Here is a 57,671-nt window from a genome sequence, read left to right as displayed (position 1 = left end):
TGGTGGTGGCTGTGATGGCCACTGTTACTCTGCTGTTGGCATTGCCGGCCAGGCACTTGATATCGAGCGGTTTGCTCTATGTGTTCTTTATTGGTGCCCTCATCACTGTCAGCAGCAGTGATAACCAAGACTTGGCGATGTATTTGCAAGTGGCTACCAATTTCGCCCTTATTGGCTGTGGTAGCTGGTTAATTTACCGGGGTATTCACGATGGTATTTCCCATTATTTCTTCCTTGGGGTGATGTCGATACTGATCACTGCATTGCTGCGTTATATCGATCTGATCGGTGATTACCTGGGGGCTTCGCTGATCTTTATTTTATTTGCGGGCCTGTTATTGGGAGCAGCCAAGTACTGGAAGTACCACCAGGGCAGGGAGGGAGCACAATGAAAAAGGGACTGACTTTTGCCTTGGGTATGGCGATAGCTGCACAGTTTTTGATTCTGGTAGGCATGTATGTAAAGGCACAGGTGCCGCTTTGGACTGGAGAGCCAATCCGGGTAAAAACGATACCGGTAGACCCCCGCTCCTTGTTTCGCGGCAACTATGCGCGCTTGAATTACGACTTTTCCCGTATTGCCAAGTCAGCCTTAACGGAAGAGCGCCGCATACGAGAGGGGGAGGTGGTGTATGTCTCCTTGAAAAAATCCCCCTCAGGGCTTTATGAATTTTCTGCGGCGAGCCTGGAAAAACCGATCGAGGGGATATTTATTAAGGGGCGGATTGTCGGTGCTAATCCCTGGAGTGCAGAGCAATTTTACCGCATCAAGTACGGTATAGAGGCCTACTTTGCCCCCAAAGAAAAGGCCCTGCAGTTGGAGCGGGAATTACGCGATGGTGGGATTGCCGAGCTTATGGTAGCGCCCAGTGGTCAGGTGAGCCTCAAGAGTGTAATAGGGGGCGGCTGAGTCACTCACTTTAAGCTCTGGAGTTGTAACGCGAGGCTGTATTGGGCCAAGAGTCGAGGGAAAAAAACAGCTCTAATGAATGGAGTCAGAATCTATGTCACAGGGAAAAAAGCGCCAGATAAATATCTTCAGCACCATGATGTGGGTGCAGGGGGCTTGCCTGTTGTTGGCAGTGATCGGACTTTGGCTTTCCGATGTGACGCTATCACCAGCAAGAGGCGACCCGTGGAGTTCTATTGCCTGGGGAGTCTTGGGCGCACTGTTTAGCTTTGCTGTGGTTGTGGCATTGACCCGCGCCCATCATCGCGTGGGGCGTACTCTGCGTTGGTACTGTGCCCAGCTGGCGCCAATTTTCTGCAAAATGCCCTTGGCCCAGGTGGTACTGTTGTCTCTCGCCGCAGGTGTTTGTGAGGAGTTGTTATTTCGTGGCTTTCTGCAAACCTGGCTGTCGCAACTGAGCTCCCCGCTGCTGGGGTTGCTCGGAGCTTCTTTCGTGTTTGCCCTTCTTCACTGGGCTTCGCTGATCTATGTGCTGCTAATTTTCGCATTTGGCTTAATCCTTGGTTTTGTCTACCAAGCCAGCGGCAGCCTATTGGGGGTGGTTGTCTGGCATGCCCTCTACGATTTTTTTGCTCTGGCCACACTTGCCTATTACCCGAAAGTACTGGGTGCGGATCGGTGGCTGGCCAAGTAACAAGCGCATTTCAGTGGTTGAGTGTGTCAGCCTTACAGCAGGGTATGCGCTAGTAGTAGGGTTAGTAGGGCGGTCATGGTAAAGCCGATCAGCGCTAGCAAGCCATCGTGAGCCACCAAGGCCAGCCCAAAAATAGTGAGGGCGAAGCCCGCTGTAGTGGCCGAAAAGGGCACCAGCTCCATCAGCGGCATCGTCAGGGCGATAAGCGAGCAAGTAGTGGCAATAGCATAGGTGCCACTGCGCTTTACCAGAAAATGCAGGCGTGGCTGCATCCAGCGATCGGCAAACTCTGCCGGTCGCCTCAACCAGTGCAATGCTCGGGTCAGCTTCTTCTTGGAAATCGAACGGTTTAATAGCCACTGAGGCAGCCATACATGTTTGCGCCCCAGTAACAGCTGAATGGCCACTAGTAGGAGTAATGCTGCCATGGAGGTAGATATGCCGGGCACGCCGCTTAGGGGGGAAAATAGAATCAATCCCACCACCAGCAGAAAGGGTGCATAAGAACCGAGCCCTACGGCATCTATTACCAACTCTAGGGAGACCCGTTCAGTATGCTGGCAGCTGGCTTCTATGTGTTCCAGCAGCTGGCATAGGCCGGTAAATTCCTGGGGCATAGGCTTAGGCTTCAATGCCCATTACTGATTGATCGGACAAGAACGGTGAGTCGGGATCTTCCATCCGGGATCTTCCATCTGGGATCTTCCATCTGGGATCTTCCATACTGGCGCTTATGCCGGTGATAGGCTACGTAGATAAGCAGCAGGGAGGGGGCTAAAGACAGGAGCAGTCTAGATAAATAGTGCACAAACAACAGCATGGCGTTCACCGCAAAGGGAATCCTATAGAGATAGTCTGTGCCGCCAAAGCCGCAAGCGCCAGCCCAAAAGGGCGCTAGTTGGAAAACAATTCATCCAGAGTGAAGGTTTCTTGGCCTTTGCCCTCTTTAAGACTCTCTCTCACCATCTTTGCCGCTACCTGAGCCCCCTCAATTGGGCGATAACGCTGTAGTCCGGGGAGTCGGCAGATCCAGGGTAATAATATGGCGCCAATTTTCTCTGCTGGACGGGAATCGCCCCGCTCACCTAAAAGTAGGGAAGGGCGAAAGATACTGGTTCGTACAAAGGGCAAAGATAAAACCTTCTGTTCAAGTTCCCCCTTCATTTGCAAGTAGGCATTGCCACTTTTGGCATTGGCACCGCTAGAGGATACCAGCAGGTAATGCGACACTCCATTATCCGCAGCGAGCTTTGCCGCCTGGTATTGATACTCCACATCCACCTTATGTTGTTGCTCCAGGCTGCCGGCTTGTTTTTTGGTAGTGCCAAGGCAGGAAAAAAGCAAGTCACCATGGAATAAGTCTGCATAGTCCGTCAGATGTTCAAAGTCCACAATTTCATTGCGTACCTTGGGGTGGCGAATAGGGACATTTCGGCGGGTAAGAGTGATTATCTCATCGATAGCGGATTCCTTTGACAACAGTTCAACCAGTTCACTGCCAATCAGTCCCGTTGCACCGATAATAATTGCCTTCATTATAAAAATTTCCGATTCATACATTTGCCAATTAGCTGATGATCCACTATTTAGGGGTGGGGTTGTCAAGTGTATTGGTCCCTTTCCCCGCTGTAAATTTTCCGACTATTTTTTTAAATAAATGGGCGATTTATTTAAAAAATTAATTCTAAAAATAAATGTAGAAATGTTTGCTTATTACATATTAATCTCCTTCGTCATTGTTGGTGAAGGTATCAACCCTTTTAGGGAGTCGGATTGAACAATGCTATTTGATTACTCGAAACAGAAGTTGCCTATTCGTGAAGGTCTACGTGAGGCAAATTTAAAAGCCTGGCAGTTTATTGGGGAGACCGGCAATTGGTGGTCTGCCCTGCAGCACCTTGCCATTGCCAGAGAGGTGCGTGCAGCACATGAATGTGCATTTTGCCGAGAGCGGAAGGAAGCGCTTTCACCTTATCAGGTGGAGGGGCGGCATGAATCTAATTCGGAACTTTCTGAAGTTATTGTCGATACAGTTCACCGTATAGTGACAGACTCCTCCCGCTTAAGTGAAGAGTGGTTTAAAAGACTAGTACCCTCAGAAATCTCTAAGGGACAGTATGTGGAGTTGGTCGCTGTAGTTGTATTTGTCATGAATGTGGATACCTTCCATCGGGCACTGGGTTTACCTTTGGAGGCATTGCCAGAAATTCAAACTTTAGTGAATGAATCGCCATCGCAATATATTCCCGAAGGCCTGGAAGAGGGTGCAGCCTGGGTGCCAATGATCGGCAAGGGCCAGTGTGCCGAGGAGGAGCAAGATTTATATAGGGATGTCCCGAAGCCCACTAATGTGCTTAGAGCTTTGAGTTTGGTACCAGAGGCGGTGCGTTGTCAGCGCTATATGGAGAATCGTTATTACTTTTTACCCTCTGAAGTCATGCAGGTAGGTGAGAGTCACGATCGTGCGCTATCTCGTATAGAAATTGAGTTAGTCGCTACCAGGGTGTCGATGAATAACGAGTGTTTCTATTGTTCGGCATCTCACGCAATGTTACTGCAAGTAAGCGGAGAGGTGCAGGGTAAGCAGCAAGATATCACCAACTTGCTCACTTCGGAAAGAGCGGGAGCTAGTGAAAATAATAGACCTGGTAATGGGGGAATATCCGGGGAGCATGCGGAGCTTATTGGTTTTGTGGACGCTGCTATGGGGGATGATAATCAGCAACTTGTCCTCGCCAGGGAGAAGTTATCCAGGGAGCATGGTGATTCTGCACTGGTGGATACGGCCGCGCTAATTGGCAGTTTCCAGCGTATGAATCGTATTGCCAGCGCCACAGGAATAGAGCTGGATAGAGAAGTAGATCTGTTAAGTCAGCAGGCACAAAGTCAACTGGCGCTGGATACATATGCCCAGGCAAGTGAGACGACGGCCGGGGGTAAGGCGTTGGGGTGGCTGTTTGCCAAGGTTCGTCCGATTTTGTTTAAAATGGTGGGGAAAAGAGCCAGGGATAGGGCTTAAGTAGCAAGCTACTCACCCTTTGGAATAGTGAGCCAGATTCAATTGATAAAATGCTTATGGTGGGCTAACAAGCCCATATGCCAATGAGGATGAGTCGCCAACCGTTATAATCGTTATCGGTATAGTGTGGATCTTGATAGACCCGCTTCAATAGTGGGTTCAACGGTCCTCTCAAGGTTTGGTGCAGTAAATATAAAGCAAGGTGCACCACGGAGAAATTGAGTGTAATCATTCCTGGCAAAACCTTCTGGTCAATCTTGGTGCAAAATTTAATGAGCCAACAGATATAGTACATTTACCCAAAAGTACTTCACTGGGCTGATGGCTGCCCTGCATCTCCTGCTTGCGCATAGGCATACGGTCTATGCGCTGAAAAATTTCTACAGGGGAAAAGGTAACTGTACGATATTTTTCTCTGCCATCCTTGCCAATTAGCACAACTTGTTCACTATTTCCCTTAAAATATTCATCGCGAATATTTTTACCAAAATCCCCAGTAATTTTTCCTGCATAATTCGTTTCAATTTTGTCACCTGAAAATAAAAACCAAAGAAGTTGCCTCTCAGCAAATTGTGGCCCCAGCTTGAGCAGTGACTCTAGGGTTTCAGGGGGCTTTGGTGGGTTTGCTAGCAGTAAAATACGATTTTTCCATTGAAAATCTTTGAGGTTACTTATAGCTGTTTCTTCAGCGGCAAGCTGTAAGGATTGAATAAGTAATAGCAAGAAAAATAGTATACGCATTATCACAACTCTGCTATTTAGATTGCTAAATACATTGGAGTTTAGCTGAGTGAACTCAACTAAGCTTAAGTAGTACCCTTTGTGGCACTCCCAAAGAAACGGTTTTGGGTGACCCTTTCAAGCTTACCGGTTTTTGTAATCAGGTTTTAGGATAAAAAAATCGAATCTGAGATAGATTAGCGTATTGCATGGTGTGGTTGAACTCCCCTGGCCTAACAATCAAACTGGAGTTTCTGAAGCTGGTACCATTTATGGCGCATATGCAGGAGCCTACCCAGCAGTCAAACCGTTTAGGCCTATTAGCCATTTATGTTGCCCTATTTATCATTGCGATTGATATCAGTGCATTCTCCCCGGCGATTCCCGCAATAGAAAGGGAGATGAATATGAATATTACTACCTCACAGTGGGTAATTAATGGCTATGGGCTGGTTTTTGGGGTAATGGTTGTTACCGGTGGCCGTATTGCCGACATTATTGGGCGGCGCCGTACCTTCATCATTGGTGCGTGTATATTCCTTATCTTTTCCCTACTCGGAGGGCTAGCTGTAAATGTTCCAATGCTGTTGGCCGCCAGGGCTGCAATGGGTATTGGGGCCGCCTTAATGTGGCCATCAATTCTGGGGATGGCATACAACCTTATGCCAGAAGAACGCGCTGGGGAAACCGGCGGATTAATTATGGCCATCTGCGGTCTTGCCAATACTTTGGGGCCAGTAGTAGGGGGAGTGTTGGCAGATCTACTGAGTTGGCGCTGGCTATTCTTTTTCAACTTGCCCATCGCTACTGCGGCGGTCTATATGTGCTGGAAATATATCCCGATAGATACACCTTATGACCCAAACGAAAAAATTGACTATTTGGGGGTTTTGACCCTTACGGGTTCTTTGTTAAGTTTTCTCTTGGCCTTAAATTTCGCTTCTGAAAATGGCTTTATGAATCCCTTGGTAGTGGGGTTATTAACCTCCTTTTTTCTGTTTACGATTGCTTTTGTACTGATTGAAACAAAAGAGCGAGATTTCGCCCTGATACCTCAGGATATCATTAAGAATAAGCGATTCTTTGCAGCAGGAGCTGTTACCCTTTTTACCTCCGTAACTTTTTTTTCCGTGATCCTGTATTTGCCACAATACTTAACCAATGTGCGGGGTTTCTCTACTATTCAGTCCGGCTTGTCCCTGGTGCCCATGATGGTCGCTTTTGGCATAATGTCCTTTATTGCAGGTAAATTATATTTGCGTACCGGAGGGAAAATATTGGTATGTGTTGGAATTTTGGGCATGAGCCTGGGGATGTTTTACTTGTCCAGGTTGGGAGAAGGGTATAACTACATCTTAGGGCTGATTATATTAGGCGCTGGCCTGGGGCTCTTTAACCCCTCGACAACCACAATGGTTATTGCGGTTGTAAATCCCAACCGCGCTAGTTTAGCCAGTGCCATTATCTATATGCTCAAAATTACCGGTGGAGCGGTAGGGCTTGGTGTAAATGCGGCAATATTGGGTTTCTCTCCAGATATCACATCGGGTATTAGCTTGGCATTTGAGGTTAACGCCTGCTTTGCTTTTGTGGGCTTTGTTGTTGCGTTCATGTTTATGAGCGCTCCTAGAATTCCAGAGCGGGAAGGCGGGTAATCACTGAAGTGCAAGACCATGTGATGAAAGTGAAGGAAGCTGCGAATCTATCCGATTGGCTTGCAGAATTGCTGAGGGATTTACAGTGGTGAGTCAGCTACAGATTTCCAGAGGGCAGGTTTATGGCTTATTTGCTGCCGCTCTGGCCTTATTTATGGTCGCGATTGATATGAGCGCCTTCTCCCCTGCATTGCCAGCTATACAGCGTGAGTTTGGATTTGATATCACCACTTCGCAATGGGTGATTAATGGTTATGTACTTGTCTTTGGTATTTTGGTGGTCACTGGCGGTCGCATAGCGGATATCTATGGCAGAAAACGTGCTTTTATGGTGGGAACGGCTATTTTTGCTCTCTGCTCATTATTTGGTGGCCTCGCTATTGATATGGCCATGTTGCTGGTAGTCCGCTGTCTGATGGGGATAGGTGCAGCGTTAATGTGGCCCTCTGTTATAGGTATGACCTATAGCCTGGTTCCCAAAGAGTATGCTGGGCAGGTTGGTGGGGGCTTGATGGCAGTATTGGGGGTGGCAAATATTGTTGGGCCTGTGGCTGGAGGGGTGTTGGCTGAATATTTAAGTTGGAGGTGGATTTTTTTTATAAATATTCCTCTTGCGATTACCATAATTTGTTTTTGCTGGAAGTCAGTTCCTGATGATGTTCCCAAAATTTCACAGGAGAAGATAGATTACCTGGGAGTTTTGACGTTGAGTATTTCTCTGTTCAGTCTTTTGATTTCTTTGAATTTGGCTGCCGAAATTGGTTTCAGAGATCCATTGGTGATCTATCTGATAATGCTATTCTTAGTGTTCATCTGCTTGTTTATTATTGTGGAAAAGCGCAATCAAGAGGTTGCATTAATTCCTGCTGATATTGTCTCTAATAAAACATTTTCTCTGGTAAGTTTGGTTACTCTTTTATCGGCAGTGATGTTTTTTGCCGTTATTTTGTTTTTGCCTCAGTTTTTAATTGAATATCTGGGGTTTACTGCAGTTCAGTCTGGTATAGGAATGATCCCCATTATGGCAACCTTTGCCCTGACCTCCTATCTATCGGGTGTTCTGCATAAACAGCTGGGGGCTAAATTGTTGATATGTGGGGGGCTTGTCTGCAAAGGCGCTGGAATATTTTCACTATCTTATCTGAACAAAGAAACAGAATATCTTGAACTTATACCCGGATTGATTATTTTGGGGATTGGCATTGGCTTGTTCAATCCGGCGGTGACTACCGCTGCGATATCAGTTGTAGATTCTGCGCGCTCAAGCTTGGCGAGTGCGATTCTTTATATGTTCAAGATTGCAGGAGGTGCCTTGGGCTTGGGAATCAATGCGGCTATTGTAGGTTTTGCGCCAGATGTGGTGAGTGGTATTGGTTGGGCCTATACGGTAAATGCTTATTTTGCTCTTAGTGCGTTTGTGATTGCTGTTTTCTTTCTTCCCGGGCAGTTACCAAAAGCCTTCTCGAGACGGCAGTAATAATGAAATTTAATCGTTTTAAAAGATCCTATGTTGGGTTCGTAAATGTGATCAGGAGAGTGGTTTGATAATGTGTTGAGTTCCATTTGAGATCTAGTGCGCAGGAGGTTTCAATTAATGCCCGCGCTAAATTCTACTCTAGGAAAGGAACAATATTTAGGGCTCGCGGCCTTATCAGTGGCTGTGTTCCTTGTGGCAAATGACTTTACGGCTTTTGCTCCTGCATTACCTGCTATTGAAAATGAATTTAATGTAGACATTACCACTTCCCAGTGGATTATTAATGGCTATGCGCTGGTCTTTGGGGTGCTGATCATTACTGGTGGTCGGCTTGCTGATCTCTACGGTAGAAGAGGTGTATTTTTTTGCGGTACCCTGATTTTTATATTTTTCTCCATTTTAGGCGGATTGGCAGTTAATGCTAATATGCTGTTGATTTCCCGAGCTTTGATGGCAGTTGGGGCAGCGTTGATGTGGCCATCAGTTCTGGGGATGACCTATAACTTGATGCCCGATGACCGCTCTGGCCAGGCTGGCGGGCTGATTATGGCAGTTTGCGCATTTGCTAATGCCGTAGGCCCAGTACTGGGAGGAATACTGGCAGACCTTTTAAGCTGGCGGTGGATTTTTTTAATCAATATCCCTATAGCATCAATCGCACTATTTGTCTGCTGGAAAGTAGTTCCGTTTACACCACCAGAGCAGACAGAAGAGAAAATTGATTATCCAGGTGTAGCAACACTTTCTATTTCACTATTTGGGCTATTGTTTGCGTTGGATATTTCTGGGCAGATTGGCTTCAAGCATCCATTGGTTATTACATTGTTGACGATATTTCTAGTTTTTATATGTTTATTTTCCGTTATTGAATGTCGCATAGGGCGTACTGCATTGGTTCCGGGTGATGTTATCGGCAATAAAAAATTTCTTTCAGCAAGTGTTGTTACCCTGTTAGTCGCTGTTTTATATTTTTCAGCCTTACTTTATATTCCGCAGTTTTTGACAAAAACACAGGGGTATAGCGCGATGCAATCTGGTATGTCATTGACTCCATTGATGGTTGTTTCGGGAATCTTTGCTTATATATCAGGGCGTTTTTATGAGCTGATTGGGCCAAGGTGGTTGGCTGGGGTAGGCACACTCTGTATGTGCGTAGGGATGTTTATGTTGTCTCATCTAAGCGACCATACCGGGTTCATTAGCCTTTTGCCGGGTATGATGATGCTGGGTATAGGCATTGGCCTCTTTAACCCTGCAATTACCACTGCTGCAATCACTGCTGTATCACCAAGTCGAGCCAGTTTGGCCGGAGCCGTATTATATATGTTTAAAATTGCTGGAGGTGCCATTGGTCTTGGGATGAATGCGACTATTGTGGCTTTTTCACCAGATATCTCTTCAGGTATTGACCGGGCGTTTACGGTTAATGCTTATCTTGCACTTGCAGGGTTGATAGGGTGCCTGTTTTTTGTGGCTGCTAGCGAGCAGAAGGAAGTATCTACTTAACTGAATTTTATCTTTTCTTCGACTTATAGGTTTAGAGTCGTAGCGAAAAAATATTTCAAATATTTTAATCTTGCTTTTGAATAATAAAAATACTTAAAAAATAATTTTATAATTCAATGGTCATCCCAAAGAAGAGCTATCTCTAGGGGTTTCGGAAAGGGTTCTGCAGTAGTCAGAATGATACTTTTTATTTTGCCAGTCCTTGGCCTATAAAAAACAATAGGTTTCTAAATTATCGAGACCGTGATTGATAGAAGTTTTATGAGTTGTTTTAAGGTGCAGATTTTCAACAAGTAATCATGTTATAGGTTCTATCCTGGGAAAATAAATATGATCGGTATAAGTCTTTCTATAAATTATAGGAGCTCTTGGGGCTGTCATTTCAAGGTAGAAGCTACACTTCTCAAGTACTCGCTCTGAAGTAAAATGATTTTTGGTTACTACCTTTCTGTAGTGGGCGATACCATGCTCTAAGGTTGCCCATTCCATCAAGGCTGTCAATGATTCGGTACTATACTTTTTTCCGTGAAATTCAGGTAGCAATAAATAGCCAACTTCGGCGATACCATTCTCTACTGGAAGCCTAGTAACGCCTATTTATTCGCCTGAATTTTGATCTGAAATAAACAAGCACAACCACGCATTGGCGGTGGCTTTCCAGGGGATCAGGTCCTTCTTCCTGGTTTCCAAGCTGATTGCACCTTAAATCGCTTAATAAGATCCTGAATCTTGGGGCTCATACAGCTTGCGGATTCTATTTCTTGATATACCCTGTCAGTTGCTCGTTTACCTGCGTCTAGAAGTATCTGCGCTGTTTGTTTTTCTGTTAGTTGGGGCCTTTTCTCTTTAAGGTATTGAGATGACATACGTGTGACCAGTTCATAATTTGCCAGGAATGAAGCTAGCTCTGGTTTTTTAGGTTGGTAACACTTACCAGCAGCGGCACTAGACAAGGTAAAGTGTTCATACATCTTAAGGATCTCAGGCGTACTCTGGGTAGTGGAGTTCGAACTGGATAAGAGTACGATGGATAGAGTTATTATGAATTGCATAACATTTCCATATGCTCAATGGTCTGCACTTATTTTAACTTAGAAATCTTAGTTTTTACACTGCTTGAATAATTGCTTTCACTATGAGGTGGCTTACTTGGCTGGAAAATAGATTTTTTGGTTTTACCAGAAATACCAAGTAGCCATCCATTTTATCTCTATAGTATTTTTGGCCATCTTTGAGTTCACATTTACTACTGAGAGAGTAGGGAGATGAAAAGCTTCTTTTTAGATTCCATCCTTTCTTTCATGGATTCAGGGTTTCTTATAAGTTCCGCAATCTCTTTAAAGGAGTTTGCTTGCAATTCAACATCACAAGCGCCACCTAATGTCTTGCAGCTCATAGTTTTCATATCGAGCTCCTTTTGTGAAAGACAATTGATTTTTGGGAGGGCTAATTTTAGGACAACTGTAGATTTGAAGAGGTGAAGGTGGAGAGGTAAAGATTGGGAGACTTGAGCGATAGATGGTATTGCTAAGCTTGCTGCAGCTCTTTGAGAGGGCTTTTGTGTGTACTTATGGGTATTAACGGGCCTTACAAAGGGCCATGTGGCCACAGTTATTAGACTCAAAAATCTTATGCGTGCCTAACCATTACCTTAATAGTAATATCTTGCGCTTGTTTGAATGCTCGTGATAGAGACTAATTGTAGTGGTCTAATCCTTCCGAGCACTTGGCTTCTTTGCACCCGTGATAAAGGGATTTTTGAAGTTCATTAAGTTCGCTTGGTGGGATGGTGAGAATAAGCATGAATTGCTTCCTTAGGTATTAGTCATGGACTTCTTGATATTATGATGAAGTCTAGTTAATAGAGTCTTCACGAGGCTTGTTGCTTAAGCCATTGTCGAGGGGAGCATCCCACGCAAGCTTTAAAGGCGCGTGACAAGGCGGCTTCGCTTCCATAGCCAACTTCCTCTACCACCAGTTTGAATGGCAAGCCCTGTTTCAAAGCGCGCTGTACTAACGATATCCGCCAACGCTGCAAGTATGCAGCTGGAGTGGTGCCAACTTGATCACGAAAAGATCTGGCAAATACACTCCGCGACATGCCAGCTTGTTGGGCCAGCTCTTCTAAGGACCAGTCATGTGCGGGCTGTTCATGTATGGCAATCAGCGCTAAGCGCAAGCGTGGGTGTGCCATACCAGCCAGCATACCAACCTGTGTCAACCCTTCCTCCATCAAGTGCCGAAGTACCCGAATTACTATGACTTCGAATAGGCGATCCAGTATTGCCTGGCGACCACAGTTTTGGGCAAAAGCTTCTTCAAAAATCAGGTCCAGTACACTTTTTGAATCGGATATAGCTGACAATGGAAGGCAGATAAAGTCGGGCAGGGCTGCCGCTATAGGATTGCCAGGGCCGCCATCAAAGCTGAGGTTGGCACAGGCAAAATCTGCCCCACTCCTGGAGTCTGTAATAAAGCGATGTGCTAACGGTCGCGGGTAGAACAGCAGACTGGGCTCTGAAATCTGCAACTTCGGACCACTGCTGTGGTTGACTTCGACAGTGCCCTGGCGAATCAAGTGGAGCTGTCCCATATCACCGTCGCCATTTAGCCCATTAATACCGCATAAAGTGCCTGTGTGGAATACGCGTGCTGTGATTGAGAACTTATCCAGCAGGGCAGCCAGCCGATCCCCCATTCCGATACTCCTGGTTAAATTATAAAGACTTATTGTTACATATCGTCCCATTTCTGGGGGTAAATTTAAACCCGTTGACAGATATGAGCCCCGGCTCTTCACAGAACCAAGGAGTATTAGCATGCAGTTAGAAAAAGTCCTCTACACAGCCGAGGCTACCGCTACAGGTGGTCGGGAGGGGCGAGCACTATCAACTGATGGTGCCCTCGACGTCCAACTTTCAACACCACGAGAACTTGGTGGTGCAGGTGGTAACGGCACCAATCCTGAACAGCTATTTGCGGCAGGCTATTCCGCCTGTTTTCTGGGTGCATTGAAGCATGTCGCAGCTCAAGAAAAAATCACTCTGCCAGATAGTTCACGGGTTACCAGCAAGGTCGGCATAGGCCCGATACCCACAGGTTTTGGCATTCAGGTGGCGCTGTGTATCAGCTTGCCCGGACTGACGGAGACTGTGGTGCAGCTGCTAATTAACAGGGCCCATATCGTATGTCCCTATTCAAATGCAACCCGTGGAAACATTGATGTATACCTTATGCCTGCTGAATAAGTGGCCGGCATTTTCCAATACCTGATTTAAATGCTTCGAAGGAGAAGCCAGTATGAATCCCTTAACTCGTAAGATAGGTGCTCTTGGAATAGCTCTCCTTACTACATTCAGTGCAATACAATCTTCAGCTGACTCAAAATCTAGTAAAGCTGCCGAGTCTGCTAATAGTTATTCTAAGACAGCCAGCACCATCACCACCCGTGATGGAGTGCAGCTTTACTACAAGGATTGGGGGCCAAAGGACGGGCCGGTTGTAACCTTCAGCCATGGTTGGCCACTAAGCTCGGACAGCTGGGAGTCGCAGATGATATTCCTGGCATCCAAAGGTTATCGCGTTGTGGCGCATGACAGGCGAGGGCACGGCCGCTCCAGCCAGCCCTGGGACGGTAATGATATGGATCATTACGCAGATGATCTGGCAGCTGTCATCAAAGCGCTGGACCTGAAAGATGTGACCCTGGTGGGTTTTTCCACCGGTGGCGGTGAAGTCGCGCGCTATATCGGCCGACATGGTACAGGTCGCGTTAAGAAAGCCGCGCTGATCTCAGCCGTGACACCGCTTATGCTTAAGACCAACACCAACCCGGGTGGTTTGCCGCTGGAAGTATTTGATGGTATCCGTAAAGGGTCCCTGGAAAACCGCTCTCAACTTTACCTGGATATCGCATCTGGACCATTCTTCGGATTCAACCGTCCAGATGCAGAGCCCTCACAAGGTTTGATTCAGTCATTCTGGGCGCAGGGAATGCGAGGTGGACACAAGAATACCTACGATTCTATCGCTGCCTTTTCGGCTACAGATTTCCGTGGGGACCTGAAGAAATTTGATGTGCCTACGTTGATAGTTCATGGGGATGACGACCAGATTGTTCCCATCGACAATTCGGCCCGTGCCGCAGCAAAAATTGTCCGCAATGCCAAGTTGGTTGTTTATCCCGGTGCGCCGCATGGCCTTGCCGACACTCATAAAGAGCAACTCAATCACGACTTGTTGAAGTTTTTACAGGACAGGTAATTAGCACCAGGAGTGCCCTGCGAAAGCAGGGCAGCCTCCAAGAATACTTTTTTAGTTTTGACAATATTGGCCATACCTTCGCAGTTAGAAAATGGGTGTAAATTAAATGCGTGATATAGCAATTGTAGGTGGCGGTTAATCGGGCCTGCATCGAAGCCTCGCCCCTTTGTGATGGCTCGTAAAAACTTCCTGCTGGTGTCTTCGGTCAGTGACTCTAAAGCATTAAGCCTGCACTTCAGTTTGATCCACACTGCTAATCCGTTGAGGATTATGAGGCATTGCTGTCCCAGAAATATTCAACTTGAGAAGGTTGGGCTGGCAATAGTCGCGTTGCGTAATATAAGAACGTTGCTAGTAAGAAAGGTTGGCACAGGCTGCATCCCTATATATTTATCGATTAACAACACTCTCTTGGGATTTTCTGGCTGGCCATTCAACGACCCAACTTGAATGCCTTGAATAGAGTCCTCACTTGGTCCTAGTGAGATCGCTTACATAAAATATAATGAATTAGAGTGCATGTGAGAAATCTATGCAGCATAAGTTGGAATGGGTGATTGCCGTAATCGTATTAGTATGTGCCACATCTTTGCAGGGTGCTTCCGCTCAAAATGTCGAAGAAGCTGCGCCCTCGTACTCATATTGCTTACGTCCATCATTATTCGATTGGCCAGGTGGTTTGAAGCACGCCTTTCGGGAGCGTGGGATAAAAGTCGATGCTTGGCTTACACAATTCTACCAAGGTGTGCTCACAGGAGATGGCGACAAGACTTGGCAGTACGGTGGTAAAGGAGACCTAATCGTAAATCTGGATATGTCGAAGCTGGGTCTGTGGCGAGGCCTGTCAGTCAATGTGCACCAGGAATGGATTTTTGGTGATGATGTGAATGACTTGGGGAATGGGGAGTTATTGCCGTTTAATACAGCGCTCGCTTTTCCACGACTCGGTGGCAGTGATCGCGAAACTTCCATTACTCTATCGCAAGCCATCGGAGATCGCTATTCGCTCACCTTAGGCAAGTTTTATATGTTTGATGTAGCCGCTAAGAAGCCTCTAATCGGCGGTGGCGGCCTGGATACTTTCATGAATATCGGACTTGCGGCCCCAATTAGTGGAGTAACTCCACCATACTTGTTTGGCGCTATTGGGAAGGTCAAGGCCGATTATGCAACCTTTACATTAATGGTTTATGATCCCCGCAACGCGCAGATGAAGGAGGTAATCAGGAGTCCCTTTGCTGAAGGCAAAACTACAAGCCTTTCAGCAACTTTCCCTACCAAGATAAACGATCAAAAAGGTTTTTATACTGTGCGCGGCGTGTACAGTTCGAAAAAGGGGCTGAATCTTTCGACTATTCCCTCGCTTCTCGACCTTCCTGCAGCGTCCGAATCCATCCTCACGCGGAAAGGTTATTGGTATCTAAGTACCAGTGTGCAGCAATATCTTTATCATTACCCAGGCAACCCGGATATTGGATGGGGCCTCTTTGCGGAAGGCGCAATTTCCGATGGAAACCCTAATCCCCTTAAATGGCATTTTTTAGCTGGCGTCGGTGGGCAGGGGTTGTTTCCTGGCCGGCAGCAGGATCGTTGGGGGATCGGTTATTTTAAATATGGATTAAGTAACCAACTGATCAAGGGGCTGGCAAGGATCGGTTCTACCATGCCATTCAATCCCGAGTTCTTTATCAGGGATGAACAGGGCATAGAACTTTTCTACAACATGCACTTGGCGCCTTGGCTACGCATCACGGGCGACCTGCAATGGGTCAGGCCACATGAACTGAGTCGCAAGAGGATTTCTGTTGCGGCCCTGCGATGGCAGATACGTTTTTGAATTGAGACACAGTGTGAAACTGATCGACCTATCGATCTGATGATACTGAATGACCGTCTACTCAATGCCGAGCCTTAGGAACATCCACAAAACCGATATTCTAGTTACCTCTATTATGGGCGAAAGATGTGCATGATACCGTAGACTGGGAATGGATGTTTTGGAAGTTCGGTGCTGAATTCTGATGGAAATGGTACTGCCGCGGACCGCGACGGCTTCTGCAGTCGTGTAGATATTGCCGTTGATAAAGGCAGGGACAGCGGTTTCGGCCACAGGAATGCCTGCTTCCGATTGCTTGGTCACCAAGGAGTTGGAGTACGGTTTCTCGGAATAACCGGAGAGCGCAAGGACGAGGCCAAGCGCTGATTCCAAACAGATACCAGATTCGAAACAGGCCTACCTCCCTGAGGGGTATTGCACAGTTTCGCGCGACACCTGGGCTGCTCAGCTCGTCGAATTTTGTATGTCATTCAGATCAATGTCGAACAAAGTCTATCGAGCGCATTATGTCTTCTATCTGGCCCACAAGATTGCTTACCGGAAATATCAAAGCATTTAGCTATTTTGAAGCTTTACCTTCCCGCCAGATATTTAATGATCCCATAGAAGCCCTGCAGGTTGTACCCGTCCAGGTAGGTGTCCTTGGATGGCGGCATGGAGGATTGTTTGATGATGGCGATGTCATGGTTCCTGTCGATATAGATCCACTGCCCGTGAACTCCAATGGCCATGAAGGCTTCCATGCCCGGCGTATGTTTGACCCACCACTGGGCGCGGTAGCTCCATTCGCCTTTTTTATACACAATATCGTCGGAGTCTGGACCTTTATCGAAGGCCTCGATGCTGCCCCCCTTGGCGATCTTGTCGACTACCTCTTTCGGCACGACCTGCTGGCCGTTGAATTTACCGTTATCCTTCATCATGATCGCAAAGCGAGCGAGATTGTAAGGTGTTGCATTCAGGCCACCACCGGCTACCGGCGTCGCGTTGTTGTCAACCAACACGTAGGTCTCACCCTCGGTGCCAATCTTCGACCAGACCTTTTCGTGCAGAGCTTTTTGGAACGATTCGCTGGTCACACGATTGGTAACCCAGTTAACGACGTCGGTCTTGGGGGTCTGATAGTGAAATACTTGGCCGTCCTTGTAGTTCTTGTCGGTTTTGAGAGTCACTAGGTAATCGTACAGGCTCTCAGGGTATTTGATCCCCGGCAATTTCGGTGTCCAGCCCAGGACGGCACTATACATGCGGATGCCGGATTTGGGATCCGCATAGTCTTCGGTGAAATCCATGGAGTTGGTCATATTCAGAACTTGGCCAAAGGTGGCGTTGGCGAAAGCCCCGTCCTTCACGTTGAGTTCTGGAACATACTTCGTAACCGGGTCGGTTTCCTTCAGTTTTTCTTCTGCTACCGCCATCAAGCCGAGCAAGCCGCAGAATGATTTGGTCACAGACATCATCTGGTGCGGCGTGTCTGGCGTCATGCTATTGAGGTATTCCTCGTAGACGATGTCGTCGCCTTTAATCACGACCAGGGAATCCGTCCAGGTCTCTTTCAGAAAATCAGCGACCGACTTGATATTACCCTTTGGATCCGTGATCTTGACGCCGGACGCAAAACTATTATCGATAGCCTTTTGGAGTGTTGACGGGTTGGCAGCGGCGGGTATGTTCGCCGAAGGATAAAACATCCGCATGTGCTGATAGGACCAGCGGATGAACGGCGAAGTCATTAGGGCATTCTTTTTGGTGACTTGCTTATCAGGTGGTGGCGGAAATCCTTCCATGATACCCAGCTCTTTGGCTGTTGCATATTTGTCTTCCGCATGGGCTATAGAGTTTATCGCAATGGTGGACGCTAATACCGAGCAGGCGAAAAAAATGGTTCTCGGAATAACTTCTAACTTACTCATCGTGTACTTTCTCCATAACTAGCAATTGGTCGGCAGAGCAGGTCCTCTGCTTGCTAATCGCTGCAGGCCTTCGTAAGCGGTATATAAACCACATTGTAGTGGTCTAATCCATCTGGGCACCAAAGAGTTGATCAGATGCTGAGTTTTTATGTGGCGTATCAGCCCCCAGCGGTACAATGCTATTAATCTATTTTCTGAAATCGATGGGCTGACGGAAAAACCAGACTTTGCTGTTAAACGGTAACCATATCGTATTTACAGGTCCATAAGGCCAGGAATTTGCGCCAACAACACCGGGCTATTGATCACCAGCTTTATACCATTAGGGAACTCCAATACACCCAGATTTCCCGTAGTGGCCACAGGATATCGGATATCCACAAGAACAAAGTCAGGGGTATCAGACACCAAAGTTTGTTCAGATAGTTTGCGGTACCAGTAGAGGAGCAGGCTGTAGTTTATGTTGTGCTTACGTATTAAGACACCGGATAAATGTAGTAGGTAAAGGAATATAGCCCGCGTTACATATAGCAACTAACCCACATACTTTGCGCCACAGCACTGCTATCAACCACCTGATAGATGGTAAAATCCTAGAGTAAGTACAGGGCTTGCATTGAAAGCTCTTAGTATCGAGTGTTTGGTTATGTAAGTAATTAAAATCATGATTAAGCCAAGAGCTGATGAGGCCTGGGATACAACCCTATGTACAATCTAAATCCACTATTATCCTTTAGGTTTTGGTGGTTTAAATAGATTGCTGCGAGAGAATATCAATAGAGAATCTTAGATGGATTGTGTGCTAGTTTCTGTCTATTGTTTAATGCTAATTTCTTATTTTAAGGTTTTAATGTATAGGTGTGGGTGTTAAATAGATATTTCTGTGTCGGTTAACTTTGTATAATTTATATGGTTAAATCCAAAAAATGACCTCCTACCATAAAGACGTAGTTTGTCGCCAGGTTTGAGATCCTCCCATGACTTTTTTGTCACGCCGCATATCTGATTGCTCATTAAGGAGTTGTACTCACTCAGAAGGACTCTACCTTTGCAATGCTTCTCTCGGTATCTAGATGATTTTCCTGAAACTGTTACATCTATGCTGCCGTGAGTTGATATGAAAAAATGTAATGTTGCTGGTAATCCTCTTGCTATTGAAAGATAGATGGTAATTGGGATCCCCATAGTTAAAGCTACCCCCATCAAGAGAGGGCTTTTTTTCTGATCTGCGATAATTTTCCTTATTGCCGATTTTCTTCTGGGGAGAGAAATGAATAAGATTGTGAGTAGAACCATAGAGAGAGTGACGCTAGTAAAAGCAAGAAATCTAGCTTTTTCATCACTGATCAAAAGTTCACTCGAAGCTCCAATTGGGAGTAGGCAGACTATGCCAAAAGCTATACATGCATATATCTTGTGCTTAAGTGTTGCTCTTTTCTCGAGTGAGGAATCCATCGCTACCTTTTTGTACGGCTGACTGATCATTTATCGAAGTCGCAATATATCATTTGATGTATATGCTTCCCAGGCACTTACAACGATTTATATTTCAGTTGGTTATTCGTTGGAGAGGAAATCTTTAAAGTGACAAAAACATAAAATTCAAGTCGTGATTAATAAGGTTAACTAAGGAGTGGTAAATTTTTCAGTAAAAATGGTAACTTAGTCAGCTATATGGCACTTCTCAAAAATTCATTTATTGGTATTCAGGTTGTTTATATTTGCTCGTTGGTTCTATCTAGGTGATGCTGCAAATGCTCACAAATAAAATCCACACATAGTTTAATTTTTGGTATTTGATATTTACTGCGCTCGTAAAGAAGAAAGATGCCAATATCACCTCCAGGGCTGACAGAGACTTTACCTTGGGTGGGAACCTGTACTAATTCTCCAGATTCCAGGTGTTCGCAAATACTCCATGAGGGTACACAGAACATACCGCGATGATTCAGTGCTGCAGCCAGTAGAGCTTTGCCATTATTGCTGATCAGGTGGGTGGATAGCTTTAGTGGCACCCAGTGATCATCATCGAAATAGTGCCAGTCAATCAGTCCTCTGGGGCCGCGGTATTGGAGGGCGTGGGCAGATTCAATAGCCTGTTTGTTTAGCGGTAACTCTTTCCCTAGGGTGTTTAGGTACTTGGGTGTGGCGGTGAGTGAGAATTCGTTCTTGGATAAACGCTTGGCGATGACATGCTCATCGGGAGCGGAGCCTCCGCGAATGGCGATATCTACAGGGTCTTTACCTAGCTGGGTAAGATCGTCGCTATAGTGCAGGTCAAAAACAATGTTTGGGTAACGTTGGACGAATTGTTCCAGTAGGGGGGTTAAGTGCTGTTCGCCGTAAGAGGGTAGGCAGCTGATACGGATCAACCCGCTGGGGGCTTCGAAGGTTTGGCTCACCAGCTCATCTGCCTGCTCCAGTTGGCGAATGGCTTCATTAATCATGGAGTAATAGAGCTTACCCAGTTCGGTAACTTCCACCTTGCGGGTGCTGCGCTGCAATAGCTCTACTCCCAGAGACTGCTCAAGGTCCCGCACACGCCGTGAAATAGAAGAGGCAGGAACATCGAATTCCTCAGCCACTGCAGTAAAACTACAGAGTTCTGCCACGCGTTTGAAGTAGCGTAATGCCCGGATTTTGTCCATAAAGCCCCTATTCTTGCTTGTTTACACGGCAACTTAGCATTCATTATTGTCAGAAAGACAAAAGACTTCCACTAAATGCTCTCTGTTTCTCAGTTGGGGCAGGGGGCACTATCGCTCTCATTCTTGAACTGATGTCTAGAGAGATTAATGAAAGCACTCAAAATTACTCAGTATGGCGATATCGATAGCAGTCTGGCTTTCCAGGAGGCGAATGTACCCGAGCCAGGTGCGAGCGAGGTGTTGATCAAGATCAATGCCGCCAGCATCAACCCCATTGATCTAATGGTGATGCGCGGCGAGATGAAAGCGCTAAAGAAGCTCAACTTGCCGGTGGGAATTGGCCGGGATCTGAGTGGTGAGGTGGTCGCAGTGGGTAGTGGAGTCTCACAATATCGGCCCGGAGAGGAAGTGTTCGCCAGGGTGGGGGAGGATCACGTGGGCACCCTTGCCCAGTATCTGGTGGTGGATGCTACGCATCTGGCAAAGAAACCTGAAAACCTCTCCCATGAAGAAGCTGCAAGTATCCCTTTGGTGGGGCTGACCTCCTACCAGGCCTTGATCCAGGCTGCTGGTTTGAAGAAGGGAGAGAAAGTATTGATCCATGCGGGTTCCGGTGGCATCGGCTCTATGGCGATTCAGCTTGCCAAGGCCTACGGCGCTTATGTGATTACTACAACCAGTAGTGCCAATGTGGACTGGGTGCGTAAACTCGGTGCGGACCAAGTGATCGATTATAAGAAAGAAAACTATCTGGATTTATTGTCTGATATTGATGTGGTGTATGACACCCTAGGCCAACAATACACAATGGATGCTTTTAAAGTATTGAAAAGAGGCGGCAGAGTAGTATCTATTGCTGGGGTGCTGGACCCGTTGACGGCGAGGGAGTTGGGTATCAACTGGTTTTTCCGTAAGCTAATCGGGCTTAAGTCTCGCCCGGTATTGAAACAGGCGAAAGACAAGAATGCGTTTTACCGTATGGTCATTATGCAGGCGAATGGGGATCAGCTCAGTGAGCTAAGCGCCTTATACAGGGACAAAATCATTTCTCCCGTCGTTGATAAAGTTTATCCATTCAGCCAGAGTCTGGCGGCTTTCTCTTACCTGAATACCAAGCGTGCAAAGGGTAAAGTGATCATTTCATTGAACAGCGGCGATTAAATCGCCGGACTATTTGAGCGGCTTCTTTACAAGTTGGCAGTCATTCCTGTATCTATTGGGTGATTGCCAATGGCTAGCCCCGCTTATTTTATTGCTAGTCGCAAATGATAAATGATTATCGATTGCACAGCAGGTACTTTTAATATTTTATAGGTTGGCAGTTTTGCTTGTGAAAGACTTTCACAATGAATCTATAAAACAGTAGCCATTAACATTTCGGCGCGAATTTAGAATTAATGAGATCCACCTCACATAATTACCCAATCGCATCACTTCTCAGTGCAAAAAATTAGCAATTGCCGGTTTTCCTAGATTTGACTTTCCTCACATCTGCCTATTTCTGTATTCACTACAATGCCGCTGGCTGAAAGGTCCCTGTTTACAGGCACTTCAATGTGGCCCTCAAGGGGTTTGCACATCGCTGGTTTTCATTGATAAGGATTGGGTCAGAGGTAGGCCACATGTTCAGAATTTTACAGATAGCTCTCCTTCTTTTACTGGCTGCCGCAGTGAATGCGCAGAATGTCAGTCGTGATGATATCCGTGGCTTGGACGAGCAAATTCAGGATGTTAAGAAAGATGTAATTGATCTGACAGCAACTTTGGCACAGTTGGAAGAGAAACTGTTGTTTCCTTCCAATACTCAGGTGGCTTTGTTTGTTTCTGTCGCAGACGAAAAGCCTTTTGAACTGGAATCCGTAGAAGTCACTCTCAATGGTGAAATCGTGGCACACCACCTCTACACCTACCGGGAAATTGAGTCCTTACAAAAAGGGGGGGTGCAAAAAATCTATACCGGTAATGTGCAGGCTGGTGGACACCCGTTACAAGTACGCTTTATTGGCAAGACCCCTTCCGGTAAAGAGTATCGAGCCAATGCTTCTTATCAAATCGACAAGGCGGTAGGGCCAAAGTTTGTCGAGATCAGAATTTCCGGAACCGAGTCCGAGATTAACTTCAAGGACTGGTAACCATGCGTATCCCCCTGCTTTCGGCATTTTCCGGCGTAGCTGGAGCTGGCCTGCGTGTTCTCAGCTTTACATTATGTAGCTTGTCTCTACTCCCTAGTGTGGCTGGCGCAGACGATGATAAAGAAGAATTACGCGATCTGTTCTTTGGTGCGGCCATGTACTACGCCCACCAGGAAAACTACTTTGATGCGATTGTAGCGCTGGATAACGAGCTGGCCCAGTATCACCGTCTGGATGAGCCCGAGTTAGACCCCTTTAGTAATCATCTTGGGCAGGCTGAATTCTCTGTGGGTGACCTGGAGCTTTCCTACCGTATGCACCGGGAAGCGGGGCGTGCAATTGAAGCGGTGCTGAAGGGCAATGTTTCGCAGGAAGTGCGCAATGAAGCCGCCTATCGTCTGGCCAAAATTCACTACCACAAACAGCAGCCTCTAAACGCTTTGCATGCGCTGGAAATGATTGAGGGCAGGGTGCCCTTGCGGGTGCGTGCCGATGAGCAATTCCTGCGCGCGCGGGTTTTTATGGAGTTGGGGCGTCTCGAAGAGGCGGTAGAGCTACTGAAAGACCTGAAAGGTGAGGAATCCCTGGAGGGCTTTGTGGAGTTCAACCTGGGCATTGCCCAGTTGAAATCCGGTGAGGAAGCGCGCGGGGTGCTGGAGCTAACCGCTCTGGGCAAGCGCCACAGTGGCGACCCGGCCGATCAGGCCCTGTACGATAAGACCAATTTATTACTGGGTTCCCATTTGATGGAGGCTGGTGAACTGCAGCTGGCGCGCCCCTATTTTGATCGGGTGAATCTCGAAGGGCCTTTCTCCAATCGGGCGCTGCTCGGTGCCGGTTGGGTGGAGGCTCGAGCGGGGCGTTTCGATCGCGCCCTGGTGCCCTGGCGGATATTGCAAAACCGTAAGGGCACCAATGAATCGGTGCAGGAAGTGATGCTGGCTGTACCTTACGCCTATGGAAAATTGGATGTACACAGTACTGCGGCAATTCATTACGGCCGCGCTCTGGATGCCTTTGGTCGCGAGATCGACACACTGACGGCTTCCATCAACAGTATTCGTCAGGGCAAATTTCTCGAAGCGCTGCGGCGCAAAGAGGCTACCCAGGTACAAAACTGGGTGGTGGCGCTGCGCAACCTGCCGGAGGCACCGGAGACTCACTATCTCCTCGACCTCATGGCCTCCAATGACTACCAAGAATTCCTGCGTAACTACCGCGACTTGAATGATCTCTACGAGCGCAATAAAGAGTGGCTTAAAAGTCTCACTGCCTTCGAGGATATTATCAGCGCGCGTCGGGCTTACTACGAGCCCCTGTTACCACAGCTGGATGAGCAGTTCCGTACCTTGGATGCACGTATCAAGCTGCGTATGGAGCAGCGCGATCAATTTTCCAGTCGCATAGAGCAAATGCTGGTTTCTCGCCGCCCGGAGTATCTCGCCACCGCCGAAGAGCAGGAAGCGCGCCTGCAACTACTGCAGTTGCATAAGCAGATCGCACGCAACCCTAAAGGTTTTACCGAGCAAAGCCGCAGCCGTGTTGAGCGCTTGCAGGGTATTTTGGATTTGCGTCTCTCTACCGAATATCACCAGCGTCTCACCGAGGCCTATAAGCACTTGCAGGCCCTCAACGCTGAGATCGAAAAGTTACAAACGGTGTACCGTTCCTATGTGCGCAGTCGCCAGGCGGCGACCCACAGTTACACCGGTTATAACAAGGATATCCAGCGTTCACGTGCGCAGATTCGCTCGGCCCAGCAGCGTCTGGAGATGTTGATGGCGCGCCAGGGCAGCATGCTGGAAGCACTCGCTGTTGAAGAGCTGGAGCGCCGCCGCAGCCAACTGGAGAGTTACCAGATCAAAGCGCGCTTCGCCCTAGCCGACAGTTACGACCGCGCCAATGAACTGCAAGAGCAGCGCGAGGATCAGCGCAAGATTGAACAGCATCGCGAGGCTCAGCCTGAAACTTTGCCAGAACAAAATCCTCCCGAATTGGAAGCACCGGAAAGCGAAAATGGGCTGCAGGAGCAGAGCCTAGAAGCTCAGCCGGAAACTCTGCCTGAGAGCAATCCTGCCGAATTGAAAGTGCCAGAAAGTGAAAATGGGCCACTGGAGCAGGGTGAGCAACCCCAAACAGGCCAGCCGGAAATTTTACCTGAGAATAAATCCACTGAACGGCAAGTTTCAGAAACTGAGGGGGATAAGGCGTGAAACCTGTAAATCATCGCGTAAGCCTCTCTGCTAGTTTTGCGATCGAGCCAATAACTACAGGGCGGAAGCCCAAAAATGCACTGCGCTATGGTGCATTCGCCGCGGCATTACTGTTACTTAACGCTTGTGCGGTGAACAGCGGCAAAACAATTGGCAGCCTGCAAAATGTCGATATTGAGATCAAAGAGGAATATATCGACGGCAGCCTGGAAAAGGCCCTGGCAAGTTATCAGCGCTACCTGCAGGAAACGCCCGAATCGAGTCTCACCCCTGAAGCGATGCGTCGGATTGCCGACCTAAAAATTAAGCAGGCGCACCGGGCCGAGGATGCTGCCATTGACGGTATTGCCCCTGGCACAGCAGGCAGTGGTGCTGTGATTGCCATCGAAGCACCGGAGGCAACAGCAGAAAATACCCTGGAAGCCCCGGCTGAGGTAACCGCGCCTGTTGCCAAGGTACAGCGTATCCCCACTGAGCATGTAGCAGGTGCGGAGTCTGATGCGGACTTTGAAGCTCGCGCTAGTGGCAGTGTGGATATCGCCGCAGACACCACTCCACTGCAGGTTCCTGAAGAAGACCCGGAAGCGCTGATGTCGGCGAATGCCCGAGAGGCCATTGCGCTGTATCTCAACCTGCTGAAGAAATACCCTCTTTACGACCGCAACGACCAGGTGATGTACCAGCTCTCCCGCGCCTATGAAGAGGCCGGGCAAATTGATGCCGCAGTAGATGTATTGCGGCAGTTGGTAGCCAAATACCCTGATTCCCGTCATATCGATGAAGCTTGGTTTCGCCTGGGGGAATATTACTTTACCCGCAAAAAGTATCTGGATGCGGAAGAGGCCTATGGCCGGGTAATCACCATCGGGCAGATTTCCAGTTTTTACGAGCTGGCCCTGTATAAACGCGGTTGGTCCCTGTTTAAGCAGGATATGTACGAGATGGCCCTGGACGATTATGTGGCCATGCTCGATTACAAAGTCTCCCAGGGTTACGACTTTGACCAGCAGACTAATACAGTTGAACGCAAGCATGTGGACGATACTTTCCGCGTGGTGAGTCTGAGCTTCTCATATATGGAGGGCCCGGATTCAATTGTCGACTATTTCTCCCGCAAGGGCGCGCGCCAGTATGAATACCTGGTGTACAGCCATCTCGGTGAGTATTACCTGAATAAGCGGCGCTATCAGGATTCGGCCAAATCCTATATTGCCTTTGTGGAGCGCAATCCACTGCACAAGGTTTCTGCGGATTTTTCCATTCGTGTGATCGAGATTTATAGCAAGGGCGGTTTCCCCAAGCTGGTGCTTGAGGCGAAGAAGACTTTTGTAAATACCTATGCCCTCAATGCCGACTACTGGACAGTATTCGATATTAATGAGTTCGGCGAGGTGGTCGAATTTCTACAGGCTAACCTGATCGACCTGGCCGGTCATTACCATGCCGCCTACCAAAACAAAAAACTGAAGGATAAAAAAGGAGAGCACTACCTAGAGGCAATTCACTGGTATCGCCGTTACTTGCAGTCCTTCCGTGAAGCTGAGCGTGCGCCGGAAATGAACTACCAGCTCGCCGGCTTGATGCTGGAAAATCGCGATTTCCACAATGCCGCTCTGGAATATGAGCGCACCGCCTATGAATATCCTGCCCACAAGGATTCCAGCGAGGCGGGTTACGCTGCGGTTTACGCTTATCGCGAGCATCTGGCCAACAATCTGAAAGAAGCCAGTGCAGATCAGCGCGCTCCATTGTTGCGTGAAATTATTCGTTCATCGTTAACCTTTGCCGATACCTTCTCACAGCACGCCAAAGCGCCGCAGGTAATGCTGGGTGCGGTGGAAGATTTGTACGGTCTTAAAGACTATACGCCGGCGATCGATAACGGGCGCCAGCTATTGGAAAAATTCCCGGCGGCAGAGCAGGAGATTCGCCGCTCCGCCTGGATGGTTGTGGCTCACGGCTCCTTTGATACCCATGCCTATGCCGATGCGGAAGTGGCCTATGGGGAAACCCTGAATCTCACCGCCACCGATGCCAAGGATCGTGCTGGCCTGGTCGACAATCTGGCGGCATCCATTTACCAGCAGGGTGATATGGCACGCAAGCAGGAGGACCACGCTACTGCTGCCGGCCACTTCCTGCGCATTCGCGCTGCGGCTCCGGGAGCCACTTTACTGGCCACCGCCGAATACGATGCTGCTGCTTCCCTGATTGTGCTCAAGGATTGGACCCAGGCCGCCACAGTGCTGAACAATTTCCGTGGGAATTTCCCAGAGCACGAACTGGCCAAAGATGTCACCAAGAAACTGGCGGTGGTCTATCAGGAAAGTGGCGAGCTCTTATTGGCAGCGGCGGAGTTTGAGCGTATTGAGCGAGAATCTGAGGACGAGGAAATACGCCGCGAGGCTCTGACACAGGCAGCGGATCTCTACAGTACCGCTAAAGACAGCGAAAGGGCGTTGGCGGTGTTGAGGCGCTACGTGAAGCTGTTCCCCAACCCCATGGAGCCCGCCCTGGAGACGCGGCAAAAAATCGCCGATATCTACAAAACTGCTGGGCAGCAAAAACGCTATATGCAGGAACTGCGTGAGATGGTGCGCATAGAGAAGCGTGGCGGTTCCCAGCGCAGTGATCGCACCCGCTACCTGGCTGGTAGCGCCGCTTTACAGCTGGCTGAGCCCAGTTATCAGGCCTTTACCAAGGTGATGCTGGTTAAGCCAATCGAGCAGAACCTCAACCTGAAACGCAAGCGCATGAAAAAAGCGATTAGCGATTTCTCTGCCCTGATTGATTACCAGGCAGCGGATGTGACCGCCGCAGCCACTTATTACCTCGCGGAAATTTATTTGCACTTCAGTGTGTCTCTGAAGGAATCCGAGCGCCCAACGAATTTGAGTGCGCTGGAACTGGAAGAGTACGAGCTGGCTCTGGAAGATCAAATTTATCCGTTCGAGGAAAAAGCGATTTCCGTGCATGAAAAAAATGTCGAGTTACTTGGGATGGGTATCTACAACCCCTGGATCGATAAGAGTATCGGCCAACTTGCCGGTCTGATGCCGGCCCGTTATGCCCGTGTCGAAGAGGCTGGTGACTATCTGCAGAGTATTGTCCCTCTGCCACCGGAGCCGGAGGCCTTGGAATCAGCGGAAGTAGTTTCCGGCCAGTAATAGCGAGAATGGAGAAGAGGGCTATGCAAATAAAACTGCGAGTGGTTTTCCTGTGGGTGGTTACGCTGTTTTTGGCTGCCTGTGCGGGAGTTCAGACCAAGTCGGGCAAGGTTTCTGATTATTCCTCTGTGCGGGTGTCCGGCAGTGTGAGCCGGGACTTTGAACGATCCCTGGAATTCCTTGCGGATAAGGAGTTTGCGCGCGCGATTGATTTGTTGGAGACGGTAGTTGAGCGGGAGCAGCGTTTGCCCGCGCCTTATATTAATCTCGGCATTGCCCAAATTCAGGTGGCAGAAGAAAAAAAAGCGGAAGAGGCTTTTCTTAAAGCATTGGAAATAGATGCCGAGCACCCGGTGGCCACTAATGAATTGGCAGTGCTTTACCGCAAGCAGGGTCGTTTTGCCGATGCGCGCAAAATTTATGTGAATGCCTTGGCAGAAAACCCCGAATACCTGCCATTGATAAAAAATCTCGGCATATTGTGTGATCTCTATCTGCAAGATCTCCAGTGCGCTCTGGCACAATTCCAGCAATATGTACAGCTGGAACCCGAGGACCAGGATGTGTCTATCTGGCTGGCGGATCTCAAACGGAGGGCGGGCAAGTGATAGCGCAGTGTAAATGGATTTTGCCGTTTATGATGGGGTTTGCCATTTTTCCTTTTGCCGGTGCGCAGGCACAAGAGGGTGAGAAAAACCAAGCCACAGATAAGAAAGTGGATACCAAAGTTAAAGAGTTATCGGGTATTTCCATTATTGGTAATAAGGAAGCGCCCAAGTCTCTGTATATCGTTCCCTGGAAAAGTTCCGAGGTGGGTGTCGAAAGTGATCTTGTCTCCAGTTTGATGGACGACAAGCTCAAGCCGCTCGACAAGGAAGTTTTCATGCGTGAGCTGGAGTTCTACCAGCTCAGCCTGTCCGGCGATTAACGCCGTCCTTTCTCTGGCTAAAGCCAGAGCAGCAACCAATTACTGCAGTATTTCTCAAGAGGGTTTGTAATGGACTTTTTCAACAGCGTCATCGAGTTTTTCCAGACGGGCGGTACTTTTATGTACCCCATTCTTGTGGTGGCCGCCCTGGGTGGCGCAGTAGCAATTGAGCGATTTATTCGCCTGCATTACGAGCGTCGTACCAACCGCACTATGTGGGATAAATTGCAGCCAATCCTCTCCAGTGGTGATTTCGATCGTGCGCGCAATCTGGTTAAGCAGGATAACTCCAGTGTGGCAAAGCTACTTTCCATGGGGCTGGCCCGTCAGGGTGCGGTGCGCCGCCGCGAAGATATCGAAATCGCGATGGAAGAGAGCATGATGGAAATCACTCCTCAGCTGGAAAAGCGCACGCCCTACGTAGCACTGTTTTCTAATATCGCCACACTGCTGGGTCTGCTCGGTACTATTATGGGCCTGATTGAAGCCTTTACCGCAGTGGCCAATGCCAACCCGGCAGAAAAAGCCGACCTGCTTTCCGCTAGTATCTCGGTAGCGATGAACACAACGGCTTTCGGTCTGATGACCGGTATCCCCCTGTTGATTGTGCATGCACTGCTCAACTCCCTCACTGGAGAAATTATCGATAGCCTGGAAATGGTTTCCGTAAAAGCCTCCAATCTGATTGACAGTTCAACCCGCCGTCGCTTCGAAGTCGATGCGCCTGCTTCAAAAAATAAAGGTGAAAACAAGTCGGCTAGCAAGTCTGAGAAGCACACCAAATCACAACCAGTGGCCGAGGCCAAAACCGAAGAACAGCAAACGGAAACTGCGTAATGAGAAGGCGGCGCCACGGGAGAGATAAAGAGGCCCCGGAGCTGGACATCACCGCCTTCCTAAACCTGATGGTGGTGCTGGTGCCGTTTCTGTTGGTATCGGCGGTGTTCTCACGGGTAACAATTTTAGAGCTAAATATGCCGAGCGGAGCTGGTGGTGGAGCGCCGGATGATCCCACGGTCACGGTAGAAGTCGTCGTTCGCACAGAGGCGCTGGAGATTAGTGATGGTGAGAAAGTCATTGCGCGTTTTCCAAACCTGACGCAATCCGAAGAGGGTGAGTCTGCGCCGCTGGAAGCGGCTACAGAGGAAGGTGCCGGGGGGGTTGAACAGCTTGCTCTGTTGCCAACTGCGGAGGTCTACGATCTGAAAAAACTCACCGAGTTTTTACTGCAGGTTAAGGCCAGCTACCCAGAAAAAACCGACTCCATTTTGTTGATGGAAGCGGATATTGCCTATGAGCACTTGGTGGGTGTAATGGATACCGTGCGCGGAGCCGAGGTGCGTGTGGAAGGCAGCGATCCCAGTGATCCAAGTGCTGTAGAGAAAGTGGTGCTGTTTCCCGATATTTCGATAGGAGATGCGCCGTGAGACATGAAAGCCGACGTATGAAGCGCATGGCGCGCAGCCATAAGCGTAAAAAAACCTCGGGAATGAACCTTACCTCGCTAATGGACGTGTTCACCATTTTGGTTTTTTTCCTCTTGACCAACACCTCCAGTAATGAAGCGTTGGAGCCGCCCAAGGTGATCACACTGCCGGATTCGGTGGTGGAGACCAAACCAAGGGAAACCGTAACCCTGATGGTGACCAATGAGGAAATTCTGGTGGAATCCAATTCAGTGGTGGCTACCAGCGAGGTACTTGAGAGTGAAGAAATCATTATCGAGGCCATTAAGCAGGCGATGATCGCCGAGATGGGTAAGGCTATCGGTGTGGCCCAGGCCTCTGCTGAGGCGGAGGCCGAAGAAGCCGGCACCGAGGGAGAAGTTCAGCCGGAGCCACCGGAAGTCAATATTCTCGCGGACAGGGGCATTCCGTTCAGTTTGCTTAAGAAGGTGATGTCCAGTTGTACGGAAGCTGGTTACACCAAGGTATCGCTGGCGGTTATTCAGAAAGCATCTCAGGGTTAATGGAAGTTTGTGAGTAATTTTCTACAACAACAGCAGGCGCTTAGCGAATCGCTCAATGCGGTTCGCCAGCGCATGCTCCTGCTCGAGGATGAGCGGCAGCAGATAGAGGCACAGCTGGCCGAGTTGCAGGCCAATGGCACCAAGTTCCAGCTGCTTGATGAAATTTCCGAGCGCTTGCGCAAGCTCGAAGAGGCCGGCGCCGGTGAAATGTTCTGGGCCGAGGATTACAGGGTCGATGCCTCCGAGCGGGTGATTGCTCGAATCGGTGAGTCCACCCGCGATTTCAACGAACAGCTGGAGCAGCTGCATCAATCCCGCCGGCAAGTGCTCGATAATATTGAATACTGCAGCGAGGAAATCTTTGCTCTGGACGAGCAGGCAGATGAGCTGCGCCGTGAAGAGGAAGAGTCCAAGTACGAGTTCGAAATTACCCGTGAGTTCGAGCAACCGGATTTTCGCCCAATGGTTATGCCCTGGCATACGCAGGGTGAAGATGAAAAGCGTTTCCGTCTCTGTGTATTCGCCTCTCTGTTTATTGCCACTTTATTAGGTTATCTGGTGCCACTCTATACGTTGCCGGAACCGGAAAGCGAAGTGGTTGAGATTCCAGAGCGTTTGGCCAAGCTGGTAATCGAGAAAAAAACCAAGCCCAAGCCACCGCCGGAGCCGGAGAAAACCAAGCCCAAGAAAGAGGAGAAGAAGCCCGAGCCCAAGCCTGAGCAGAAGGTGGCCAAGCAAGAGCCCAAGCCAACCAAAACTGAGAAGAAGCAGGCGCGCAAGAAAGCTGAGCGCACAGGTGTTCTGGCCTTTAAGGATAATTTCCAGGATCTGATCCAGGATGATCTGGATAACCGTCTCGGCCAGCAGACCCAGCTGAGCACGGCGGGTAAGAAAGAGAATCGCAGCCAGCGCTCTCTGATTACGTCTGCCGCAGCTAAGGGCAGTGGTGGCATCAGCGCTTCAGATGTGAGTCGCAATGTGGGTGGAACGGGTTCTTCCCTGGGTGGTGTCGAGTTTGCACGTGTTGAAAGTGCTATTGGCAATGAGGGTGACTTTGCCGGTGAGGACCGGCCGCTCAGCGATGGTGTTGGCCCGTCTCGTACCGACGAGGAGATCCAGATTGTCTTCGACCGCTATAAGAATGCGCTCTATCGCATCTACAACCGCGAGCTGCGCAACAACCCGGCTCTACAGGGCAAGATGGTGCTGAAGATCACTATCGAACCAGATGGCTCTGTGTCCCTGGCTCAAGTGGAGTCCAGCGATATGGATTCGCCGGCACTTAATGCCAAAATTGTTGCAAGGGTCAAACGGTTTAACTTCGGTGAAAAGGCTGGTGTTCCAACAATCACCATTCTCTACCCGATCGACTTCCTACCGCAGAGTTAATCAAATGGGCCTCCTTCTCGCTTGTGCGGGGAGGGGCCCCTTTTTTTCGGGCAGTTTTTGCCTGCTTTCACAGCTTTTTCCCTCCTGGGTTTGCCTGAGAACCACTTGGCAATCTTCAAAAAAGTCCTCCTGCCGGGCGGTATTTATGACCTGCTTCACGGCCACTTTTCCCCTCTGCAATTAAAGTTCGCGCACCGGGCAGACCCTGTGCGGCGGCAGTGCCTGAGGGTGCTGTCAAGGATTTTGTAAACAGAAAAGCGGCGGCTAATAAGTGACGATGATGTCGGAAGTAATTGGACGGAAATCCTGGAATAATGCGCTTGTTGGTTTAGTGCTGCTCTGTATTTACATTACTTTATTTTCTCCGCAGGCAAGGGCGGATCACAATTGTCCCTCATCTCCGGATAACCCCGCATCTTTTAATATCCTTGACCATAGCTATAGTAATAGCTGGTGTGAACTCTGTGGCGATGGCCAAGTGACCATCGAAATTGTTGTTCCCAGCATCCGCAGTGGTTTTATGGGAACCCAGCATATTGAAAATATTGTGGTCACAGAAAACCTGGGGACTTCACAACTGGAATATATCCCCGGTTCCACTACAGTAAGCTCTGGTGCTGTTTTAAGCGAACCTACTGTCAGCGGTACTACTATCCGTTGGGACCAAAACGACCTGTCTGCACTCGCTGCACGTAATGAAAGTACTACCTTATGGATTACTTTCGGTGTGCGCAGTAGGGCAGACCGTGAAGAGGATTTGGTTAATAACAACCGCACTATTAATGCATCTGCCTCTTTCGACTATTGTGGTGATTCGGAGACAGATTACGATAGTATGGAGCTGGCTATTAAAGAGCCGCTGCCCTCCGTAGATAAACGCGGGCGTAATATCGATGCGGGTCAATCTAATTACACCAATAATGTTTATGGCAATATTAATGATGACGTGATCTGGCGTATCGCTATCTCCAATGCTGGCGATGCAGATATGCAGGATGTACGTTTTGATGATTTGATGACCAACCCGAATATGGACATCAATTATGCTTGTTCCAGCGAATCTGCTGCTCAGGCTATTGCCAATAACAATGGTTCCAATCCAGGTGTCTCTGGGTGTGTTTCAGCCAGCAACAATATCAATAATTTTGAGCTGAATGGCAGCTTCTCCGGTGGTTCAGGACGCACAGATGTTCCGGCAAACTCAACCCTCAACATCTATCTGGTAGGTAAGGTAAACACCTCCTGTAGTGACGGCACTAATACGGTTTCAGATATACAGTGGGGTTGCGAAATTGATGACGATACCGGTGTTGGGGGTATTTCCTCTCCTGCAGTGGGCTCAGGGCCCGGTTCAGATTCCGAAGCGATGTATGCCCGAGTTGCCGATGCACTCGATATTACCCAGGCCATTACTGGCACCAATTTGAATCAACCACTGGGTTCGGCTGGTTTTGTAACCATTACCATCAATAACCAGACACGTGGCTCGGTTAAGGATATCCAGTTCGTTAGTGATCTTCCGGATGAATATGTGGTGGATACCACCTATACACCACAGATTACCCGCGAGCGCCGTGGCGTTGATGGGCATGGGGCCAACTACAGCTCCACTTACCCCGGTAAGGCCGATACCCTGCAATGGCGTGTGGGTAGCAATTGGAATCAATGGCACACTGACCCACTGCAAAATAACAAGCCGGAATTCCGCCTGCTGAGTAGCACCACGCACCCGAATTATTCGGACCAGCGTAATATGATGCGTCAGGGCGATGAGATACAAATCCGTTTCCGTATTGTTACCACTGAGCCTGACTTTTTCGACAAGATGGCCGATCTCGATGTGGAAGTAGAATCGGCAGGTAACGGCAAGGATCCGAACAGTAATATTAGCCTCGCCAATAATGTTTTAACGGTTGACTACGAGGATTTCTGCCCTAGTACCAATCCTCCCACGCAGATTGAAAATCAGTCGGTTACCCCGAACCCGGAAGATCTGGATATCAGCACCGTGCATCCTCTGTACATAGTGCGGGATAGCGGTACGTCTGAGCTGACGGTAGATGTAACCAACAATGGTGGCCACGATGCGGATAACTACGATGTGTATGTCACCTTTGGTGAGGCCATGCGCGTACTGTCGAATGACCGCGCCTGTACTCCTGTTGGCAAGCCTAACCCCGGCACCGTGCCCGCACACCCGCTTTGGAACCAACCGGACTTTCTGCCAGCTTCGGCTGCGGTTTATCGCTGTACCAGTCTAGATGGTGTCATTGAACCGGGAAGAACCGAGCGTATTATTTTCCAGGTAGAAAAAAACCATTCTGCCACCGATGATGATCTTACCTTCCGCGCCGATGTGGTGGGAGAGATAACCTTGTCCGATGGCACTCCGCTGTATTTCCCTAATCCAGCGGTGTTGAATGAAACAACGCCCCAGAAGCAGTTGGCCAATAACTACACCCTCGACGGTATGCGCGCGCGGGTCATGGGTTTTAACCTGATCAAGGAGCGCTCTGATCAGTGTAATGAATTAACTTCCGAAGCTGCATTCCCCAATAGCAGTGTGTTGATTGGTGAAGAGTGTCGCTTTGAAATCCAGGCCGGAGGCTGGTTTGGTTTCGACACGCCCGGATTTACCCTGATTGAAGTGCGCGATATTGATGTGCGCGATGACCTGCCGGATGGTCAGGGCTATATCGCCGATGCTCCGCTTACTTGTGCAGATGTCACCCTGCCGCACCCAGTTTCTCAGGCAAATTGTGTAGTGATTCCCAGTGGCGATATTGTGGAGACCGGGGGCTTGAATATTCCCCTTAGCGAAGCAGATTTTCTCTGGGATGTGACCTCCAAGATAACCCTGCGCGACCGCTGGTTCCTTGCAGATATGACCACGCGCTTACTCAATGATCCGGTGGATACTGAGAACACCGATCCGAATCAGCATGCCAATCCCAGCACCGATTACGCGCGCGCGCAATTTACCGCGGTTTTCGACACCGAAACTATTGTGGTGGATAACTACAATACCAGCGGTATTTTTACCAATATTGATGGTGTGCCTACTACCGTACCGGGTTTCCCAGATATTACCGAGTGGTCGGAAACTGTAACCGTCTCCGAGCCCCATATCGAAGTTGATAAAAAAGTCTGTAACGAAAATCTCTACGGTATAGGTACCAGCTGTACAAATTTCGTGGACTTTACTAATGAAGGCCACCGGGACCAGACTTACATTTTCCGCCTGACCCTGACTAATCGCACAGCCGATAGCGGTGTAAACCGTGCTCCTGCCTACGATCTGGTGATCACCGATACGCTCGACCCTTCCGGTCAAATGTGTGTGCAGGCCCTGAGCAGCGATGGCCTGGATAACGATGGTGATGGCTCAGCGGAAACGAATAACGGTGATGATGGATGGGTAGGCACCACTACAGGTGCTAATAATTATTCTGAAGCCAGCCATTGTAGTAGTGGTGGAACTCCGGCGATTGTCACTTTCTCTTATGAGCATTCCACAGCACTGGAGCGCATTAATCCCGGTGACTCGGTAACCCTTTACTACCGCGTTAAGCCACATCGCTCCGTAGCGCCACTACAAATTTTTAACAATACCTTTTATGCCCGCTACGACAGCCTGGAAGGCAACTTTGGCCAACAGACCGCCACACAGATCGATAGTGACGTGGACAATGATGGCGTTGGCGATGGCACTCCCGCAGCAGGGCGTGCGCGCCACTATAAATCTGCGGATGCACAAGCGCGAATGCAGATTATTGAGGTGAAAGCGGAACCGAAGCAGGCTTTGCAATTATCCAATGGTGCTGCCAGCGGCACCAATAAAGATACTGCGGTTGTGGGCGAGGAAATTCGCTATCAGCTGACCGCAAAAATTCCTGCAGCTAAATTGCGTAACTTTATTATCCGCGATGAACTGCCGGCGGGAATGCGCTGTATTGAAGGGCAAACCGTAAACCTCGATGCATCGCCCTACGATGCTGCTGGTTTTATTCCCGGTGGTACTTTTAGCGCTACCTGTACCAGCACAGGTAGCGCTGATTACGTGGAGTGGAATTTTGGCGATCAGGAACTCACCACGGTAACCGGTAGCCTGTTTGATTTCCCGGTGGAATTTATTGCGCGCATTGAAAATAGCAGCAATACCGATGACGGTGATGTGCTGGGTAATGGTGGTAGTTACACCACTGCCCAGGTGAGCTATGTGGATGAGGCTAATCAAAACGTTACGGTACCTTTTGCCTCCCACGAAATTACTGTGCTGGAACCCAAGATACAGCTGAACAAATCGTTTGCAGTAACTAACAGCGATGCGGATGATATTCTCACAGTAACTGTCACTGCAGAAAATATTGGTACCGCCGCCGCCTATAACCTACAGGTACTCGATGACCTTACCGGCTCCAAGTTGGTTTATATCGGCAATATTGGAGGTAATGATCCACCCCAAAATGTCGATATCACTTCCGTAGGTGCTAATGCACCGATCTTTAGCTGGAATCGCAGTAATGCGGATTACAGCATCGCTATGGGCGCTACCAAGTCATTCACCTTTGATGTGCGGGTAGAGCAGGGTGTAGAGCCCCATGAGATTCTGGATAACACCATTCAGGCCCGCTGGCAGTCCCTGCCGGGCAAAGATATTTCACTGAATAGCAGTAAGACTATCGGCAATGATGGAGCTGCTGACGGTATGCGTATCGGCGTGCTACCCAATGGTGGCGACGCTATTAATGATTATGAAACCAATGCCAGTGCCCAGACAGAGGTCTTGCCGCTACAGATAAACAAAACCGATTTACAGCCCGCTGTAGTTCCCACCATTGGTGCTCATAAAAAATTCCAGCTGGAAATCCGCTTGCCAGAAGGAATCAGCCAAAATGTAGCGGTTACCGATCAGCTCGGCAGCCCGGAAGGCTATGTGCTCAGCCATAATGCCGATTTCGATATTACTTATGATTTTGTCGGTATCGAAACCATTAACGGCGTAGCGCCATCTGAAACAGCATTCAATAGTTTCCCCACAGATAATACTGCCGGCAATGCCACCTGGAATATTGGCACCGTGGATACTGCCAGTGAAAATGACACGGTTGGCGGTACTATTGAACCACTGATTCGTATTACCTACTTTGCCCGTATCGCCAATGATTTGGTTACAAATAATGGCGATTCCCGTCGCAATGGTGCCACCCTGTCTTACCGCAATGGCGAAACCGGAGCCGGGGAAAATCTCAATGACAACACCGCTGCGGTTACCGTGGTAGAGCCTTTGCTAGCGGTCAGTAAAACTGTCAGTAATGCGACCAACCCCGGCAATTTGCCTGTGGGTGGTGATGTACTGGAGTACGAAATTACCGTGGCCCACGATGGTGGCTCCACAGCAGCTGCTTACGACTTAAATCTGGTGGATACACTACCTTCGGAATTGCGCCTGGACAGCAGTTTCACCCCAACGGCACTAATTAATGGTGGTGCTGTGGCAGGTTTTGTCTCAACACCGGCGGCAGCGCCCAATGGCCCCTTGGTTTGGGGGCGGGAGAACGGTGATAACAGTCTGGACCTGCAACTGGGGGAAACTCTGGTGATTACCTACCGCACTCAGGTGAATGGGGTATTTGGTTCTCCCATTAGCAATAGTGTGATGTTGGATTGGACCTCTCTCGACAACAGCAGTACAAATGATCAGGCCTATGAACGCGATGGTGCTGGCTGCCCAAGTATTTCGGCACCGGATGATTACTGTGTGGGCCCGGCCAGCGCCAGTATCGACACGGTGGATAACACCACTATTTCCAAGACAGTCATTGCGGATTCCGATAGCGCCACTCCAGTGGGTACGGTACGGGTTGGTGACACTGTTACCTATCAGCTGGTTCTGAATCTGCAGGCGGGCACCACACCGGCGGTAACCGTTACCGATACGCTGCCGAGCGGATTGGAGTTTGATTCCATTGTCAGCGTGAACGGTGATACCACCGCGCCCTACGATGACAACTTGAATGATTACACCTATGCGGCGATTGCCGTGCCTGGCGCCGGGGATACTGGTACCGTCACCTGGAATCTGGGCGATATCCTCAGTAACTTCGGTAATACCAATCAATTTATTATTGAGTACACCGCCAAGGTACAAACCGGCGCGGGCATTGCGGTGCCCACTGCCACCCTCACCAATACTGCGCAACTGAATTACACCGGTGCCGCCAGCACATTGCAGGACAGCGCCAGTATTACAGTACTGCAGCCGCGCCTTGCGAATCTGACTAAAACCGATGCCAACTGGCCCAGTTCCCATATGAATGTGGATCCGGCCAATGATGTGATGCAGTTTACTTTACAAGCCTGTAACACTGGCTTGGCTCCAGCTTACGATCTGTCTTTGACCGATGATCTGGCGACGCAGATGGAGCAAAGTTCCATCGCCAATTTACGGGTCTCCCTGGATGGCTCAGTACTGACTCAAGGTACTGATTATAGCTACACTGCACCGGTCAATCGCGGTGACGATATGCACTTTACTTTACAGGTGCCTATCGACGCGGGTGCCTGCTTGGATATTTATTATGAAATTGGCTTTTATACTGATATCGGCGGCGGTGAAAACTGGGTAAACACTTTTACAGCAAATGAATTCTGGTCACTACCCAGCAAGAGCGGTGAACAGTATGCTGCAGTTCCCCTGGCAACGCCTTACCCGATGGGTACTGTTGCCACTACGGTAACGCCTCCGCAGAAAACGCTGCTTACTGCCCCCACAGCGGCAGTGGGTGAGGAAGTGATATACCGCATTCAAGTACCGGGTAGCGCCACTACTGCGGCGATTCACGATTTGGTGATTACCGATGTGCTCGACCCCAGCCTGACACTGGTGCAGCTGCAGGAAATTAATGGCCGCGCATTTACCGATAACACCAGCAGTAACAATATTGCCCTGGCTGTTGACATGCTTCCGGCCGGCGAAGTGGCAATTTTTGAAGTGCGCGCACGGGTTGCCAATAATGCAACCGCGCAAGCGGGGCACAACTTTGCCAATCAAGCCAGTTATACCTTTGCCGCCACTAAAGGTGGGGCTGCACAGGCCGGCGGTGTCGGCACTGCGCCGGTGCTTACTATTGTGGAGCCGGATTTATCCGCAACCAATACGGTGGTCAACCAGACCAGCCCCGGTAATGACCCCGATGCGGGCGATATTCTGCGCTTTACCCTGGACCTAGCCGCTGCGGGCAGCCCGGAGAATTCCACCGCTTTCGATTTGGCTATCCTTGAGCAGCTCTCTCTGGGGCTGCAATTCGTACCGGGCAGTGTCACCTTTGCAGGTGCCGCCCAGGCCGACCCCACGGTAACCGGCGATGGTGTTAATACTGCGCAAACTCTCGAGTGGAGCCGTGCCAACAGCGATCTGGATATCTCTGCCGGTAATAACAGCCTGTTGGTATTCGATGCTCTGGTACTGGATGAAGTGCTGGCAGCAGCCACACTTTCCACCACTGCGCGCATCGAGTGGACCAGTCTGGATGAAGATAACAGCAGTCCCCATGAGCGCAATGGTGCTGACGGTGTCGGCGGTTTAAATGATTATGTACTGGAAAATATTGCCGCACAGCTGACCGCCGCCAATGACAGCGTACTGAGCAAAACCCGTGTTGACGATAGCTACGGTAGCACTGATGTGCAGTTGCGTATCGGCGATCTGGTGGAATACGAGCTGCGTCTGGCCCTGCCAGAAGGTACAGCACCGAAGGCGCAGATTGTCGATACTTTGCCGCAGGGCATGGTCTTTGCCGGCACGGTGTCGATCAATGGCGATAGTAATGCACCTTTCGCGGCTGTGGCACCTTTCCTCCACAACGATATCGCCGAGCCGGTGCAGGCTGGTGACCCGGCCGCGGGCCCGACCACACTGAGTTGGAATATTGCTGATTTGCGCAACCAAGGCGATAACAACGCAGCTAATGATGAATTTGTGCTGCGCTATCGCGCGCGGGTATTAAACCGCGATGTGCACCCATGGCCTGCCAACAATACTGCACTCACTAATAATGTTGTTTTCAGCTTCGATGCCGCTACCGGTAATGAAACACGCAATGACAGTGAAACTCTGGATCTGCTACAGCCAGACCTGGCAATAGCAATCAGTGCGAATCCTGCTGGGGGTACCACTCTCTCCGCCGGTGATAGGGTCGATTACACCATTACGATTACCAATAATGGTTCTGCGCCCGCCTATGATCCGCTCTTTAAAGACTTGATTCCCCTCGGCCTGCGCCAGGCTGGTGTCAATGTGCAGTTAGTAACTGTCAATGGCGCTACTGCAACGGCTGTTGCTCCAACTTTCGACAGCAGCACTGGCGCAGCGATTTGGGATTTCTCCGCGGGTACCGGTTACGCCATTAACCCAGGCCAGACTTTACAAATGGTGTACCGCGTTCAGGCGGATGCTAATTTGGGCGCGGGCCTCAATCTGCAAAATGCCGCTTATGTGGAGACTTATTACTCTCTGGATGGCGACAATCTGCCTTCTCTCGGTACAACGGCCGTGACTGCGGATATGCGCGAAGACTACGGCCCCACAGCCCCGGTGAGTGTGCAGTTTAATACTCCCAATGCCGCGCCGCTTTTCATTGAAAATACTCAGCCCACGGCTTCTATTGGCGAGCCGTTCAATTACCGCATTACTATTCCGCAAACGCCGCAGCCAGCAGCCCTGCACGATGTTAGCGTGTTGATTGACCTCAGTGCTTCCGCGGCGGATTTGGAATTTATTGGTGCGGCCAAGGTTTCCGGCAAAAATACATTTACTCCGCAAAATACCGGTTCCGCTTCTGCACTGGTGATTGCCGATACTACCAACGGCATCGATGTGCCCGCTGGTGAGCAGGTGGTTATTGATGTAACGCTGCGCTTGCGCGACAGCAATCCACCCAATGTGGATGGCTTCATGTTTAGCAACAGCGCCAGTTACAGCTACAACTACGATAATGACAACCCGGCCATGGGGCAGGGTGCTGGTGCGGGTAATTCCACCTTGGATATGCAGGTGGTAGAACCCACGGCGATTACCCTGACAAAAACCGGCCCGGCCAGTGTGCAGTCCGGTTTACCCGGCACCTTTACTTTGGACTTACACAATATTGGTACCGGCCCAGCCTGGGATATCAGCGTGACCGATATCCTGCCGGACAATAATCCCGGTGGCATGTGTGAAACCGCACCAAATAATTTTGCGGCTCAAATCACCGATGCGGCCGGTACTGCGATTGCCACCCTGAGTGAAGGTACCGATTTTAATACGGCCTTTGATGCAGCCAGTTGTACTCTTACCATCACATCAATTGGCGCTGGGGCAATGTTGGCTGCGGATCACCATCTGCTGCTAAGTTACGACGCTACTCTGGATGCAGATACCCGCGATGGCGATACGCTCACTAATATTGCCGGGGTAACGCTGTGGCACAGTTGGGATAGCAGTGCGCCTGAAGCGCGTCAGTACACTCGTCCGGCGCCTACCGATGGTACACCTGGCGTGCTCGATCATGAGGATGCCTATACCCTGAGTGCTTCAGTTCCCAAGGTAACTTTCTACAAGACTGTCGAGAATGTTACTCGTGGACAAAACCCGGCTGTCACGGCCAGCCCTGCAGAGGTATTGCGCTACACCCTCACTTTGAAAAATATCAGCGGTGTGGATGTCAGTGGTATTGAGATTACTGATGACTTGGGCCGCCTAAACAGCTTGCCATTGTTCCAGTCGGGCTCCCTGCAACTGGTTACTGCTCCGGCGAGTAGCGATAGCAGCGGGACAGATGCTTCTGCTGGTACCCACGGCAGTGGCTTGTTGACGGTGACCAATCTTGACCTGGCGGCCAGTGGCAGTGCGGGTGATTCCATTCAGTTGATCTATGAAGTAAGTCTCGCCCCTGTCATTGATAGCGGTACAACTGTGTTGAATCAGGCTCAGGTACAGTTGCCCGGTCAATTACTGAAAAACAGTGATGATCCCAATATTAACGGTACTGATGATCCTGATGCTGCGGGGGATGAAGATCCTACTCAGGTATTAATTGAATCTGAACCACTGCTGGTGATTCATAAAACCTCAGCAGATATGACCGGTGACCCGGACCTGCTGATGGTGGCGGATACCCTGCGCTATACCATTCGCGTGGAAAATACCGGTAACGAAAATATCGTTAACGGGATGTTGCGTGATCAGATCCCAGCGAACACTACTTATGTTGCTGGCTCCACCACCTTGAATGGTTCTGCGCTTACAGATGTAAGTGGCGCTTCGCCGCTTGAAGCGGGTATGAACATTAATACATCTGGCGAAGCCGATGGTTTTATTGCTGCAGCGGCAACTGGCGCTGTGCCTGTGATGGTTACCTTTGATGTCACCATTAATGACGTCAATGACGGCACTATTATTTCAAACCAAGGCTTTGTGAATGGCGAAGGTGCTGGTAGTGGCCCCTTCGATGAAGTCCCATCGGATGACCCCGCTACAGATGCCCCCAACGATCCAACAATAGATATTGTTGGCGATGTTCCCCTGCTGGTTGCTCATAAGACCGTGGCAATTGCGGTGGATAATATTTCTACGGGTATTGTCGACCCCGGTGATGTGCTGCGTTACACCATTGCGATTACCAATATGGGGGGGGTTGATGCGCTGCAGGTGGCACTCACTGACCAAGTGCCTGCAAATACCACTTATGTTGCCGGCAGTACCACCTTAAATGGTATCGCGGTTGCTGATAATGCCGGTGGTATGTCACTGCTGAATACTGCATTGCCGGTATCTTCTGATGACCTAACCCCACCTTTGCCAGGTGCCAACGAGGGGGTGATTACTTCTGCACAAACTGCCACCGTAACTTTTGATGTAATGGTGAATATGGATGCTGCCAGGGGTACGGTAATTAGTAACCAGGGCAGTGTTGCTGCAGAAGAACTACCACTGGTACTCACTGATGCAGATGGCAATCCGGCCAATGGTGCCCAACCGACACTAGTGGTGGTGGGTGATGCACAGCTGCTTTCAATTGTAAAAGAAGTTGCCGTTGTCGGCGGTGGCGCAGCCGAAGCCGGAGCAGTGCTGGAATATCTGGTGACCATTGAAAATATCAGTGGTGTGCCGGCGACCATGGTAAATATTACTGATGACCTAATGGTTGCCGGCGATGGAGTCCTTACCTACGTTGCGGACTCTGCCATGCTCAATGGCCAAGTAGATGGAGTTAGCGTTGCCGGTACGGTAATTACTGCTGACTACTCCACAACTTATGGAGATTTGCTGCCGGGTGAAAGTGTGACATTGCGCTTCCAGGCAAAACTTTCCGACAGCCTGGAAATTGGCTACACCGTGGTGAATACCGCGGAAGTGCACTGGAATGATCCACCTTCAAGCAACCAGGCCAGTGTTGCTATCGATGTTGGTGGCACACCGGGAATCGCTAATTTGGCCGGTTACCTGTGGCACGATGTGAACTTCAATAATCAGGCCGATGCCGATGAACGCCTGTTGTTGAACTGGGCAGTGGATCTGTATTTCAACGGCGCATTGCTGGAAACTATCCAGACTGATGAAAATGGTTATTTCCATTTCCAGGGACTGGTACCCAACAATTATGGTGGTCTTAGTTACGAGATGCGCTACACCGCGCCGGATGCCAGCGAAAGTACCGCATCTCTGGGTAATCCGGTTTCCGATTTCACCAATGGTCCCCAGCGTATCAGTGAGATCTTTGTGGAGTCTGGTGCTAATCCGCAAGACTTAAACCTGCCGCTCACGCCAAACGGAGTCATTTACAACTCCATCCTGCGTGCTCCGATTACCGGCGCTACGCTGAGTATGCTGCGTGCCAGCTCTGGACAAGAACTGCCAGATCGTTGCTTCGATGATGAAAAGCAGCAGGGTCAGGTAACCCGTGCCGGTGGCTACTACAAGTTCGATATTAATTTCGATGATGCCGCCTGTCCGGCCAATGCGGACTACCTGATTCGGGTAGAACTGGCCGATGACAATTATGTCGGTGGTGAATCCCTGGTTATTCCAGCGCAGACCAATGCGGAAACTGCCGGATTCGATGTGGGCGCCTGCCTCGGCAGTAATGCAGATATGGTGCCGGGTACTGCGCAACACTGTGAGGTACAACTGTCCCCGGCTAATCCGCCGCTGGATATAGAAGCGCGTGATACCTTGACCAACTATTACCTGCGCCTGACTCTGGATAACAAACAGATTCCAGGGGATAGCCAGTTGTTCAACAACCATATCCCCCTGGACCCGAAATTAGAAGGGGCGCTCTCTATTACTAAAACTGCGGCCATGTTGAATGTGACCCGCAGCCAATTGGTGCCTTACACCATTACCTTCGGCAATAACCTGCCAGTACCGCTCACCGATTTGCAGCTGGTGGACTTCTTCCCCGCTGGCTTCAAATACGTGGCGGGCTCGGCGCGTCTCGATGGTGAACCGGTGGAACCGGAGATGAAAGGGTTACAGTTGATCTGGTCGGACCTACGTGTAGAGGCGGATCAGACCCGCGAGTTGAAACTGCTACTTGTTGTAGGTTCCGGTGTGGGGGAGGGCAAATATGTGAACCGTGCACGTATGTTCAACCAGCTCTCCGGGCAGACGGCGTCTGGTGAAGCTTCGGCGACCGTGCGTGTGGTACCGGACCCCACTTTCGACTGTACCGATGTGATCGGTAAGGTCTTCGACGATAAAAATATGAACGGCTATCAAGATGCCGGGGAAGGTGGACTGGCCGGTGCGAGGGTAGTCAGCGCAACGGGTCTCAATGCCACTGCCGATGCCCACGGTCGATTCCATATCACCTGTGCGGTGGTGCCAAACCCCGATCGCGGTTCCAATTTTGTGCTCAAGCTCGACGACCGCAGTTTGCCAAGCGGCTATCGTCTCACCACAGAAAACCCGCGCGTGGTGCGTGCGACCCGAGGCAAGATGGTGAAGTTTAACTTCGGCGCCAGCCTGCACCGGGTAGTGCGCCTGGATATGGCCGAGGCGGTCTTCGAACCGACAACTACCGAGATGCGTCCCCAATGGCAGTCCCGTATTGAGCTGCTGCTGGAAAAACTCAGTGAAGCGCCCTCGGTATTGCGCCTGTCCTACCTCGCGGAAAATGAAGACCCGGATTTGGTGGAAGAGCGTTTGCAAACGATCAAGGCGGATATTGCCGAGCAGTGGGCGCGTAGTTATGGCGACTACGACCTGACGATTGAAACGGAAGTGTTCTGGCGGCGTGGTGCGCCGCCCAGCAAAGGAGGGTGGCAGTAATGTCCTTTGCAGATGGCAATAAAAAGCGCAGTAACCTGGAGTGTTCGCACACACCTGGCACAGCGGTTGTTGCGAAAAAAAACACTCGCACATTTCGTCGGCGTGAGCGTTGCCTGGCCACAGCGATTACTTTGGCCTTGGCAATGCCTGTACACGCGCAGCAGCAATCTGACACCGAGGTAGCCGAACCCCTGGAAACCAGCTGGTGGCAGGTGTGGCAAAAAATTCCCGGACTGGCTCCAGAAGTAGAAGAGCCGCAGACGGAGTTTGAGGAAAAATCCATAGGCAGCAATACGGAAACGATGTTGCTGCGCGCCCCTTCCAATCAATGGCTGCAGGATGCGGGCACTTTTATTGCCCCTCCCGAGCCGATTGTGGTGGAAGACTTTATCGAGCCATTACAGTTTTTCGCTGTGGCTGATGAAGTTTCTCCTGAGGCCATCGCGTTATTGCGTGAAAAGCTGGATGAGCTGGGAGAAACGCCCAATTTCCAATTGCATTTTATTGGTCACACCGATTCGGACCCGATGCAAAAAGAATTCGTTGCGGATTACGCAAGTAAGGAAGAATTTACCCTTGCTCGCGCTCAATTCGTGGCAGATTTTTTCCAGCAGGCTTTGGAACTGCCGGAAGAGATGATCGCGGTGGAAAGCCGCGGTGACGCAGAGCCCATTGCCGACAATATCACTACTGCCGGACGCGAACTGAACCGTCGTGTGCAAGTGCAGGTGAGTTACGATGCTCTGGATGCAGAGGCTATGGCAGCCCGTGCCCGCGCTGAAGCCCTGGCACTTAACCGGGTCAAAGTGTGTCGGCAGGAAACGGTTTGTAGATTGAATTATACCGCTGGCACTGAACAGCGCGCGCGCTTAAAAAACCTGGTTAATCCTTTGCGCTGGCAGCCGGGGCAGGCGAATTTACCCGAGGCGTTCTTACGGCGTATCCGCGAAGTGCGCACAAATCTGGCCAACAAAAATAATCTGGTGATTCATTTTGTTGGTCATACCGATGCGTTGCCTCTGCAAATTGGTGAAAGCTCTGAGCAGCAACAGAATGCCTATCGGGAAAAGTCCCACAGCGAAGCCCGCCGTGTTGCTCTGGCGGTGCGCGATGCCCTGGGCCTACCGGACACCATGATTTCCAGCAGCGGCAAGGGCGCCAGTCAGCCCATAGCCGCCAATGACACACCCAAGGGGCGCACCCTAAACCGCCGTGTGGAAGTGGAGTTCTGGTACGACGATCCCCTCGAAGTGGCGGTGGATGGCGTACAGGCCTGCCCAGAGGCGGCAGCCGCGGAAACCATTACCATTGCCCATCAATCTCTACGTGGCGATATAGCGCCTATCCGTTTCGATAATGGCGATCCGATTATTACCCAGGCGCAGCTGACTCAAATTCGCGCTGCCATGGGGGAAATTTCGAGCAAAGCCAATGTGCGCTTGAGTTTTATTGGTTATAGCGAAAACAAGCGCATGGACCGCCGGGAAGCCATGGTCTACGGCGATGATGTTGGGCTCTCTGGTGCCCGCGCGCGCCGTGCGATGGAGCAGGTAAAAGAGCTTCTCAGCCTCGAGGACTCCCAAGTGGAATTTGAAGGGCGCGGTTATGTACAGTCCGACGATGTAGTGGCCAACGGTTTCACCCTGGATGAAGGCGCGAGGGTTGAAGTGCAGGTGCTCTACGATGAGCTGGCGATTCTGGCGGAGAGCGACCGTCTGGAGATCGAGCGTATTAACCGCGAAGCCATCGCTAACAACCCCTATTCACTGAATTTAATGCGTATTACTGTGGATGGCAGCCCCGAATACGATCCCTATAAAAATTCTGCCGATCTGCAGCGCTGTACCGATGTGGCGCTGGATAATGCCAATATCCAGTTCCGCTTCGATAACAAAAAAATGCAGCCGCGTCTGAATATTTCAGCCTGGCCCAATACCATTCGCTATGCGGATAACCCGGATACCGAGCACAGCGAGAACCGCGTGGTTTTCCGCAGCTATACCAACTATCCCAGTTTTATTGAGCAGGCCGAGGTACGCCTGTTTGAAGAAGGGCAGTCCCTGCGAGACACGCCGGTTGACATAGTCCCGCTGGCTGCCGGAGAAGGGGAGTGGTTTGCAGAATTTTCCCATTTCCAGGCACCGCTAAAAAAACTGCACTATGTCTTGCGGGTGTACGATAAAAAAGGCCGCTTCGATGAAACTGCCGAACAGACTCTGTGGTTGGTGGATAAGGTTGAAGAGTCAACGAAAGAGGTAAACGTTTCTCAGGAATTATTGGTTGGCTACGGTGAAAATCGCCTAGCGCGAAGAAATATTCCTCTGGATGGCAACAGTGTGCTGGTGAACGGTGCCGAGGTACCGCCAGGGCACACCGTGTGGCTGGCGGGCAACCCGGTACCGGTCAACGAACAGGGCCAGTTTGTCGCCGAACAAATTTTCGACCCCGGTATGCACACCGTGGAAGTGGCAGTTCTGGATGAAGAGGGCAATGGCGAATTGTTCCTGCGCGATCTGGAATTTGCCAAAAACGATTGGTTTACCGTGGGTATTGCCGATCTCACGATTGGCTATGACAAAACCAACGGCCCAGCGGCGCTGGTTACCGGCGATGAAACCCACTACGACAATTCTGTTAGCTACGATGGCCGCTTGGCGTTTTATACCAGCGGTGGTTTCGGTGAGGGCTGGCGCCTCTCTGCCAGTGCGGATACGGAAGAGGGGCCGGTGGATGATTTATTTTCCAACTTTATGGAAAAAACGCCCGATGCCCTGTTCCGCCGTTTAGATAGTGATCTTTATTATCCTACCTTTGGTGACGACTCCACCGTAGTGGAAGACGCACCCACCTCCGGCAAGTTTTATGTGAAGTTGTCCAAGTACGACGACTACGGCTTGTGGGGTAATTTCAAAGCGACCTATGCCGATAACGAACTGGCGCAAATAGACCGCGCACTCTATGGTGCTAACGGCCACTTCGAAAGCGACGCTATGACCAGCTTCGGGGAAAAACGCTTTCAGGTGGATGCCTTTGGTGCGGAGCCTGGCACCATTGCCGGGCGCGATGAGTATCGTGGAACCGGTGGCTCCCTCTATTTCATGCGTCATCAGGATATTCTCAACGGCTCCGAACGCCTGCGGGTTGAAGTGCGGGATAAAGACTCCGGCTTGGTACTGGCCGTAAAAAATCTCTCCCCGGTGATCGATTACGATATCGATTACATTCAAGGCCGCGTACTGCTGAACAAGCCCTTGTCTGCCTTGGCTAACGATAATCTGTTAATCCAGGATGGCTCTTATAACGGTAACCCTCAGTATCTGGTAGCCCGCTACGAATACACCCCCGGCTTTGAAGAGATGGATACTCTTGCCTTTGGTGGCCGCGCCCATTACTGGTTTGGAGATTACGTAAAGCTGGGTCTCAGTGCTACCCAACAGGATGAGGATGACAACGAAACTGCGCTGCAAGGCTTTGATTTAACGTTACGTAAAACGGCAGGCAGCTGGCTGAAAGTAGAAGTGGCCAACAGTGAAGGCGGTAACCTCGATAGTACCAACTCCTTAGATGGTGGTTTTACTTTTGATAGCGGTCAAACTTTTGATCCTGAGGCTAGCGCTGCTGCCAACAAAATTGAAGCTAGCCTACAGCTGGGTGATTTCTTCGAAAGCCTACGCGGCTCCGGTAATTTCTATCACCAGCAACGGGAAGCGGGGTTTTCTGGCCCCGGTCAATTTGCCCGCGGTGAAACCACCCAGTTTGGAGCGGGGATCAACCTACCTCTCGGTGAAAGTTTCGATGTGGGCTTGAAAGCGGATAGTAAAGAAGAGGAATTCGGCCTGCACACCAGTGCAACGGATTTGATGCTCGGCTACCGTCTCAACGATCACTGGCATCTCAGTTCCGGTGTGCGCAGCGATAGCCGCGAAGATTTCTCCCAAGTTGTAGCGGCCACCCAGACCCAGGGCGACCGCACTGATATGGCAGTGGAGGCCAGTTATGATTCTGGCGAAAATTGGAGTGCTTTCGGCTTTGTGCAGGGTACCGTAGAGGTGACCGGCACTCGTGAGGAAAACAATCGTGTCGGTGTCGGCGGTGCCTACCGGGTGAGCGACAGACTCACCATGGATAGTGAGGTTTCCAGCGGTGATACCGGCATGGGCGCGCGACTGGGCACTGACTTCCTGGTGAGCGACAGAACCAGCGTATACCTGAATTACACCCTCGATAACGAGCGCAGCGATACCGGCGTACGTGCCCGCAAAGGCAATATGAGTACCGGCTTCCGCAGCCGTTATTCCGATACCCTGAGCATGTATGGTGAGGAGCGCTACAGTCACGGCGATATCTCCACCGGACTGACGCATGCCTTGGGTATGGACCTGGCGCCCAATGATCGCTGGACATACGGCACCACGGTAGAAGCGGGCACCCTGGAAGACCCACGCACCGGTGCCAAAACCGAGCGCAACGCCCTGGGCCTTAATATGGGCTATAGCCTGGATGCGATCCGTTTGGCCTCAGCGGTGGAATACCGTACCGATGCCATGGAAACCGCAGTGGATGAAAATACTGTGCTGGAATCCGAGCGCGATACCTGGCTGCTGAAGAACACCCTGAGCTATCAGCTCAACCCAGACTGGCGCTTGGTTGGCAAATTCAATTACTCCGATAGCAAAAGTTCCCAGGGCGAGTTCTATGATGGAAAATTTACTGAAGCGGTAATGGGCTACGCCTACCGCCCAGTCAATCACGATCGCCTCAACACGCTATTGAAATACACCTATTTCTATAACGTGCCCACCAAAGATCAGGTAACCGTAGAAAACACCTCGGCTGAATTTATTCAGAAGAGCCATATTTTCTCCGTGGATGCCAGCTACGATCTCACCCAACGCTGGACCCTGGGAGGCAAATACGCCTACCGCCTTGGCCAGCTAAGCCTGGATAGAGAAGACCCGGAATTCTTCGACAGTCGCGCCAGCCTCTATGTGCTGCGTGCAGACTGGCATTTTGTAAAACGCTGGGACCTCCTCATCGAAGGGCGCCTGCTTGATTTACCCGACGCGCAGGACAGCAAGAGCGGTGCATTAATTGGCCTATATCGCCATATCGGTGATCACCTCAAGCTGGGGGTGGGCTACAACTTTACGGATTTCTCTGATGATCTTACTCAGCTGGATTACGACAGCCAGGGATTGTTTGTGAATATTGTTGGGAAGTTGTGAGCGTTGATTGTGTGGCCCGGCGGGAGCCGGGCTGGTAATGGTGCCGAAGTAGATAAATCGATAGCCTTCCCGCGCCTATAGACTATTTAATAACCAGAATAAGGCTGGTCTCACCGTAAAATTGACAACTGTTGTAAACCTCGGATAATGCGCGCCGCTTTTAAAAATATACAAGTTTCCGGTGGTAGTTGTGTCTTTAGGCCTGCGTTTTATTGCATGTTTCTTCTCTTTGCTGTGCTCCTCCCTAGTTTTTGCAAATAACTTCGAAGACACACCATCCTCGGCATCCGGCCCCTTCACTGTTCGGTGGTCTGCCAGCGATACGGGGCTAGATGGCTGGTTCATGAGGAAAGCGAGTGGTCCCGGTGGTAGCTTTAGCCAGATTGGCAAAACAACTGGAAGCTATTCAAAAACTTTCTACCCTACTGCAGATGGTGTCTATACATTTGAACTCTCTGTAAATCGGACTTGTTGCGCTGGCAAGGATATTGCTCATGTTAGGCTTGCCACCAAGTCAGTGACAGTGAGACTTGCAAAACCCGGTAAGCCTGCTGCTCCAACCGCTGAAACCAATAGTCAAACCGGAGCATTTACCCTTTCTTGGTCCTCTCCCTCAGGTGCTGCTAGCCAGTACTATGAGTTGGTACAACAACTAAATGATGGCAGCTGGTCGTCTCCAGTAAGTGTTTCGGGCCGCACCTATAATGTGAGCGGGCTATCTACAGGTGAGTGGGACTTTAAGGTACGCGCCTGTAATAGCGCAGGATGTGGTAGCTACTCCAATGAAAAGCGAGTCAATGTAGCCATCCCACCTTCTACGCCAAGTGCTATTTCTGTATACGGCGGAGAGAAAGAGCGGGAACAGATCGTATTACCCCTTTTACAACCAATCCCCATGGTTTTGATTATCCCGCCGGATAACTCAAAATCAGATGGAACTGTTGGTGTAAAGTGGAGTGAGCCAACCTCGGGCTCAGAAGTTACAGGCTACCAAATTGAGCAATGTAAAGATGATTGCTCAACTTGGACTCCTGTGTATTCAGATACAGGAGTCGGCCCTGTTAGCTTGCCTCTTGAAGGGAGCACACCCTTAGCAAGTGGTACTTATCAATACCGTATTCGCGCCTACGTGACAGTTGGCGGTTATACGACCTACAGTGATTGGATTAAGTCATCGACAGTCTCTGTAACCCGAAGGCCAGATGCTGTACTCAATTTTACCCAGCCAAACCACGGCACCCAGAGTGAAAGCTTTGTGGTGGCATGGTCTCCCGTTTCTGGTTCTTTTAATCCGGTTACCCGCTATGAGCTTAAATGCAGCATCAATAATGGTGGTTATACCTATCTCAACTGTGGTAGTTCAAATTTAGGTACTAGCACCTCTATGCAGGTTACCTTGAATCCGGGAGATTCGGGAGTATACCGGTTTATTGCCAGAGCTTGTAATAATGATGGTTGTAGTGGCTGGACGCCGTCTGCGAATAGCAAGGTCGTAATGGTGAATGTTCCTCTAGAAGCACCGAATACGCCTAAATTTATATCCGTTCCTAAAGACAGTGAGTTTGGTGATTACGACATAAGCTGGAGTGAACCAGACCTTACTTGGACCTCATTTGAGCTGCAACGCGAGCGCAGAAATGATCCTGACCCTAGCTGCGGTGCTAGCTGCTGGAAGGTTGTTTCAGGAAATTTGGCGGGAACGACCTATGAGGCCCGCGGCGATCTAGAAGATAAATATCGCTACAAAGTCCGCGCCTGTAATGGTCCAGAATGCTCAGATTGGGCCATCAGTGACTGGATTGATGTCCACAACCTGGAAGGTATTGAGCCAGCGGTAAGCCTGGCGGTGGCTGATACTCCGGGAACTATGCTGTATAGCGCCGAAGTTAGCTCGCAGGGCGATGCGCTTGTCTCAATACCTATCGAAGTTGCTCCTGGGGTAAATAGTCTCGTTCCCAACCTGGGTATCCGATATTCAGGTGCTCGTTACCGCGAAAGAAATAATGAGATGCTGCCCGAGGATATTTTGGGCTATGGGTGGAGACTGAGTGGCCTGCAAGAGATTCGGCGCTGCGTAAAAAATCGCCCCAACACCGACCGTATTATGTTGGACGATAGTGATTCGCTCTGCTTGAACGGCCAGCCGCTGGTCCTCGTATCTGGTAGCTATTGGGAGCCAGGTTCAAAGTACCGAAAGTTGAAAGATGACTTCAGTCTTATTGAACTCAAGGAGACAGATGATCAGCCATGGTTCCTTGTGAATAAGCCTAACGGCGACATTTACGAATTTGGTAACACAAACGATAGTCAAGTTCGAGCGGGGCAGAATCCAAGCTTTGCCTGGAGTATTAACAAGATTACTGATGCTTTTGGGAACAGCTTAGCCTATCGCTACCACCTGGATACCGTAGAAGGTATTAACTACCCACTGGAGATTATTTACGGTAATGAAGGTGATGCGCGTATCGAATTTGCCTATGGCACTCGCAGCGACGCGCCCCCTCAGCCATTGTCCCCTGGGGAAATTGAGCAGGAGCAGTTAGTATTGCTCCATCATATTAATGTATACCTCGACAACCAATTATTGCGAGAGTACCGCCTCATTACCGAGCCTGAGCCGGAAACTACCAGCGAGGACTCCAAGCATTACCGTCGCCTGCAGCAGGTTCAGCAATGCGGCTATGATGTGTATGGCACTAGCTACCAGTGTCTTAACCCTCTGGTGTTTGGTTGGGATGAAGTTGGCAGTAATAGTGAGCTGGACCTAGACACCGGAATTTCTGAAATTATTGATGGCTTAGGAAAATCCACAAGGTTCTATCACACCACTGTTCGGGATGTTGCCGTAGAGTCTTCAGTGGCTGGCAATGGTATTTTCCTCGAGAGGCCTTTTGGCGAAGGTGTACTGCCTGCGAATGTGGAAAACCTCCAAGCGGATAATGGTGATTATCGAACGGTAGTCGGTGAAGTTCACCGCTCTAATGGCATTTCAAATGGCTGGCATGTCACCAAATATTATTACCAAGGCGTTGGCTTGGTAAGTACGAAGAACTGGGGTTTCCTTGGCTTCTACGCACAAAAGATCCATGATGAAGAATCGGGCATTGTCACTTATTTACAGTTCCGCCAAGACTTCCCCTATTTTGGCAAGGTGGCAAGAAAACTCCAATTCCAGGGTGCATATGGTTCCCATACACAACAATTGGCAGATGAACGCTACCGATATCAGGCTCTGGAGTTGTCTACTGGTTTCGGTAAGAGCTTCTATCCCCTGTTGGAGAAAAGCGCGGAGACCCTATTCGAAAGGAATCAAATCGTAGGTTATTTCTCAAGAGAGAATAGTGTTGGGAAAAGCACCCTTGGCTCCTTTGGAGAGCTTCTGGAGAATCAAACTACTCTTGAAGTAACGGCAAAGTCACTGGTGGAATCCAGTGGTGAGGCTGGCTGGGGAGAAATTGCAGCTTTCTCCCTGGAAGGTATAGAGAGAAGTCGAGAGACTTTTACCAGCTTTGAAAACCGAGTTGACAGCGATAAATGGTTGGTGGGCTTTGCATTCGCTCAGGAGTTGAGGGAGTATGATGGTGCTGCTACAGGCACCCCCGATCGTGTGCAGGCTGTTATCTCTTTGCCTTATCAATATACCAATAGAGTTGCAACCCAGGTGCGTTTCCCAGACGATTCGGACCTGAGGCTGAGTACAGATTACAATTATGATGAATTTGGCAACCTGATCAGCGAGACGGTTAGTGGAGCAAATGTTGAGACAAGAACCACTTTTGCCTCTAACTTTATTGATCGGCGCTACCCTGAAACGCTGACCAATGCGCTAGAGCAGCCCTTAACGCTAAGGTATGATCATCGTTTTGGTGCTGTTTCTGAAGTTGTCGATCTCAATCAGCGCAAGACCAGTGTTGTATATGATCCATTTGGCCGTGAACTTCAAACAACCAATACTGATGGCATTACCTTTACAACAACATACTCTGCTTGTTTTGCCGGTACTTGCCCTATCTCCGGCGGAATGCTTACTGCCTATAAGGTAACGAAGAATTCCTCAATCACACCACAACTCGACCTTTACTATGATGTACTGGGGCGCTTGGTTCAGCAGGACCAAGTGGCTTTTGATGGCCAGCGCACAGCCCACCGTGAATTTAACTACGATCTGCAAGGCCGTTTGTATCTGGAGACTGCGCCTTACTACCCGGGGGAAAGTAAAGCGCTCACTATTTATGACTACGATATAAAAGATCGTACTAGTAAGATCACCCGTCCGGATGGTAGTGAAATTCGTACCAACTACTACCCCGATGTGGTTCAAGGGTATATCCGTGTCGAAGCTGAAGAAGATATTTTAGATAGTAATGGCAGTCTGGTTGAAACCCAGATTAAACATCACTTTTACAATATTTCTGGCAGCCAAATGAAAGTGCTAGAGGCAGTGGGAACCAATAAACAGGTTGCCACAGAGTATGACTACTATGGCAGTGGTTTACTGAAATCTGTGCTGGTTAATAGCGACTCCGCCACCCGCTCTTCGTTCCTTTATGATGATGCAGGTAATAATATACAGACGGTTGATCCTGCTTTTGGCAAGGTGACAACTCACTACAATGCACTGGGTCAAATCAGGGAACAGACAAATAATAAAGGCAATACCTTAAGTTATCAGTACGACAAGCTTGGTCGCATGATTGAACGGGCAGATGCGGATGGGGTATCCACTTGGACCTTTGATGCCCTAAATGCCATTGGCAGCATCGCCAGCCGACAATATAGCCAAAATGGTTTAACCCTGTTCTCTGAAGACTATGTCTATAATACGGCGGGTAAACTGCAGACGTTGAACACCACTCTACAAGCGGGTGGATTGCAGCGCAGCTATCAGCATCAATATAATTATGATAACTCCGGGCGCCTGAAAAAGCTGACCTATCCTTCTGGTGCAGAAGCCCATCACTTTTATACGAGCCAGGGATTCCTATCGCAAATTACCGATGGACAAACCGCTCTCAAAACCTTCAAGGACCGCGATGCGTCAGGGAAGCTTCTGGAGTTTGCTTTTGCCAACAATCTAACAACTTCCAGAAATTATGATGTGAAGAGTGGCCTTCTCACCGCTATTAATACTGGCGGTGGTTCCATTCAGAATAATATCTACAAGTGGCGCTCTAATGGCACTCTGGAAAGTCGTATTTCCTTGAGTGGAAGTAATACAAGGGAAGAGCGTTTTTCTTATGATGCACTTAACCGACTAGAAAATGTTGAAACGCTAATTGGGGGTAGCTCTCAACGGAGCCTTAACACACTATTTGATTCCCTCGGAAATATCGTTAGCAAATCGGCAACTGGGGCTACTGGTAATCAGGTGACTGGCTATCAGTATGGGCAGAGCAACAATGCCGGCCCTAATGCGGTAAGCCAGGCCACTATTAATGGCGTCGTCAATAACTTAAATTACGATGAGAATGGCTCGCTGACCCACTACGATGCTGCTGAGGGTGACGACAAGTGGATTACTTGGAATGCGCGTCAACAGGCTCAGGAGATAACCATAGGGAACACTCAAAACACTGCAACTCCTATAGCCAGAGACCGCTTCCAATATGGCCCCAACGGGCGGCGTTACTACCGTGAATCTAGCTGGTGGGATGAGTCACAGCAGAAGCTGATGACTGAAAAAGCCTTTATTGTGGGTGACTATGAGGACCTACTGCCGGCCAATGACCCAGACTACCAGCGGATTGAAAAGGCCCGTATAAGTGGGGATATTCTTCAGGTAGCAGCTACAGACCACCTTGGTATCAAGGTCGAAGTCTTTGAATTCTTGCACCGTGATCACCTGGGCTCCATCGAGAAAGTCACTGATGAATCCGGCGCGGTTATCCTGGATACGGCATTCGATCCCTATGGCAGTCGTAAGAAAAGTGACTGGACCGGTACTCTTAGCAAGGTGGAAACTGAGGAGTTGCTGGCCTCCCAAGGGCTAACCACCAAGAGAGGCTTTACTGGCCATGAACATCTGGATAGGACCGGCCTGATTCATATGAATGGCCGGATCTATGATCCTACCTTGGGAAGGTTCTTAAGCCCTGATCCCTTTGTGCAGTTCCCATCGAGCTCGCAGAGCTGGAATAGATATTCCTATGTCAGGAATAATCCGCTATCTGTGTCTGACCCCTCTGGCTTTAAAGAGTACAATAAGAGAAAGCTTCTTGTCGCGTCTGGTGGTGGGACAGTGGAGAGTGGGCCAACTGCAATTGGTCGCCGTTTACCATCAGGTTCATTAGGTGCTGGTAAGATTTATTCTGTAGGCCCTGGAGGCTTTCCTGAAAGAGGGGGGATCTTGAGAGATACCGGAGGCGGAGGCGGAGGCGGTGGCTCTCAAAATTCAGAGGAAGAAGAAGAGGAAGAGAATAAGCCCGACGAGGTAAATAAAACCGCCAGTTGTGAAGATTATAAAAGAGCAGGCATGTCATGTGGTGGACAAAGCAATAATGATAGTACTGGTTGGGCGTGGTTTAAAAATCATTCAGCTGGGATATTGACTACTGCAGGAGGAATTGCACAAATAGCTGGTGGGCTAGCTCTTTGTTCCACAGGCCTTGGGTGTGCAATGGGGGCTGTTTTAGTTGCACATGGGGCAAATAATATTTACGAAGGGACATCGGGTAAGGATGGCCTTGTT

Annotated in this window: 34 protein-coding genes and 1 pseudogene (2 of these 35 only partly in view); 25 read left to right on the top strand and 10 right to left on the bottom strand. The window is 49.7% G+C overall.

Features of this window, described 5'->3' with window-relative positions; translation table 11 throughout:
• The 3 genes from ACJJIB_RS14330 to ACJJIB_RS14320 form a co-directional block, all read left to right on the top strand.
• Positions 1-392, top strand: partial view of a DUF2157 domain-containing protein gene (locus ACJJIB_RS14330; protein WP_444886581.1) — the end only. 925 nt of this gene lie to the left of the window's left edge; 392 of the gene's 1,317 nt are visible here — the last part of the coding sequence; the start codon falls outside the window, past its left edge; the stop codon is at positions 390-392.
• Positions 389-910 (top strand): GDYXXLXY domain-containing protein, encoded by a 522-nt coding sequence (locus ACJJIB_RS14325; protein WP_444886580.1) that lies wholly within the window; start codon positions 389-391, stop codon positions 908-910. The genes ACJJIB_RS14330 and ACJJIB_RS14325 overlap by 4 nt, the downstream gene beginning before the upstream one ends.
• A 94-nt stretch (positions 911-1,004) precedes the next feature.
• Positions 1,005-1,604: a CPBP family intramembrane glutamic endopeptidase gene (locus ACJJIB_RS14320; RefSeq protein WP_444886579.1), complete on the top strand. Its 600-nt coding sequence runs from the start codon at positions 1,005-1,007 to the stop codon at positions 1,602-1,604.
• 32 nt (positions 1,605-1,636) lie between these two features.
• On the opposite strand, the gene ACJJIB_RS14315 is transcribed toward ACJJIB_RS14320, so the two are convergent.
• Together ACJJIB_RS14315 and ACJJIB_RS14310 are read right to left on the bottom strand one after the other, a co-directional pair.
• Positions 1,637-2,221 (bottom strand): exopolysaccharide biosynthesis protein, encoded by a 585-nt coding sequence (locus ACJJIB_RS14315; protein WP_444886578.1) that lies wholly within the window; start codon positions 2,219-2,221, stop codon positions 1,637-1,639.
• Between the two features lie 277 nt (positions 2,222-2,498).
• A complete protein-coding gene (locus tag ACJJIB_RS14310) occupies positions 2,499-3,140 on the bottom strand; it encodes an NAD-dependent epimerase/dehydratase family protein (protein ID WP_444886577.1) in 642 nt (213 codons plus the stop codon).
• Positions 3,141-3,384: 244 nt separating this feature from the next.
• Here ACJJIB_RS14310 and ACJJIB_RS14305 point away from each other — a divergent pair, with 244 nt between their 5' ends.
• Positions 3,385-4,623, top strand: a complete 1,239-nt coding sequence (locus ACJJIB_RS14305; protein ID WP_444886576.1) for an alkylhydroperoxidase-related (seleno)protein — start codon at positions 3,385-3,387, stop codon at positions 4,621-4,623.
• Positions 4,624-4,851: 228 nt separating this feature from the next.
• Here ACJJIB_RS14305 and ACJJIB_RS14300 read toward each other — a convergent pair whose 3' ends face one another.
• The gene (locus tag ACJJIB_RS14300; protein ID WP_444886575.1) at positions 4,852-5,364 is read right to left on the bottom strand and encodes a DUF4174 domain-containing protein; all 513 of its coding nucleotides are present in this window, start codon (positions 5,362-5,364) and stop codon (positions 4,852-4,854) included.
• Between the two features lie 188 nt (positions 5,365-5,552).
• On the opposite strand from ACJJIB_RS14300, the gene ACJJIB_RS14295 reads away from it, so the two are divergent.
• The 3 genes from ACJJIB_RS14295 to ACJJIB_RS14285 all read left to right on the top strand — a co-directional run bounded on the left by ACJJIB_RS14295 (position 5,553) and on the right by ACJJIB_RS14285 (position 9,981).
• Positions 5,553-6,998 (top strand): MFS transporter, encoded by a 1,446-nt coding sequence (locus tag ACJJIB_RS14295; protein ID WP_444886574.1) that lies wholly within the window; start codon positions 5,553-5,555, stop codon positions 6,996-6,998.
• An 88-nt stretch (positions 6,999-7,086) separates the two neighbouring features.
• Positions 7,087-8,475, top strand: a complete 1,389-nt coding sequence (locus tag ACJJIB_RS14290) for an MFS transporter (RefSeq protein ID WP_444886573.1) — start codon at positions 7,087-7,089, stop codon at positions 8,473-8,475.
• A gap of 117 nt (positions 8,476-8,592) precedes the next feature.
• Positions 8,593-9,981 (top strand): MFS transporter, encoded by a 1,389-nt coding sequence (locus ACJJIB_RS14285; protein ID WP_444886572.1) that lies wholly within the window; start codon positions 8,593-8,595, stop codon positions 9,979-9,981.
• A 297-nt stretch (positions 9,982-10,278) separates the two neighbouring features.
• Here ACJJIB_RS14285 and ACJJIB_RS14280 read toward each other — a convergent pair whose 3' ends face one another.
• The 3 genes from ACJJIB_RS14280 to ACJJIB_RS14270 form a co-directional block, all read right to left on the bottom strand.
• Positions 10,279-10,524, bottom strand: a complete 246-nt coding sequence (locus ACJJIB_RS14280) for a GNAT family N-acetyltransferase (protein WP_444886571.1) — start codon at positions 10,522-10,524, stop codon at positions 10,279-10,281.
• Between the two features lie 703 nt (positions 10,525-11,227).
• Positions 11,228-11,386 carry a hypothetical protein gene (locus ACJJIB_RS14275; protein ID WP_444886570.1) on the bottom strand — a complete coding sequence of 53 codons (159 nt, stop codon included), beginning with the start codon at positions 11,384-11,386 and terminating at the stop codon, positions 11,228-11,230.
• A 465-nt stretch (positions 11,387-11,851) separates the two neighbouring features.
• A complete protein-coding gene (locus ACJJIB_RS14270; protein ID WP_444886569.1) occupies positions 11,852-12,679 on the bottom strand; it encodes an AraC family transcriptional regulator in 828 nt (275 codons plus the stop codon).
• A 121-nt stretch (positions 12,680-12,800) separates the two neighbouring features.
• On the opposite strand from ACJJIB_RS14270, the gene ACJJIB_RS14265 reads away from it, so the two are divergent.
• From ACJJIB_RS14265 to ACJJIB_RS14250, 4 genes are all read left to right on the top strand, one after another.
• Positions 12,801-13,229: an organic hydroperoxide resistance protein gene (locus tag ACJJIB_RS14265; RefSeq protein ID WP_444886568.1), complete on the top strand. Its 429-nt coding sequence runs from the start codon at positions 12,801-12,803 to the stop codon at positions 13,227-13,229.
• Between the two features lie 52 nt (positions 13,230-13,281).
• Positions 13,282-14,244 carry an alpha/beta fold hydrolase gene (locus ACJJIB_RS14260; protein ID WP_444886567.1) on the top strand — a complete coding sequence of 321 codons (963 nt, stop codon included), beginning with the start codon at positions 13,282-13,284 and terminating at the stop codon, positions 14,242-14,244.
• 532 nt (positions 14,245-14,776) lie between these two features.
• Complete coding sequence (locus tag ACJJIB_RS14255) at positions 14,777-16,081, top strand: carbohydrate porin (protein ID WP_444886566.1); 1,305 nt, start codon at positions 14,777-14,779, stop codon at positions 16,079-16,081.
• 171 nt (positions 16,082-16,252) lie between these two features.
• A complete protein-coding gene (locus ACJJIB_RS14250) occupies positions 16,253-16,447 on the top strand; it encodes a hypothetical protein (RefSeq protein ID WP_444886565.1) in 195 nt (64 codons plus the stop codon).
• 206 nt (positions 16,448-16,653) lie between these two features.
• On the opposite strand, the gene ACJJIB_RS14245 is transcribed toward ACJJIB_RS14250, so the two are convergent.
• The 4 genes from ACJJIB_RS14245 to ACJJIB_RS14230 all read right to left on the bottom strand — a co-directional run bounded on the left by ACJJIB_RS14245 (position 16,654) and on the right by ACJJIB_RS14230 (position 20,642).
• Positions 16,654-17,994: a serine hydrolase domain-containing protein gene (locus tag ACJJIB_RS14245; RefSeq protein ID WP_444886564.1), complete on the bottom strand. Its 1,341-nt coding sequence runs from the start codon at positions 17,992-17,994 to the stop codon at positions 16,654-16,656.
• Positions 17,995-18,249: 255 nt separating this feature from the next.
• The gene (locus ACJJIB_RS14240; protein ID WP_444886563.1) at positions 18,250-18,402 is read right to left on the bottom strand and encodes a hypothetical protein; all 153 of its coding nucleotides are present in this window, start codon (positions 18,400-18,402) and stop codon (positions 18,250-18,252) included.
• A 459-nt stretch (positions 18,403-18,861) separates the two neighbouring features.
• Positions 18,862-19,449 carry a hypothetical protein gene (locus tag ACJJIB_RS14235; RefSeq protein WP_444886562.1) on the bottom strand — a complete coding sequence of 196 codons (588 nt, stop codon included), beginning with the start codon at positions 19,447-19,449 and terminating at the stop codon, positions 18,862-18,864.
• 260 nt (positions 19,450-19,709) lie between these two features.
• Positions 19,710-20,642, bottom strand: coding sequence for a LysR family transcriptional regulator (locus ACJJIB_RS14230; protein WP_444886561.1), 933 nt, complete (start codon positions 20,640-20,642; stop codon positions 19,710-19,712).
• Between the two features lie 147 nt (positions 20,643-20,789).
• Here ACJJIB_RS14230 and ACJJIB_RS14225 point away from each other — a divergent pair, with 147 nt between their 5' ends.
• The 14 genes and pseudogenes from ACJJIB_RS14225 to ACJJIB_RS14165 all read left to right on the top strand — a co-directional run.
• Positions 20,790-21,803, top strand: coding sequence for an NADP-dependent oxidoreductase (locus ACJJIB_RS14225; protein ID WP_444886560.1), 1,014 nt, complete (start codon positions 20,790-20,792; stop codon positions 21,801-21,803).
• Positions 21,804-22,264: 461 nt separating this feature from the next.
• Complete coding sequence (locus ACJJIB_RS14220; RefSeq protein WP_252082145.1) at positions 22,265-22,774, top strand: hypothetical protein; 510 nt, start codon at positions 22,265-22,267, stop codon at positions 22,772-22,774.
• Between the two features lie 2 nt (positions 22,775-22,776).
• Positions 22,777-24,987: a tetratricopeptide repeat protein gene (locus ACJJIB_RS14215; protein WP_444886559.1), complete on the top strand. Its 2,211-nt coding sequence runs from the start codon at positions 22,777-22,779 to the stop codon at positions 24,985-24,987.
• Entirely contained in the window at positions 24,984-28,154 is a 3,171-nt protein-coding gene (locus tag ACJJIB_RS14210; protein ID WP_444886558.1) for a tetratricopeptide repeat protein, read from the top strand. The genes ACJJIB_RS14215 and ACJJIB_RS14210 overlap by 4 nt, the downstream gene beginning before the upstream one ends.
• Before the next feature lie 23 nt (positions 28,155-28,177).
• Positions 28,178-28,762, top strand: a complete 585-nt coding sequence (locus ACJJIB_RS14205; RefSeq protein ID WP_444886557.1) for a tetratricopeptide repeat protein — start codon at positions 28,178-28,180, stop codon at positions 28,760-28,762.
• Positions 28,759-29,082, top strand: coding sequence for a hypothetical protein (locus ACJJIB_RS14200; RefSeq protein ID WP_252082141.1), 324 nt, complete (start codon positions 28,759-28,761; stop codon positions 29,080-29,082). Before ACJJIB_RS14205 ends, ACJJIB_RS14200 begins: the two co-directional genes overlap by 4 nt.
• 69 nt (positions 29,083-29,151) lie before the next feature.
• Complete coding sequence (locus ACJJIB_RS14195) at positions 29,152-29,919, top strand: MotA/TolQ/ExbB proton channel family protein (RefSeq protein ID WP_252082140.1); 768 nt, start codon at positions 29,152-29,154, stop codon at positions 29,917-29,919.
• Positions 29,919-30,509 (top strand): ExbD/TolR family protein, encoded by a 591-nt coding sequence (locus ACJJIB_RS14190; RefSeq protein ID WP_444886556.1) that lies wholly within the window; start codon positions 29,919-29,921, stop codon positions 30,507-30,509. The genes ACJJIB_RS14195 and ACJJIB_RS14190 overlap by 1 nt, the downstream gene beginning before the upstream one ends.
• Entirely contained in the window at positions 30,506-31,051 is a 546-nt protein-coding gene (locus tag ACJJIB_RS14185) for an ExbD/TolR family protein (protein WP_252082138.1), read from the top strand. The genes ACJJIB_RS14190 and ACJJIB_RS14185 overlap by 4 nt, the downstream gene beginning before the upstream one ends.
• A 9-nt stretch (positions 31,052-31,060) precedes the next feature.
• Entirely contained in the window at positions 31,061-32,440 is a 1,380-nt protein-coding gene (locus ACJJIB_RS14180) for an AgmX/PglI C-terminal domain-containing protein (RefSeq protein ID WP_252082137.1), read from the top strand.
• A 277-nt stretch (positions 32,441-32,717) separates the two neighbouring features.
• Positions 32,718-43,139 (top strand): annotated as a pseudogene (locus ACJJIB_RS14175) (isopeptide-forming domain-containing fimbrial protein); the annotation flags it as partial.
• A gap of 966 nt (positions 43,140-44,105) precedes the next feature.
• Complete coding sequence (locus tag ACJJIB_RS20945; RefSeq protein ID WP_507021849.1) at positions 44,106-45,758, top strand: DUF11 domain-containing protein; 1,653 nt, start codon at positions 44,106-44,108, stop codon at positions 45,756-45,758.
• The gene (locus ACJJIB_RS14170; protein ID WP_444886554.1) at positions 45,758-50,983 is read left to right on the top strand and encodes an OmpA family protein; all 5,226 of its coding nucleotides are present in this window, start codon (positions 45,758-45,760) and stop codon (positions 50,981-50,983) included. Before ACJJIB_RS20945 ends, ACJJIB_RS14170 begins: the two co-directional genes overlap by 1 nt.
• Positions 50,984-51,173: 190 nt before the next feature.
• Positions 51,174-57,671, top strand: the 5' portion of a protein-coding gene (locus ACJJIB_RS14165; RefSeq protein ID WP_444886553.1) for a DUF4225 domain-containing protein. The gene runs 264 nt beyond the window's last position; 6,498 of the gene's 6,762 nt are visible here — the first part of the coding sequence; it begins with the start codon at positions 51,174-51,176; the stop codon falls past the right edge of the window.

It is taken from the genome of Microbulbifer mixtoriginis (SeqCode), assembly GCF_052467705.1.
This window is presented reverse-complemented; position numbering and strand designations above follow the sequence as displayed.

Bases quoted from the DNA above. Each gene is read 5' to 3' on its own strand.
- ACJJIB_RS14190 (WP_444886556.1), top strand. From the start codon at position 29,919: ATGAGAAGGCGGCGCCACGGGAGAGATAAAGAGGCCCCGGAGCTGGAC.
- ACJJIB_RS14315 (WP_444886578.1), bottom strand. From the start codon at position 2,221: ATGCCCCAGGAATTTACCGGCCTATGCCAGCTGCTGGAACACATAGAA.
- ACJJIB_RS14285 (WP_444886572.1), top strand. From the start codon at position 8,593: ATGCCCGCGCTAAATTCTACTCTAGGAAAGGAACAATATTTAGGGCTC.
- ACJJIB_RS14220 (WP_252082145.1), top strand. From the start codon at position 22,265: ATGTTCAGAATTTTACAGATAGCTCTCCTTCTTTTACTGGCTGCCGCA.
- ACJJIB_RS14310 (WP_444886577.1), bottom strand. From the start codon at position 3,140: ATGAAGGCAATTATTATCGGTGCAACGGGACTGATTGGCAGTGAACTG.
- ACJJIB_RS14255 (WP_444886566.1), top strand. From the start codon at position 14,777: ATGCAGCATAAGTTGGAATGGGTGATTGCCGTAATCGTATTAGTATGT.
- ACJJIB_RS14245 (WP_444886564.1), bottom strand. From the start codon at position 17,994: ATGAGTAAGTTAGAAGTTATTCCGAGAACCATTTTTTTCGCCTGCTCG.
- ACJJIB_RS14275 (WP_444886570.1), bottom strand. From the start codon at position 11,386: ATGAAAACTATGAGCTGCAAGACATTAGGTGGCGCTTGTGATGTTGAA.
- ACJJIB_RS20945 (WP_507021849.1), top strand. From the start codon at position 44,106: ATGCGCTACACCGCGCCGGATGCCAGCGAAAGTACCGCATCTCTGGGT.
- ACJJIB_RS14320 (WP_444886579.1), top strand. From the start codon at position 1,005: ATGTCACAGGGAAAAAAGCGCCAGATAAATATCTTCAGCACCATGATG.
- ACJJIB_RS14225 (WP_444886560.1), top strand. From the start codon at position 20,790: ATGAAAGCACTCAAAATTACTCAGTATGGCGATATCGATAGCAGTCTG.
- ACJJIB_RS14260 (WP_444886567.1), top strand. From the start codon at position 13,282: ATGAATCCCTTAACTCGTAAGATAGGTGCTCTTGGAATAGCTCTCCTT.
- ACJJIB_RS14270 (WP_444886569.1), bottom strand. From the start codon at position 12,679: ATGGGGGATCGGCTGGCTGCCCTGCTGGATAAGTTCTCAATCACAGCA.
- ACJJIB_RS14205 (WP_444886557.1), top strand. From the start codon at position 28,178: ATGCAAATAAAACTGCGAGTGGTTTTCCTGTGGGTGGTTACGCTGTTT.
- ACJJIB_RS14170 (WP_444886554.1), top strand. From the start codon at position 45,758: ATGTCCTTTGCAGATGGCAATAAAAAGCGCAGTAACCTGGAGTGTTCG.
- ACJJIB_RS14325 (WP_444886580.1), top strand. From the start codon at position 389: ATGAAAAAGGGACTGACTTTTGCCTTGGGTATGGCGATAGCTGCACAG.
- ACJJIB_RS14265 (WP_444886568.1), top strand. From the start codon at position 12,801: ATGCAGTTAGAAAAAGTCCTCTACACAGCCGAGGCTACCGCTACAGGT.
- ACJJIB_RS14305 (WP_444886576.1), top strand. From the start codon at position 3,385: ATGCTATTTGATTACTCGAAACAGAAGTTGCCTATTCGTGAAGGTCTA.
- ACJJIB_RS14230 (WP_444886561.1), bottom strand. From the start codon at position 20,642: ATGGACAAAATCCGGGCATTACGCTACTTCAAACGCGTGGCAGAACTC.
- ACJJIB_RS14295 (WP_444886574.1), top strand. From the start codon at position 5,553: ATGGTGTGGTTGAACTCCCCTGGCCTAACAATCAAACTGGAGTTTCTG.
- ACJJIB_RS14235 (WP_444886562.1), bottom strand. From the start codon at position 19,449: ATGGATTCCTCACTCGAGAAAAGAGCAACACTTAAGCACAAGATATAT.
- ACJJIB_RS14300 (WP_444886575.1), bottom strand. From the start codon at position 5,364: ATGCGTATACTATTTTTCTTGCTATTACTTATTCAATCCTTACAGCTT.
- ACJJIB_RS14215 (WP_444886559.1), top strand. From the start codon at position 22,777: ATGCGTATCCCCCTGCTTTCGGCATTTTCCGGCGTAGCTGGAGCTGGC.
- ACJJIB_RS14195 (WP_252082140.1), top strand. From the start codon at position 29,152: ATGGACTTTTTCAACAGCGTCATCGAGTTTTTCCAGACGGGCGGTACT.